Genomic DNA, 57,671 nt, shown 5'->3' with positions numbered 1-57,671 from the left:
TGGATGACGCGTATGTTGATGGAGTACTTCTACCGCTTGGTGGAAGAGATCCCGACCCTGCTTTACTAGGGCGATATCATGGAATATCCCGCCTCTGTTATCTTGTCGTGGATGGCCAATTATTTTTGGCCGTTCACTCGCATCTCCTCGATGATGATGGCGATGACGTTTTTTGGCGCACGCTTTGTGCCAGTGCGCATTCGCTTATATCTATCGCTGGCGATTACCTTTGCGGTGATGCCAGCACTCCCTGCGGTGCCAGAAGAGATTGAATTGGTGTCCTTTGCGGGATTTGTGGTGTTGGCTCAGCAAATCGTGATTGGCGTTGCCATGGGGATGGTCACGCAATTTATTACCCAAACCTTTGTGGTATTGGGACAAATCCTCGGTATGCAATCCAGTTTGGGTTTTGCCTCTATGGTGGACCCCGCCAATGGTCAAAACACTCCCTTACTCGGGCAATTCTATTTGTTCTTGGCGGTGATGCTCTTTCTTGCCACCGATGGGCATTTGCAGATGCTTAATTTAGTGGTTATGAGTTTTAAAACGCTCCCCATTGGCGAGATGATTGGTGCAGCCGATTACCGCAGTCTTGCGGATTGGTTCGGTATTATGTTCCAGGTCGCGTTAAGCATGTCATTGGCGGGCATTATCGCGCTCTTGATTGTTAACCTATCGTTCGGGGTCATGACACGCGCCGCTCCCCAACTGAACATTTTCTCTCTTGGCTTTGCATTTGCATTGTTGATGGGCTTGCTGATCAGTTGGTATTTACTGTTCGGTATTTTGACGCATTACGATAACCACTGGCAGACTGGGCTTAACCAAGTTTGCTCTTTGATTCGCATTAACTGTGAGCCTAACTGATGGCAGAGAGTGACGGCCAAGAAAGAACAGAAGACGCCACACCCCGAAGGCGGGAGCAGGCGCGGGAGAAAGGCCAAGTACCGCGCTCAAGAGAACTGGCGTCCGTCGCTGTCCTGATATTGGGGGCGGTGAGTTTGATGTGGTTTGGGCAATCGCTCGGGGAAGCGTTAATGGCGCTAATGACGCGGCTTTTTACGTTGTCGCGCGCAGAAGTCTTTGATACCTCTGAGTTAATGCTGGTGGTGGTTGGCGAACTATTACACCTTATCCTCCCGCTTGGACTGGTGCTGTTGCTGCTGTTTTTTTCCGGCCTCGCGGGGTCGGCAGGTCTTGGTGGGATCAGCTTCTCGTGGGAAGCGGCGCGCCCCAAGTTATCCAAAATGAGCCCCATCGCTGGGGTTAAACGGATGTTTGGCACCCAAGGCTTGGTTGAGTTATTAAAATCGATTCTTAAAGTCTTGCTGGTTGGGGGCGTGGCAAGTTATTTGGTGTATATCAACCTCCAAGAGTTCTTTGAACTGACAATTGAAACCTTCCCGCAAAACCTCTATCACGCGATGGATATTCTGCTTAACTTCGTGTTGTTGGTATGTTGCTCACTCTTAATTGTGGTTGCGATTGATGTGCCGTTTCAGATATGGCAGCACAATGAGCAGCTAAAAATGACCAAACAAGAAGTAAAAGACGAGTACAAAGAAACCGAAGGTCGCCCAGAAGTCAAAGGTCGAATTCGTATGCTGCAGCGTGAAATGGCGCAACGACGAATGATGGCAGAAGTGCCACAAGCCGATGTCGTGGTGACTAACCCCGAGCACTACTCGGTTGCACTTCGGTATAACAGTGACATGGATAGCGCCCCAGTGGTGGTCGCGAAAGGCTCTGACTTTACCGCACTGAAAATTCGTGAGATTGCCGCTGAGCATGATGTAGCGATTGTCCCTGCACCGCCTTTAGCGCGAGCGCTGTACTTTAGCACTGAGCTTGAACAACAAATTCCAGACGGTTTATTTACGGCGGTTGCACAGGTACTGGCGTATGTTTTCCAGCTCAAGCAGTACAAAAAAGGCCGGGGCCGTCGGCCGACGCGTCCAGAAGATGCTTATTTGCCGATTCCGCCAGATTTGCGCCACGACTAGTACTCCCTTGTCCTTTGGGTTGCGTGTTTTTGTCTGAGAAGTGACAAAATGCTGACACTTTCGGGGTTGTTTGTTGGCGCAAATATTGCTTTCTCCACTTCCTCTTATGTTTGACGAGCGCGTCGCTTTTTCCGCCGTTCACCTATCATGGATTTGAGCTTGTAACATGCTAAAAGCCAAGTGGCAGCTGCCATTCTCAGACAAAGTTCCTTACCACCGCTTGCGTGCGATGCCCGCGGTTGGGGCTCCAATTTTAGTGTTAGCCACCCTCGCGATGGTGGTATTGCCCGTTCCGCCAATGCTGTTGGACTTGATGTTCTCGTTCAACATTGCCTTGTCGCTGGTGGTCTTGCTCGTCACCATTTATACCCGTCGTCCACTAGATTTTGCCGTGTTTCCCACGGTGCTGTTGATAGCAACTTTATTACGCTTGGCGTTGAACGTTGCGTCGACTCGGGTGGTGTTGCTCTATGGCCATGAAGGGCCGGATGCCGCGGGTCAGGTGATCGGCGCGTTTGGTTCGGTGGTGATCGGGGGCAACTATGCCGTCGGTCTGGTGGTGTTTCTTATCCTGATGATCATCAACTTTATGGTGGTAACCAAAGGTGCCGGACGGATTTCGGAAGTGAGTGCACGCTTTACCTTGGATGCCTTGCCCGGTAAGCAAATGGCCATTGATGCCGACTTAAATGCTGGGCTTATCGATCAAGAACAAGCGCGGACGCGTCGTCAAGAAGTGACCAAAGAAGCAGACTTCTACGGCTCTATGGATGGTGCGTCTAAGTTCGTTAAAGGGGATGCGATCGCGGGTATCCTGATCCTGTTGATTAACATCGTCGGTGGCCTGTCCATCGGGATGGGGCAGCACGATCTCCCGTTCTCTGATGCGATTGAAGTTTATACCTTGCTGACCATTGGTGACGGCTTGGTGGCGCAAATCCCGTCACTCTTGCTGTCAATTGGTGCGGCCATTATGGTGACGCGTCAAAATACTGATGAAGACATGGGGCAGCAAGTTGTCTTCCAATTGTTTGATAACCCGCGCGCGCTGATGATTGCTACTGGTATTCTTACCGTGATGGGTATTGTGCCGGGTATGCCTCACATCCCATTCCTGCTGTTAGCGATTATTTGTGGTGGCTTGGCCTATTGGAAATACCAGCAGTATCACAAAGCACAACAAAAAGCAGATGAGCCTGAGCAGCCAGAGACGGCGCCTATCACACCGAAAGAGTTGTCGTGGGATGATGTGCAACCTGTGGATGTGATTGGTCTAGAAGTGGGTTATCGCCTAATTCCCATGGTGGATAGAGATCAAGGCGGTGAACTGCTTGACCGCGTCAAAGGCGTGCGTAAAAAACTCTCTCAAGACTTTGGATTCCTCATTCCGCCTGTTCATATTCGCGATAATCTGGAGTTACCGCCACATAACTACCGGATAACCTTGATGGGCGTCGCGGTGGGCGAAGCGGAAGTCCGTCCAGAGCATGAACTTGCTATTAATCCAGGACAAGTGTTTGGACCGATTGAAGGCGAGCCGACGCAAGATCCTGCATTTGGACTCGAAGCGGTTTGGATTGAGCCGAGCCAACGCGAGCACGCTCAGGCGTTAGGATATACGGTGGTCGACTCTGCCACCGTATTGGCGACCCATCTGAGTCAAATGCTGACCAATAACGCCGAGCGTTTATTGGGTCACGAAGAGGCGCAAAACCTTGTCGATATGCTGGGTAAACAAGTACCGCGTTTGGTGGAAGGGCTGATCCCTGACCAAATCCCACTAAGTGTATTGGTGAAGGTATTGCAAAACTTGCTCAGTGAGGCGATTCCTATTCGAGATATCCGCACTATCGTGCAGACCATGGCCGAATACGCTGGAAAGAGTCAAGATCCCGACATTCTCACCGCAGCGGTTCGGATTGCACTGCGTCGACTGATCGTGCAGGAAATCAATGGTATTGCACCAGAACTGCCAGTCATTACGTTAGTGCCTGAGCTGGAACAGATGTTGCATAAAACCATGCAGGCCTCTGGTGGTGAGTCGACAGGCATTGAGCCTGGGTTAGCAGAACGCCTGCAATCATCATTAGCCGAGGCAACGCAGCAGCAAGAGCTGCAAGGTGAGCCCGCCGTGTTGCTAACGTCGGGCGTGCTTCGAGCGACCTTAGCGAAATTTGTGAAGAACACCATTCCGACGCTACGAGTCTTGTCATATCAAGAAGTGCCGGATGAGAAACAAATTCGTATCGTCAATGCGGTTGGTAATAATTAATACCGTTTTTTGAGTAGGGCAGAGCTTTGAAAATCAAACGTTTTTTTGCTAAAGACATGCGTACTGCACTTGGCCAAGTCAAAGAAGAGCTGGGTGCGGATGCGGTGATCATGTCTAACAAAAAAGTGACTGGTGGTGTGGAAATTGTTGCTGCCGTCGATGCCGATACAGATCCTGTTCCTGCCAAGCCGCAGCCACAGGCTCATGCACAAGAGCAGGCGGCGCAGGCATACTCAAACGCACACCGCCAGCTCGCGGATGACAAGGTCCAATTGCGCCAACGTCAACAAGCGGCGCCGCGCAATCATCGACCGCCTCGTTTTTCGGCCATGCTCGATGAATATCGAGATAAATCAGGTCCAGCAGACAGTGCCCCACAAAACGAAGCCGACTCCCTGTCTGCGTTGTTGCAACGACAACAAAAACAGTCATCTCGCCCCGACCCTCAACGTCATTCGAATGCGAGAGAACCTGAGCGGCCTTCGGCGCTTGGGCGAGGTTATGAACCTCGTCGGGAGTTGAAGAGCAATGGTCGTGGCAGTTGGCAAGATGCTGGGCGCCAGCATCAACAGCCGGGTAGCAAGCCTAAACTGGATCCTTCCCGGTTCGAAGCGCGTCCATCGCAATCGTCCAATGAAGAGATTGAAGCGATGCGCCAAGAAATGGCTTCCATTCGTAGCTTGCTCGAGCATCAGCTCTCAGGCTTGATGTGGCAAGAGGTTGAACGTAGAGAACCGCTGCGTGCCATGCTGATTAAACGCTTGGAGCGCATGGGATTATCGTCTGACTTATCGGATCAGCTCGCGTGTTATATCCCAGAAGACACGCCCCCCACTGAAGCGTGGCAGGCGCTGCTTGATTTGGTCGCTGACCAAATCATCACCGTGGATGAAAACATGCTTGAAACAGGCGGTGTGATTGCGCTTTTAGGCCCCACCGGAGTGGGAAAAACCACCACGATCGCTAAGCTTGCTGCCCGTGCAGCCATGGACTTTGGCCCTGAAGAAATCGCATTAGTTACCACAGATACGTTTCGTATCGGGGCGCATGAACAACTTGCGACTTATGGGCGTATTCTTGGCTGTCCGGTCAAGGTGGCTAAAGATGCCGATGAACTGGCCGACATCCTTTATCAACTGCGTCATAGACGTTTGATATTGCTTGATACTGCCGGTATGGGGCAGCGCGATCTGCGCCTTTCAGAGCAGCTCGATACATTAATGCAAAACAGTGGATCGCATATTCGCAGCTTGCTGGTTTTGCCTGCGACGTCCCAACGTCGCGTATTACAAGAAACCATTGAACATTTTCGTCGTATTCCGTTGTCCGGCTGTGTGCTGACAAAGCTGGACGAATCTCTAAGCCTCGGTGAGCTGTTGTGTGTCACCATCGAAAATGCCCTGCCTGTTGCTTACTTAGCTGACGGGCAACGTGTGCCGGAAGATATCCGCCAAGCGACAGGACACTTCTTAGTGTCAAAAGCCAGCGAAATGCTGGAATCAGGCGCGGATCAGCACAATCACTTCTGGAGCAGTGATGTCCCAGAGTCGAATGGGGCGGACTTTTATGATTGAGACAACCATGCAAGATCAAGCAAGCGGCCTTCGCCGTCTAACCAACCCCTCACGAACTAAAGTCATTACAGTGACTGGCGGTAAAGGTGGTGTGGGGAAAACAAATGTCACCCTAGGAATGGCGGCCTCTATGGCGCGCCAAGGCAAAAAAGTCATGGTGCTTGATGCCGACCTTGGCTTGGCGAATGTCGATGTGTTGCTCGGATTGCGAGCCGGCAAGAACTTGTCTCACGTGCTTCAAGGTGTTTGTGACCTGAAAGACATCATCATTGAAGGGCCGCACGGTATGAAAATTGTACCAGCATCGTCTGGAATGCAAGGCATGACCGAACTCACGCCCGCGCAACATGCTGGTTTGATTCGTGCTTTTGGTACACTCGAAGAAGAGGTTGATGTACTCTTAGTAGATACCGCTGCGGGGATCTCTGATATGGTACTGAGCTTTTCGCGCGCAGCGCAGGATGTGGTGGTCGTGGTATGCGATGAGCCTACGTCAATTACTGATGCCTATGCTCTGATCAAGATTTTAAGCCGTGAACATGGCGTGAATCGCTTTAAAATCGTTGCAAATATGGTCAGAAGCTACCGTGAAGGGCGAGATTTGTTCACAAAATTAACGCGAGTCACTGAAAGGTTTCTAAATGCTAATCTAGAATTAGTGGCATGTGTTCCTGTGGATGAAAGAGTGAGGCAAGCAGTGAGAAAACAGAAAGTTGTTATCGACGCATTTCCTCGCTCGCCAGCGTCGCTGGCTTTAAACGCTCTGGCGAATAAGGCACTGACGTGGCCAGTACCGCGTAACCCTGGTGGTCATCTGGAGTTTTTTGTTGAGCGCTTGCTGATCAAAAATGATGACGCAGGAGAGTTGATTCGTGAATAAAGCGCTCACCTATAGTCGCACGGGTGATAATGGCCAAGGGGTACTCGAACGATACTCAAGCTTGGTCAAACGGATAGCGCACCACTTAATGGGGCGCTTGCCGCCGAGTGTACAAGTCGAAGATTTAATTCAAGCAGGCATGATAGGTTTGCTTGAAGCGCAGCAAAATTATGATCCGAGTAAGGGCGCAAGTTTTGAAACCTATGCCGGTATTCGGATTCGCGGTGCTATGCTGGATGATATGCGCCGCGGTGACTGGGTGCCACGCTCGGTCCACAAAGCAAGCAGGACAATCAGTGATGCGATTGCCTCACTGGAAAAGGAATTAGGCCGTGATCCCACGGATGTAGAAGTGGCACAACGGCTTGATATGAGCCTAGATCAGTATCATCAGGCACTGAATGACGTTAACTGTGGCCGATTAATCGGCATGGACGACTTAGGTGTCTCCGAAGATGCATTTACAACCGACAGTCATCGCAACGACAATCTTCCCTTTCAGGATGTTGCGGAAGATAATTTCAAAGCGGCATTGGCCGCGGCGATAAAAAGTCTTCCCGAAAGAGAAGCACTGGTGCTATCTCTTTATTATGATGAGGAATTAAACCTCAAAGAGATAGGGGCAGTGATAGGGGTGAGTGAATCCCGGGTCTGTCAGATTCAGAGTCAGGCCACGCAACGATTGAGAGCCAAGCTTTCCGCTTGGCATAGTGAGTAAGTAACAGTTTCGACAATAAAACGAGACCTCACCGGAGGCAACCTTGGATAAAAACATGAAAATTCTCGTTGTTGATGATTTTTCAACAATGCGCCGTATCGTAAAGAATCTTCTTCGTGACTTAGGTTTCAACAATACCGTTGAAGCGGATGACGGCTTAACAGCGCTGCCAATCCTCAAAAAGGGCGGTATTGATTTTGTCGTGACCGATTGGAATATGCCTGGAATGCAGGGGATCGATTTGCTTAAAGAGATCCGAAAGGACGACTCGCTGAAGCATCTCCCTGTATTGATGATCACTGCCGAAGCGAAGCGTGAGCAGATTGTTGAAGCTGCGCAAGCGGGCGTGAATGGTTATATCGTAAAACCTTTTACTGCTGCCACACTAAAAGAGAAGCTCGATAAGATTTTCGAGCGCATGTAATTAGCAAGCGCACAGTAAAAGGTAATCGTCATGATCAATCTGGACCAAGCGAAACAATTGGTCGCGTATCTTGAAAGTGGAGAGCAAGATAACGCTAATGCGCTTCTCGCTGATATCGCGAAAGAGGCGCGAGACCCGCTTTTTAAGGAAGTGGGCAAACTCACCCGCCAATTACACGACTCTATCTCCAACTTTCGCTTGGATCCCAGAATTGGTGATTTGGCGACTGTCGATATTCCTGACGCTCGCGATCGCCTCACCTATGTGATGGAGAAAACTGAGCTTGCGGCCAACCGCACCATGGATGCGGTTGAACGTACCATGCCTATTGCCAGTGAGCTGCAAGATAATTTGCAAGCGGTTAGGCCGAATTGGAACAGCTTGATGCGGGGGGAAATCGCCCTGGATGAGTTTAAAAGCCTTTGCCACAACATCGACGAGTTGTTGACTCAGGTGGAAGGCGGAGCGACAGAGCTTCACGGTCATTTGACCGATATTTTGATGGCTCAAGATTTCCAAGATCTCACCGGCCAAGTGATTCGACGTGTTATCGAACTTGTGCAAGAAGTCGAACAACAACTCGTCGAAATTCTGACGGCATTCGGTATGGAAAGTGACGAGACGGCGGGAGAAGCGCAGTCTCAACAAGAAGATGCCGTTGCGCCGGAAGGACCGATTATTCATCCTGAAGAGCGTGATGACGTGGTCCACAGCCAGGATGATGTCGATGACTTATTATCGAGTTTGGGTTTTTAGAGGTGCGCTATGAGCTTTGAAATGGATGAAGAAATCCTTCAGGACTTTTTGATTGAAGCGGGAGAAATCCTCGAACAGCTGTCTGAACAGCTGGTCGATTTGGAGCGTGCCCCTGATGATTCAGACTTGCTGAATGCCATCTTCCGTGGCTTCCACACCGTAAAAGGTGGGGCGGGCTTTTTGGGTCTTAATGCACTGGTTGACACGTGTCACGGTGCGGAAAATGTCTTTGATACGTTGCGTAACCATGGCCGTGAGTTGACCTCAGACGTCATGGACACCATTTTGCAAGCGTTGGATACCATCAACGATCAGTTTTCAGCGGTTCAAAGTAGTGAAGAGCCGACGGCGGCCTCGCCTGAGTTGCTAGAAGCGCTACATCGCTATGCGAAACCTGCCAGTGCAGACGAGCAAGCGGCTGAGCCTGAACCTGAGCCAGAACCCGAACCAACGCCTGAGCCAGAACCTGAGCCAGAACCTGAGCCTACCCCAGAACCGGAAGCTTCAGCATCGGGTGATGGTGCGATCAGTGGCGATTCAGTCGATGAGATTACTCAAGATGAATTTGATCGCTTACTCGACCAACTGCATGGCGAAGGGAAAGCGCCAACAGCAGGCGGTGACGATAGCCAAGATAAGCCGGATGTAGTTGCAGACACCGAAGCTGACAGCGGTGATATCACCGATGACGAATTCGAGAAACTGCTAGACGATTTACACGGCGCGGGTAAAGGCCCCGCGGCAAATAGCAACGACACACCGGAGCAGAGCGCGCCTGAAAAAGCGCCTGCCAGTGGCGGTGGTGATGAATTCATCGATGATGATGAGTTCGAAAAATTGCTTGATGATTTACACGGGAAAGGCAAAGGACCGGCCGCGGGCGATACGCCGCCAGCAGCGGCAAAAGCAGAAGCGCCTAAACCTGAGCCGAAGCCAGAACCGAAGCCAGAACCGAAGCCAGAACCCAAAAAAGCGGAACCCGCTAAACCCAGTACGCCTGCTAAGGCGGGGGCTGGCAATAAAGCGCCGGCTGCGACAGAAAAAGCACCGGAGAAAAAACCACCTGCCGCCCCACAGCAGGAGCAAACCGTTCGCGTTAATACCTCAACCCTCGATGCCATCATGAATATGGTGGGGGAATTGGTCTTGGTACGTAACCGCTTAGTGAGCTTGGGGCAAAGTAGCAACAACGAGAGCATGTCCAAAGCGGTCACTAACCTTGATGTGGTCACCGCCGATCTTCAAGGCGCGGTCATGAAAACGCGCATGCAGCCAATCAAAAAAGTATTTGGTCGTTTTCCACGCGTGGTACGTGATTTAGCGCGCAGCTTGAAGAAAGAAATCGTCCTTGAGATGAAGGGCGAAGAAACCGACTTGGATAAAAACTTGGTCGAGGCATTGGCCGATCCCATGGTCCACTTGGTGCGTAACTCGGTTGACCACGGCATTGAAATGCCAGACGTGCGTGAAAAGGCGGGCAAGCCACGAGTGGGTACCATCACCTTAAAAGCGTCGCAAGAAGGTGACCACATTCTGCTGACTATCGAAGACGATGGTGGCGGTATGGATGCTGAAAAACTGAAAGGCATCGCTGTCGAACGTGGTGTCCTAGATGCGGATGCTGCGGCACGACTGACTAACAGTGAAGCGTATAACCTGATTTTCGCCCCCGGTTTCTCGACCAAAACCGAGATCTCAGATATCTCTGGACGTGGTGTTGGTATGGACGTGGTGAAAACGGGGATCACCAAGCTCAACGGTTCGATTAACATCGACTCTGAGTTGGGACGCGGTACCATTATTGAAATCAAGGTTCCGCTTACGTTGGCAATCCTGCCCACGCTGATGGTGGGCGTCGGTGATAATCCGTTTGCGTTCCCACTGTCGAACGTCAGTGAAATTATCAGCTTAGATATGTCCAAAACCAATACGGTAGATGGGCAGCTTACCTTGATTGTTCGAGATAAAGCCATCCCTATCTTCTTCTTACAAGATTGGTTGTGTAAAGGTCAGTCTGATATCGATAAAACCAAGGGCCATGTGGTGATTGTGCAAATTGCCCATCAACGCATTGCGTTTGTGGTGGACACCTTGTTCGGTCAAGAAGAAGTGGTCATTAAGCCGCTAGATGAACTTCTACAAGGGACTCCCGGTATGGCTGGGGCAACCATCACCAGTGATGGACACATTGCTCTTATCCTCGATGTGCCCAACCTGCTAAAACATTACGCGGGTTAATTTGAGAAAAGGAAGCGCATGGCAGTGAAAGTTCTGGTGGTGGATGATTCAAGTTTCTTCCGCCGCCGCGTCAGCGAGATTATTAACGGCGACCCTAGGCTGGAAGTGATTGATACCGCGGTGAATGGCAAAGAAGCGGTAGAGAAGGTTGCTCAGCTCAAGCCTGATGTCGTGACCATGGATATTGAGATGCCTGTTCTGGATGGCATCTCAGCGGTACGCCAGATCATGGCACAGACGCCGACGCCGATCTTAATGTTTTCGTCTCTGACTCATGAAGGCGCAAAAGCGACCCTTGATGCGCTTGAAGCAGGGGCTTTGGACTTCTTACCCAAGAAATTTGAGGATATTGCGCGCAATCGTGATGAAGCGACCAGCTTGCTTCAACAGCGTGTCCTCGAAATTGCGCGCAAGCGCTCTTTCTTGCGTCGTCCTAGTAAACCAGCACCGAGTGCGACAACAGGACAAACGGCCTCACCTGCGGGCGGCGCACGTGCGCCCGTCCGTCCTGCGGCGCCAAGCCCCGCCCCTGCGGCAAAGTCAAAGGCGCCTGCGCGATTTACCTCAAGCGGTAAGCGTTATCAGCTCATGGCGATCGGCACATCGACGGGTGGGCCCGTCGCACTGCAAAAAGTGTTGACCAAGCTTCCCGCCAACTTCCCATTACCGATTGTGCTGATTCAACATATGCCCGCAACATTTACGGCAGCGTTTGCACAGCGTTTGAATGGGTTGAGTCAGATTACAGTTACCGAAGCCAAAGACGGTGATGCATTAAAACCGGGCCATGCTTACTTAGCGCCGGGTGGCATGCAGATGATGATAGATGGCCGGCCGGGCGCAGCGCGCTTGAAAATTTTAGATGGCGGTGAGCGCATGAACTATAAGCCCTGTGTCGATGTCACCTTTGGCTCGGCGGCCAAAGTTTATGGTGACAAGGTCCTTTCTATGGTGTTGACCGGCATGGGGGCGGATGGCCGAGAAGGCGCACGAATGCTGAAGAGCGCAGGCTCCACCATTTGGGCACAAGACGAAGAAAGCTGTGTCGTTTACGGTATGCCTCAAGCGGTGGCTAAAGCGGGTATTTCATCGGAGGATTTACCGCTCGATCGTATCGCAGAGCGTATTCTGGTTGAGCTGAATTTAAAATAAGGAGTGGGGCTTGATAGTCTGGAGTATCGCCAACCAAAAAGGCGGTGTCGGTAAGACAACCACCACAGTGACACTGGCCGGTTTAATTAGCGAACGAAAAAAGCGCGTTCTGCTGGTGGACACGGACCCGCACGCCTCCTTGTCGACTTATCTAAATTTTGACTCTGAGCAGTTGCCTGCGAGCTTATTTGATCTTTTTCAGCTGCAAACCGTGAATAAAGAAACGGTGAAGCCACTGATTGTGCGCACCCAGTTCGACAACATGGACTTGATTCCCGCGCATATGTCCCTTGCGACACTAGACCGAGTGATGGGCAATCGCGGTGGAATGGGGTTAGTGCTTAAAAAGGCGCTCGATTCACTGGCTGATGAGTACGATTATGTCCTCATTGATTGCCCGCCTATACTGGGGGTAATGATGGTGAATGCATTGGCAGCGAGTCACCGTGTGTTGATCCCAGTACAAACAGAATTTTTGGCAATGAAAGGGTTAGAGCGTATGATGCGCACCCTGCAGATCATGCAGAAGTCGCGAACCTCTAATTTTAACCTAACGATCATACCGACCATGTATGACAAGCGAACTCGCGCATCGTTAGAAACATTGCAAGAGCTTAAAGTGCGTTATAGCGATCAGGTTTGGGCATCGGCGGTGCCCATCGATACCAAATTCCGCGATGCGAGCCTAAAACATATGCCTGCGTCGTTTTATGCAAAAAATTGCCGTGGCGTTTTTGCCTACAAGACACTGTTAACATATTTGGAGCGACTGGAGCAGGATGAACAAGCATAATGCCCTATCCAGTGGTCAGGCGCTCGATGATTACTTTGAAGCCTTACTGGATGACTTAGACGAGACCCCAGAACCTCATCAAGATACTGTTGCTGAGGTTAGCGTGCGTCAGTCAGACAGTGAGTCAAGCCGGCAGAAAACGGCGACGCCACTTGACCCAGATTATCAGCTTGAGCCTCAGCCTAAGCTTGCCCCTGATGAGACCGACGTTGAGCCGGTGGCATTTGCTGAGCCAGAACGCGATCTCGCCGAGGTTGAGCGTTTGCTGGCGCAACTGAAAGTGGATGAGGAAGCCGAACTGGCGCAAGCCGAAGCGGAGGTTGAGCCTCAAGTAGAAACGACGACAGAAACAGATACTCCTGATGTGGATACAGTGGTTGAGCCTGACCTTGAGGTTACCACTGACACAGACATTGAGAGCGACATAGAGGTTTCAACGGAGACGTTGCTGGATGAGCCTATCGTTGAAACCGAGGTGACCGAAGAGGTTGCGGTTGAAACAGAGCAGGCGCTCGATCTTGATGCTGAGATAATGACTGAGCCCCAGACCGATCTGGAGGCGGATGTCGCCACTGATACGGAGCTTGAGACTGAGGTAGATCTTGAAACCGAGGTGGAAATCGAGCAAACAGTCGACGTCGACTCAGCAGTGGAGCCTGAGACCCAAGCCGGAGAGGATTTACCGCCAACCCAATGGGAAAATGTGGAAACCGCCTCTGAGTTTCAGGTGTTATTTTTTGAGAGTATGGGCGTGACCTATGCGGTGCCGCTCGCTGAGTTAGGCGGGATCCACCAATTGGGAGATTGCAATCACTTGATCGGACGTCCTGATTGGTATCTGGGTTTACAGACAGAAAAACACCAACAGCTTGATGTGGTCGATACCGCCCGTTGGGTAATGCCAGAAAAACTGGCAGATAATAGCCACAGAGATGACTATAATTACATAGTATTACTGGGTGATAGCAAGTGGGGACTGGCCTGTAATCGCTTGTTGGGCACTCAGGCATTAAGTGGTAAAGCAATTCGCTGGCGCAAGCAAGCCGGAAAGCGGCCTTGGTTGGCGGGTATGGTCAAAGAAAAAATGTGTGCCCTGATCCATGTTCAAGCATTTATTGCTATGTTAAATCAGGGGATTGACGCCAAAGCGATGGCGTAATGATAAATTGCACAGCGCGTAAAGAGGAAAATCAATGTCTCAGGTAGCTGAAGTTCAAAAAGAAGGCGTCAATGACGAGGTATTGCAGTGGGTCACTTTTCAGCTCGAAGAAGAGACCTACGGCATTAACGTCATGCAGGTGCGAGAAGTGTTGCGCTACACCGAAATTGCTCCTGTTCCTGGCGCACCTGACTACGTGTTAGGGATTATCAATCTGCGTGGTAACGTGGTAACCGTCATCGACACACGCTCTCGATTTGGTTTGATGCCGGGCGAAGTCACCGACAATACCCGTGTGATCGTGATTGAAGCGGAAACACAAGTGATTGGTATTATGGTCGACAGTGTCGCTGAGGTGGTGTACCTGAAAACCTCAGAAATTGACACTACACCAAGTGTCGGTACAGAAGAAAGCGCCAAATTTATCCAAGGTGTGAGCAATCGCAATGGCGACTTGCTGATCCTCGTTGATCTCAATAAATTGTTGACCGACGAAGAGTGGAATGAAATGGCAATGCTGTAATGGTTGCGCTGTTATTGACTTGGTTACCTGTCGCAGTGACGGTGGTATTTGCCATCGTCGCTTTGTGGCGTTTGCGGATTGAGCGACGCGCCAGAGAGCGACTTGAAAACAAGTTGCAGGCCATGGAAACGGTATTGAAAAGTGCGCGTCAGCGCCACGACAGTCTAGCTAAGCAGTTCAATGAGCTGCGTGCGGGCAGCATGGGCATGGGACAAAAACTGGCAGACATTGCTACGAATGTTGACGAGTTACTGGAAAAGCAGGTGGAAATTGAAATGCAAGATCCGGGCAGTCGTTTGTACAGTCGTGCCAGCAAAATGGTTGATCTCGGTGCCGATCTCGATGAGCTAATGCATGAGTGTGATTTGCCCAAAGCTGAGGCTGAATTGCTGCTCAATCTACGCAAACGCCAAGCGGCTAATCAACAACGTTAACTAGACTTTGGTGTTGATGGGCTTAGGTCCCTGCCATCCGGGTGGGGTTTTTCCTTCTAATACCCAAGCATAGGCAATCAATTCTGCAACCACGCGGTACAAACTGGGTGGAATGGCCTCGCCAACCTCTAGGCGCTCTAGCCATTTAAGCAAATTCTCATCTTTGTGGATCAAACAGCCTTGTTCGGATAGTGCCTCAATGAGGGCATCTGCCAATTCATTGACTGCCTTTGCTTTGACGCTGGGCGCTTGATAACCATCATATCCTAGCGCAATAGCTCGTTTTGTTTTTTTCATGATCACACCTTTATCGATAAGCCTGCACGACGCGTATCTTGCTCGGGTGGTTGGCTGTCATGGTGAGGGTTGATGGCGATGTCGAGCGGGATGTGTTGCGAAGCCAGGCGCTCTTCTAGCCAAGGCAATGTTGCTTGTAGTCGTTGTTTTAGCGCGTCCGTCGGCGCCGTTAGCAGTAAGCTTCCTCCTTTTCCCTCAAGGTTTACGTCTGCGCGGACATACTGCTTGCCCACAGGTAGATATAAACGTATCTGCCACTGTTGCTTCTCTGGCTTCGCCTTTTTTTCTGATTGACGCCGTTTAACATGTACCCGTACCGGAGGTTTCTCTGGTTCGGCAAATGGCAACACCCATTGCCACTCGCCACTCCGTGCAGACTCTGAGACGCGCTGTTCGGCCATCAGACGTAATACGCCGATTAAGGGACCCGCGTCTTCGTTACGATTTAGCCATTGACGCAATAGGGTTGTTAGTGGTTTGTCAGCAGGGCGATGCGTCAGCCATTGCATCAGTGTCTCAGGATCGAGAGGCTGATGGCTTTTGCTACCGGGTAGTGTCCACAGCGCCAGTAACGACTGCATCATGGCTTGAGTGGCAGGGGGCTGATTCTTTATCGCATTCAATACCGCAGGGAATAGATGAAGTTGTGCCAGTGTGTCAGATAGCGGTGTTGAGCTGCCCGGCGTTAACAGGGTAAATTGGGCATTGGCAAGCAAAGACGCGTCAAGCTTTTGGGCAAGTGCTGGTATCGACATTGGCGGTTTTAACACCAATTGTTGAGGGTTCGTTGTTCCGATCTTCATGGTTTCTCACAATTATTTACGCGAGTCACACTTTGCAACCCTGTGGTAACTAACAGTCATTTTGACCAATGTGGTACTATGCGTCCAATTTTGTAACACAAAGCAGGATGCAACATTTGTCATGTTGGAAGTGAAACAGCTTTGCTGTGTTCGTGATGACCGAGTGTTGTTTGATGCGCTGACATTCTCTCTTTCTCCCGGCGACCTTGTACAAATTGAAGGCCCAAATGGGGCGGGTAAAACCACCTTGTTGCGGATTATCGCGGGGCTGGGACTCGCAGATAGTGGAGAAGTCTGTTGGCAGCAACAGGCGATTACCCAGCAAAGAGATGAATTTTATCGTCACTTACTGTTCTTGGGGCACACCACAGGGGTTAAGCGCGAACTCACCGCGTTCGAAAACCTCTCGTACTACATGAAAATGCATGGTCGAGACGACCAAGCGGCTATTTGGCAAGCGCTTGCCAAAGTCGGCTTAGCGGGACGCGAAGATATTCCTGCCGCACAGTTGTCTGCGGGCCAAAACCGCCGTATTGCGCTTGCGCGTCTTTGGTTGAGCAGCCACCGTAAACTGTGGGTGCTCGATGAACCGCTAACCGCGATCGATAAGCAAGGAGTGCAGGTTCTCGAGTCGGTATTTGAGCGTCATGTCGAGCAAGGCGGGATGGTGCTTTTCACCACTCACCAAGATATGTTTGTCGGCCACCCGTTACTGCAACGTATCCGTCTGGGGGCCCTATGATCAATACGATGTGGCTGATTATCCGCCGAGAATTGAAAGTGGCCTTCCGACAACCATCGGATAGCTTAAATCCGCTGTGGTTCTTTATCATAGTGATCACCCTTTTCCCTCTTGGCGTGGGGCCAGGTGCAAATTTGTTACAGGAGATTGCGCCAGGGGTAATTTGGGTTGCAGCGCTGCTGTCAGCCTTGCTATCTCTAGAGCGTCTTTTTCGTGATGACTATCTGGATGGCTCGCTTGAGCAAATGATGCTGATGCCGTTGCCGTTGCCTCTGGTGGTTATGGCAAAGGTCATCGCACACTGGTTACTGACGGGGCTACCGCTGTTGGTAGTCAGTCCGCTATTGGCATTATTGCTATCTTTGGACTGGAACAGTTACCAAGCTGTCGTGATGACTCTGTTGTTAGGGACCCCAACCCTGAGTTTTGTTGGGGCGATAGGTGTAGCGTTAACGGTTGGATTACGTAAAGGCGGCGTGCTGTTGAGCCTATTGATCCTACCTTTGTACATTCCAGTACTGATTTTCGCGACATCTGCCATCGATATGGCAAGTTTTGGCGCCAACATTAGTGGGCAGTTGGCTATTCTCGGTGCTTTGCTTGCGGGATCCGTGACCCTAGCACCCTTTGCTATCGCCGCAGCATTGCGTGTGAGCGTGAATTAATAATTAATCAGGAAGTAGAGCAATTGTCATGTGGAAGTGGCTTCACCCTTACGCAAAACCGGAAAATAGTTATCGTTTATGTGGGAAACTCATCCCGTGGTTTGCGGTGCTCGCCGGGCTGAGCTTAGTCATTGGTTGTATTTGGGGCTTGGCGTTCGCGCCTGCTGATTACCAACAAGGCGATAGTTTTCGCATTATTTATATTCACGTGCCCGCGGCCATTTGGTCAATGGGCGCCTATCTGTCGATGGCCATTGCAGCCTTTATTGGGCGAGTCTGGCAACTCAAAATGGCAGACTGGGCGGTGGGCGCGATTGCCCCTGTTGGTGCCGTCTTTACCTTTATCGCCTTGATCACTGGGGCGATTTGGGGCAAGCCCATGTGGGGAGCTTGGTGGGTATGGGATGCGCGGCTCACCTCTGAATTGATCCTGCTTTTCCTCTACATCGGTGTCATGGCGCTGTATAACGCGTTCGATGATGCGCGTATGGCAGCCCAAGCGGCGGGAATATTGGCGATGGTGGGGGTGATTAACCTGCCGATCATTCATTTCTCTGTCGAGTGGTGGAACACCTTGCATCAAGGCGCCACGATTACCAAATTTGCCCGCCCGTCAATTGCGTCAGACATGCTCTGGCCATTACTGGTTTGCTTGGTTGGATTTGCTAGCTTTTTTGCCACGTTGACCTTAATGGGATTGCGGAATCAGATCGTGTTGCGCGAGTCACACCGCCCTTGGGTGCGGGCCTTGGTGGAGGACAAATAATGCATTTTGATAGCATGAGTGCTTTTTTGGCGATGGGAGGCTATGCCGATTACGTGTGGAGTGCGTTTGGCATTACCGCACTGGCATTAATTGCACTAGTTATTGGTTACCATCGTACCCATAAGAAACGGCTTGAAGCTGTAAAAAAACAAATGGCGCGAGAAAAACGCATTAAAGATGCCCAAGCACTGGAGAACACCTTATGACCCCTCGTCGTAAAAAAAGGCTTTGGATCACGCTTGCCTTATTGGTGGGTGTATCAACCACAATGGGGTTAGTGCTCTATGCACTGAACCAAAATATGGACTTGTTCTATACGCCAACCGAAATCGTTCAAGGTAAGCCGGATGGCAGCAAGCCTCAAGTGGGGCAACGACTTCGCATTGGCGGCATGGTCGTAGAAGGGTCGGTCAAACGCGATCAAGAGTCGCTGCAAATTCAATTTGATGTCGCTGATGTTGGTCCTGCTGTTACCGTCACATACGAGGGAATTCTGCCGGATTTGTTCCGCGAAGGGCAGGGGATTGTCGCGCAAGGTGTGCTGGTTGATTCGCGTACGGTAAAAGCCAGTGAAGTGCTGGCAAAGCATGATGAAGAATACATGCCACCAGAGATTGCTGAAGCGATGCAAAAAAGCCATCAACCGCTCGAATACACCGACCAACAAAAGCAAGGTAGTCAATTATGATTGTTGAGCTGGGGCATTTTGCGCTGATCCTCGCCTTGGGATTAGCGCTGTTATTGAGTTTTTATCCCCTTTATGGGGCCAGCCAAGGCCACGAAGGTATGATGAAAATGGCACGGCCTTTATCGGTCGCCATGTTCGCCATGTTGCTCTTTTCATTCATCGCATTAAGTTGGGCATTTTATACCAATGATTTCACCGTTGCCTATGTGGCAAGCAACTCCAACAGTGCATTACCCTGGTACTATCGGCTGACTGCTGTTTGGGGCGCTCATGAAGGCTCTTTGCTACTTTGGGTATTAATTCAAGCTTTGTGGACCGTCGCGGTGGCGGTGTTTAGTCGCGGGATGCCACTGTCTTCCATTGCGCGTGTACTCGCAGTGATGGGGATGATCTCGGTCGGCTTTTTGCTGTTTATTATTTTGACCTCAAACCCTTTCGATCGCACCTTGCCTTACTTTCCTGTTGATGGTCGCGATTTGAATCCGCTTCTGCAAGATCCCGGTTTAATTGTTCATCCTCCGATCCTCTACATGGGCTATGTAGGCTTTTCGGTGGCATTTGCCTTTGCGATTGGGTCTTTAATTGCTGGCCGGTTAGATACGGCTTGGGCGCGCTGGTCCCGTCCTTGGACAACGGCGGCCTGGTTGTTCTTAACCCTAGGTATTGCGTTAGGCTCTTGGTGGGCTTACTACGAACTTGGCTGGGGCGGCTGGTGGTTCTGGGATCCGGTAGAGAACGCGTCGTTTATGCCTTGGCTTGCGGGAACGGCATTAATGCATTCCCTAGCGGTGACGGAAAAGCGCGGCACCTTTAAAGCGTGGACCGTTTTACTCGCCATCGCAGCGTTCTCATTGAGCTTACTGGGCACCTTCTTGGTGCGCTCAGGCGTGCTGGTGTCTGTTCACTCGTTCGCGTCAGACCCTGCGCGAGGGCTGTTCATTCTAGGCTTTTTGGTTGTCGTTATTGGCGGGTCTCTGCTGCTTTATGCCTTACGGGCATCGGAAGTGCGGGTACGAACGAAAGTGTCACTCATCTCACGTGAAAATGCGCTACTCGTCAATAACACCCTGTTGATGACTGGGTTAGTGGTTGTCTTGATTGGTACCTTATTACCCTTGGTACACAAGCAACTCGGATTAGGATCGGTCTCGATTGGTGAGCCCTTCTTTAATTTCCTATTCGCGTGGTTGATGTTGCCTTTTGCCTTCTTCCTTGGCATCGGTCCCCTGATCCGCTGGAAGCGAGACAAGCTGAGCACCCTCGCGAAACCGATGTGGATTAGCGGTCTGGTCTCGGTTGTGTTTGGGGTGGCGACCATTGCCCTCCTCGCAGACAGCTTTAAAGCAATGGCGGCAATGGGCATCACTATGGCCGCGTGGATCACCCTTCTTCACGGCTATGAGCTTTATATTCGTGCGACCCATCGACATGCCTTTATGGTTGGGATCCGTAAGCTAGGCCGCAGTCACTGGGCGATGGTCCTCGGTCATATTGGTCTTGCCATCACTATCATTGGGGTCGCAATGGTCGAAAACTACGATATCGAACGTGATGTGAAGATGGCGCCGGGGAGCAGTGTCACGTTAGAAGGTTACACCTTTAACTTCACCGATTTGTCCCATAAAGATGGTCCTAACTACGATGGTTTCGTGGCGTCGTTCGATGTCTATCGCGGCGAGCGTTTTATTAATCACCTTGAAGCGGAGAAGCGTTTTTATCGTGTTCAGCGTTCAATGATGACCGAAGCTACCATCGATCGCGGCTTAACGCGCGATCTCTATATTGCCATGGGGGAAGAACTTCCTGATGGCTCTTGGGCGATGCGTCTTTACTACAAGCCCTTTGTGCGTTGGATTTGGTTTGGCGCCATTGTCATGGCGGTGGGTGGCGCTTTGGCGATCAGTGATAAACGCTATCGCTTCCGTCGCCAGACCAAATCGACTCACGTGAAGGAGGCGCGGGCATGAGAAAAGCATTGCTGTTTTTACCGCTGGTGCTCTTTGCCGCCTTGGCGTTCTTTTTTGTTTCGCAATTGGAGAAGAATGCCCAAGGGGACGATCCCACCAAACTGGAGTCGGTGTTGGTCGGACAGCCTGTGCCTGAGTTTCGTCTTGAAGATCTGAAAACGCCAGACAAAGCCTACGATCAGGCCATTTTTAACGGCGAGCCTTTATTGCTGAATGTGTGGGCAACCTGGTGCCCGACTTGTTACGCTGAGCACCAATTCTTGAACAAATTGGCATCGCAAGGTGTGAAGATCATCGGCCTAAATTACAAAGATGATCGTGCGAAGGCAGTAAAATGGCTAGATAACCTCGGCAATCCCTATCAGATCAGCTTGTATGATGGCGATGGGATGTTAGGGCTTGATCTGGGGGTGTACGGTGCGCCTGAAACCTTCCTCATTGATGCCAATGGCATCATCCAATATCGCCATGTGGGTGATGTGAATGCCTCTAATTGGGCGCAGACCTTAGGTCCGATGTATCAGTCACTCAAGGAGGAGGTGCAATGAAACGATTCGCCTTACTGTGCGTGCTATGGATGAGTGCGGCATTTGCATTGGCCAATGCTATCGATGTCTATGAATTTGACTCGCCAGAGCAAGAAGCGCGTTTCAGAGCCCTGACCCATGAGCTGCGTTGTCCTAAGTGTCAAAACAACAGTATCGCTGACTCCAATGCAGAGTTAGCACAAGATCTGCGTCAAAAGGTGCATCAAATGCTTCAGCAAGGGCGCAGTGATGAAGAGATCTTAAGCTTTATGGTGGCACGCTACGGTAACTTCGTAAGGTACAACCCACCGCTGACGGCATCCACCTTGATCTTATGGTTAGCACCCGCACTGGTGTTGGTGTCGGGTATCGGAGTGGTGATTGTGCGCAGCCGTCGCCATAAACAGGCCGAAAAGACCTCGCTGAGTGAGGATGAACAGCAACGCTTGCAGGATTTGTTAGCGTCGTCAGACGATTCAGAACAGGCAGATAATAATCATAACAAGGAGCCCAAATGATGGAGTTTTGGAGTGCCACCTTGGTGCTGTTTATTCTTGGTGCAGTGATGTTTCTGTGGCCGTTATGGCAAAAAAAAGACCATGATCATCAAGCAAGCCGAGATGCTCTGAACAAAGCCTTTTATTTTGATCGTGTGAACGAAATTAAGGCGGAGAGTGCGGAAGGCCTGATTGAGAACGAGCAAGATCTCACTCAGGATTTACAGCAATCGTTACTGGACGACATTCCGGAAAAGGAAAAAGCACGACAAGCGCGCCATTTGCGTTTATCACCCATGCAGTGGATTCCTGGATTGATTGTATTGGCGGTGGTGAGTTTTGGCTTATATGGCGTCAAAGGCAGTGCTAACCAAGTAGCTGATTGGCAGGCCACTGCGGAAAACTTACCAGCGTTGTCTAAGAAGCTTTTAAATAATGATCAGCCCATGTCACAGCAGGAGATGCAAGATCTGACCTTAGCGCTTCGTACCCGTTTGCAGTATGAGCCAGATGACAGCACCGGTTGGTTGCTATTAGGCCGTATTGGCCTTGCAAACCGTGATAGGGAAACGGCCAAAGGAGCGATGGAAAAAGCCTACGCGTTATCACCCTCTCGCCCCGAAATTCAGATAGGGTTGGCGCAAGCCTTATTGTTTGCCGGATCGGAGGTCGACAGTGGCCGTGCAGAAACCTTACTAAGATCGGTGGTGAGTGAAGACCCGTTTAACTTGCAAGCCATGTCGTTACTGGCCTATCAAGCGTTTGAGCAAAGCCGATTTAATGATGCGATTGCGACGTGGAAAGCAATGAAAACCTTGATTGGCCCTGATGACCCACGAAACGAAACACTGGATCAATCCATCGCGCGCGCTCAGTTGGCTCTTAACGCCGCGCAAGGAGCGGCGGTAGAGGTGAAGGTGAGCCTTGGCGAGGATGTCACCCTCCCTGACAATGGGGTACTTATCGTGTCTGCCCATGAGTCGGCGCAAGCGCCTATGCCATTGGCGGCAAAGCGCTTACCGCTTTCTAAATTTCCGGTAACCGTTCGTTTGTCTGATACCGACAGCTTAAATCCCAATCGTGCGCTATCTTCTCCAGAGACGTTAGTGATCAAGGCGCGCATTGACGCGGATGGCAATGTTGCTACAAAAAACGGTGATTGGGTAGGAAGCAGTCAGCCGGTTAAAATCGGTCAAGCAGCAAGCGTGACAATCGACAAACAGCAATAATCACGACAAAATAGACTTCTTTGCGTAAAAGGCTGGGCTTGCCCAGCCTTACTATTAGGGAAATGAATTTGATGTGGAAACGTCTTTGTTTGATAGCGGTCGTGCTCGGTTTGCTATCTGGGTGTGCCTCGCGACCTGAAGGTGCCGAGCCCCATCCTGAAGACCCGTTAGAAGGGTTTAACCGTGCGATGTGGACTGTCAACTATGACTACTTAGACCCTTACGTTGCACGGCCTGTATCTATCGCCTACGTCGATTATGTTCCTAGTCCGATGCGGACCGGTATTTCGAACTTTTTGGGCAACCTTGAAGAGCCTGCGAGCTTTTTAAACAGCTTATTGATGCTGGAAGGGGAGAAAGCTGTCACTCACTTCAACCGTTTCTGGATCAATACCTTGTTTGGGCTCGGTGGCATTATTGATATTGCCTCGGATGCGGATATTCAGAAATACGATCAGCGCGAATTTGGTGACGCGATGGGGCATTATGATGTTGGCCACGGCGCCTATTTGATGCTACCAGGGTATGGGCCAACGTCTGTGCGAGAAGGCGCTGGGGAGTTTGTCGACGGTCTGTATCCGCCACTTGCCTTGCTGACTTTGCCGCAATCGGTACTCAAGTGGATGTTTGATGGCATGGAGTCACGTGCTGCACTCGTCTCACAGGAGTCGCAGTTGGATAACTCACCAGACCCTTACGCTTTCGCGCGAGAAGCCTATTTGCAAAACCGTTTGTATCGCGCGAAAGGCGATGAGGCGCTCAAAGAACAACCCGCGCTCAACGATGAGTTCTTGGATGACTTTATCGATGACATTGACGCCGCGCCGTAAATCCGCATGAGCCGCTTGCGCAAAAAGGGATAAAAAACACCACGGCCAAAACCGTGGTGTTTGTATTTCGTTAAATCAAACTATTAGAAACGGTAGCTTGCTTGCACACCTAGCAGCCACACGTTACCTGTGGTTTCACCTTCAAAATTGCCGCCAAACACAGATCCTGATTGATCGGACACAATTCCATCACGAGGCTCCTTCACGGGAGCATCTTTGGCAAAAACATAAGTAAAGGCTGCATCTAAGGTCAGTTGTGACGTCACGTCATAGCCGGCACCCACACTCACCCAAGTCCGGTCGGTCTCAGGGATGGTCAAGGTACGGTTTTTATCGCTCACTGCTGAGGTATCGTAGGCAATGCCTGAACGTAGCGTTAGTTTTTGATCCCACTGGTAGGTAGTCCCCACGGCAAAGCGATAGTTGTCTTCCCAGTTCTCTACTTTCACCATCTTTGGCTCGCTAGACAGCGAGGGGATATTGGCCTCGAGCTTGTCAAAGCTGCTCCAGTCGGTCCAGTTAAGGCTGGTATGCACCGCCCACTTTTCCGACAATTGATGCAGGGAAGATAATTCTGCAGTCGCTGGCAGAGTCAGATCCATGCTGCCAGAAAAATGACGGTTTGGATTGGCTGAGTCATAGCTCAATCCTTCAGCATGGCCTTCAAGTGTTAGCTCGACTTCAGAACGATAGTTAAAACCGATGCGGTTATTGTCGTTGATGTCATAAGCAACACCGAGTTGCCATCCCCATGCGCGGTCATCCCCTTCCATATATTTGAGGATCGTCCCTTTCGGGTAAGGGCCGTATTGCGCGCTGCTTTTCGCTCCAATACTGCCTTCACCCAACACATAGCGAAGGCCGGCGCCGACGCGCAATTGCTCGGTGGCTTTCCACGCAAGGTTTGGATTGATTTCAAACGTAGTGACGGCCGCTTCATTACCAAACTGAGTACCGGTAAAGTCATTGCCCAAATCGGTTTCCATGCCAAAGTTGGTGGCGAGAGCTAGGCCGGCGGTAAAGCGGTCATTGATCGGATGCGAAAAGTAAAAGTTAGGAATAACCGCATCATGAGCGACGTCACTGGTAGATGTTTTACCGTAAGTCGCATTATTACCTTCAATATCGACATTCGGGTTGACGTAAATGCCGCCGGCAGAAACTTGGGTGTCTGCTAGATAGCTCAACAAGGCTGGGTTACGAAACTGGGCGCTGGCGTTATCGGCCATTGCGGCTTCACCGGCAAATGCGCGGCCTAGGCCCGTTGCGGAGGTTTCGGCTAATTGAAAACCTGCACTGTACGCGGAGGTTGAAAGAGAGCCCAATGCCGCAGCGACGGCGAGATAAACGATCTTATTATTTTTCATCGGCTTACTTGTTCGCTATAAAAAGGGACGCTCAGCCTAAACTCTCTTGAGGTTAAATCAATTTTCCTGTCGTATATGGTAAGTAAAACAGAATAAAAATCTATTTTTAATTTTTAAACTAGTTCTTATTACTAATTTTAGTGGTTGGTTAGTTAGCAATGATCAGTATTTCAGCGTACATCTGTGTACACGCGTGTTCGCTAAAAAGGGACGGGCCAACCGCTATCAACGAGTGGAGCATGAAAGAAAAGCGGCGAGTATGATCGCCGCGTATTTTGTTATATCGCTTGTGGACGCAAATGGCTTTGCAGTTGCTGGGCAAGCGGTGACAATGTCTCGTTCGCTTCACCGACGACAATGACGCTCGCATCATGAGCCGGCAGGCTTACCGACATCATATTACCATCACGTTGCTGGGCAGGAGATTGACTGGACATGGGAACCACAAAAACCGTATAGGCCTGCCCATCAGCTTCCATCACCATATGCAGCGCATGTTGGTCACCAAAACTGCAATGGTTGATATAGGTGACTTGGCCGGGGAGCTGGGTGAATGCTTTGCCGAAAGGACGTAACTTAGCGTTAACCTGTTGAATGCTGGCATTTTCATTAACACCCTCGATAAAGGCATGTTCATGATAGTAGTGTGCCAAGGCAACACGGTTGATATCCATGCTACCGAGTCCCCAGTTAAATTGGCCCAAAGCGATCCCAAATACAAACGCTATCGATGCGGCGATCGCCAGGTGCCAGCGAGGTCGATTCGTCTGAGCAGCGACATGGGATGTTTGTGCAAATACGATTTTATCCGCCAAATCCTCAGGTACATCGACCCGCAAGGCTTGGTCGATTTTACTGTCGAGATCGGCAATATCGTCGGCATACTGTTGATGGCTTGCTGACGCTGACTTATGTGCTTGGACATCTGGATCTGTGGTATGCGGATCAGCCAGAAGACGGCGACGGAATTCAAGATCGTCCATAGTGTTTGCCTCCCGGGTTGGCGTTGGTATCGAGTGCTTCTTTGAGTTGCGCTCTTGCTCGGAATAAACGTGTCATCACCGTGTTTTTATTTAAATCAAGGATCTGAGCTATTTCATCGCCACTAAACCCCGCGATCACTTGCAGCACTAGCGGCTCTCGGTACTCAGGGGCGAGGGCGGCGATTTGACGGTGTAACCAGCGCTGCTCCATCGAGGCTTCCTCACTCGGACGAGTGTTGTCGACCAGCTCTCCATCTTCGACTTCCACGGTATCAAACTGTTTGCGTTCGAAACGTCGCGCATTTTCTCGGCGTAAAATAGTAATAAGCCAGGCTTTTGCAGCTTTATCATCGTGCAAACTGTCCAGGGCTCGCCATGCGCGCAAACAGGTTTCTTGCACTAAGTCTTCCGCGATATGCGGATCTTTCGCTAGCCAGAAAGCATAGCGATAGAGGTCACGGTGCCAAGCGCGCACCAGTGCCTCATAACGGGCTTGTCGGTTCATACCAGACTCGACCTTATAAGGTGACGATTAATTTCATACTGACCGTGCAAAGTGTCATTAAATTTCATCTTTTCACGAAAAGCGGCGTAACTTTGATCTGTTTCAATATAGCGTACTCACAAGTCGGTAAAGTGAACCCTGTCGTTATCGGCCATGTGTCGACACTCGTGAGGTTGAGTGAACGGCGTTTCCTTTTTGAATGATATGACTTTCTGTTCGGATCTGGGTGCGGGGAAAAGCACTGCACACTTCCCAGATTATCGTTTTGCTTTCCAATCTTTTTTGGGGCTCACGCTAGCGTGTAGCCCCTTTTTTTATTGCGTATTTTCTTTTCAATCCTCTGAAAATAAATCACTGTGATCAGCCTAGGCGCTGAATTGTGCGCCTGTTGGCAATCTTACCAATCAATTAAAACGGATGTTTTAAGCTGGTAACATTTTAGTTACACTCGTGGTCAGACCTGTAGAACATCCTAAGGAGCAGTGATGACGTCTCAGCAACACCTTAAAACCAGCAAGGGCGATCGTATCGCCATTGTGTCTGGGCTGCGCACGCCATTTGCCCGCCAGTCAACCGCCTATACAGATGTCCCCGCGGTTGACCTCGGAAAAATGGTGGTTCAAGAAATGCTCAATCGCAGTGCGATTTCGCCGAAAGACATCGATCAAGTCGTGTTTGGTCAAGTGGTACAAATGCCGGAAGCCCCAAACATTGCCCGTGAAATTGTATTGGGGACAGGTATGGACATCCATACTGACGCCTACAGTGTCACACGTGCTTGTGCGACCAGTTTTCAAGCGGTGGTAAATGTTGCTGAGAGCATGATCGCGGGCAATATCGAAGTGGGTATTGCTGGGGGCGCGGACTCGTCGTCCGTACTGCCCATTGGTGTGAGCAAGAAGTTAGCACGCACTCTTTTGGACTTGAGTAAAGCCAAAACAATGAGCAAGCGTTTGAAGCTGCTCAGTAAGCTTTCGGTGAAAGATCTGGCACCTGTTCCACCTGCGGTAGCGGAATATTCAACCGGCCTGAGTATGGGGCAAACCGCAGAGCAAATGGCGAAGTCACATCAAATTAGCCGCAAAGAACAAGATGCCTTAGCGCTACGCTCGCACCAACTGGCGAGCAAAGCGTGGGACGAAGGCTTGCTCAGTGATGAGGTGATGACAGCGTACCCTGAACCTTACAAAGCGTGGATTGCACAAGACAACAACTTACGTCCGCAATCCACTCTCGAGGATTACGCGAAACTGCGCCCAGCTTTTGACCGCAAGCATGGCTCGGTCACCGCGGCAAACAGTACGCCGCTCACTGATGGTGCCGCTGCGGTATTGATGATGCCAGAAAGCCGCGCCAAAGCGCTAGGCCTTGAGGTATTAGGGTATATCCGCTCATATGCTTTCTCCGCCATTGGGGTGCAAAAAGACATGCTGATGGGGCCGTCTTACGCGACGCCGCTAGCGCTCGACCGTGCCGGTATTTCACTGTCCGACCTAACCTTGATCGATATGCACGAGGCCTTTGCGGCACAAACCCTTTCGAATGTAAAAATGTTTGCATCCGAGACGTTTGCACGTGAGCACCTTAATCGTGACCGCGCGATTGGCGAAATTGATATGGATAAATTTAACGTCTTGGGGGGCTCGATTGCATACGGTCACCCATTTGCGGCAACCGGTGCCCGTATGATCACCCAAACACTGCGTGAACTGAAACGTCGTGGCGGCGGACTGGCCCTTAACACCGCATGTGCCGCAGGTGGCCTTGGCGCAGCAATGATTTTGGAGGCGGAATAATGACAGTCGAAAACCATCAAGCCTTTACGCTACATATCGCTGACAACCAAGTCGCTTGGCTAAAAGTGGATGTTCCCGGAGAAAGCATGAATACCCTACAGGCAAGCTTTGTCGAAGGGGTCTCCGAGGTACTGGAACAACTGGAAAACAATAGCAATATTAAGGGGCTTGTGATCCATTCTGGCAAGCCAGACAACTTTATTGCCGGTGCGGATGTGCGCATGCTCGATGCGTGTGAAACAGCTGAACAAGCCGCAGAGATTGCCGCACAAGGACAAATGTTATTTGCACGTATTGAAAAGCTACCCTTCCATGTTGTAGCTGCAATCCACGGCCCATGTTTAGGGGGCGGATTGGAGCTCGCGTTGGCATGTCATAGCCGTGTCGCGACCGATTGGGACAAAACCCGACTCGGGCTGCCAGAAGTGCAACTGGGGTTATTACCCGGCTCGGGCGGTACGCAGCGACTGCCACGTCTTATTGGCGTGCCAAATGCGCTGGATATGATCCTAACCGGCAAACAACTGCGAGCGAAAAAAGCGAAAAAGCTCGGCGTGATTGATGACTGTGTTCCGCATACCGTATTGCTGGATGTGGCAGAAGCCTTGGCGCAAAAATCAAAGCCCAAGCGCCCGCGTAGCTGGCAAAGCTGGATGCTCAGTGGTAATGCGGTTGGCCGTAACTTTGTCTTTGACCAAGCAGGAAAGAAAACCCGTGCTAAAACACGGGGTAACTATCCTGCTGCGGATGCGATTCTTGCGGTGGTGAAAAAGGGGTTAGATAAAGGCATTCAAGCGGGTCTTGAAGAGGAAGCGCGCCGTTTTGGTGAACTGGTGATGACCAGCGAATCCAAAGCGTTGCGTAGCATTTTCTTTGCGACCACGGCGATGAAAAAAGAAAACGGTGCAGATGCTGAGCCGGGCGAGATTAAACGGATTGGCGTCTTAGGTGGCGGCTTGATGGGGGCCGGGATTGCCCATGTGTCGGTGGCAAAAGCCGGCTATCCTGTCCGAGTGAAGGACGTCAGTGAAGACGGCATCTTAAATGCGCTGCGCTACAGCTACAATTTGCTCAACAAAAAGCGCAAGCGTAAGCAGATCAGTAAAGCGGAACTGCAAGCGACCATGATGCAACTGTCTGGCGATACGCAAGCGACCACCTTGTCGAATGCAGATGTGGTGATTGAAGCGGTGTTTGAAGATTTATCACTCAAGCATCGTATGGTCGAGGAAATGGAGTCAATTACAGGAAACGAGGCAATTTTTGCCACCAATACCTCGTCATTGCCTATTCACCAAATAGCTCAAGGCAGCCAGCGCCCGGAGAACATTGTGGGCTTGCATTACTTTAGCCCGGTGGAAAAAATGCCGCTGGTGGAAGTCATCCCGCATACAGGTACCAGTGAGAAGACCATTTCGACGGTGGTAAAACTGGCTCGTCAACAAGGTAAAACGCCTATCGTGGTTGGTGACAGTGCGGGCTTTTATGTCAATCGTATCCTAGCGCCCTATATGAACGAAGCGGCGCGAGTGTTATTGGCTGGCGAAAGCATTGAGCATATCGACAATGCTTTACTCGACTTCGGTTTCCCAGTTGGTCCTATCACTTTGTTGGATGAAGTCGGAATCGATATTGGGGCTAAGATTGCGCCCATTTTGACTCAAGAGCTGGGTGAGCGTTTTGAAGCGCCAGATGTGTTTGACGTGTTGCTGAACGACGACCGAAAAGGGCGTAAAACAGGCAAAGGATTTTACTTATACGATACGGGCAAAAAAGGCAGCAAGGGCAAACAGGCCGATAAAAAAGTGTACAGCCTGCTCAATATCAAGCTGAATCCAACGCTCTCTGGCCATGACATCGCACAGCGATGTGCGCTGATGATGCTCAATGAAGCGGCGCGTTGTTTGGATGAAGGGGTGATTCGCTCTGCCCGTGATGGTGATATCGGTGCGATTTTCGGCATTGGGTTCCCTCCTTTCCTAGGCGGTCCTTTCCGCTATATGGACCAAGTGGGAGTAGAGCGCATTGTGAGCTTGCTGCAATCTCATCAAGACCGTTATGGCGACCGTTTTGCACCGTGCGAGCGTTTGGTGATGATGGCAAAAGAAGGGCAACAGTTTTATCCCTGAGCTCGGCGTGCCACCTAAACCAAAAGGGCAGCGTCACGCTGCCCTTTTTTATCGTGGTCGTTTGTCAGGCCACTGTAGTTTTGCAGTGACGCGCTTATTCTTCGCTGCGGCCACAAATGGCCCGAAATGCGTCAATATCGCGAATAGGGTGCGCACCGTCTAATTCGGCATGTTCACGGTGCTCGCTGCCGCAGCTATGCATAACAAGCCTATCCGCGGTTCGCGGTTTGAGACGGTTAACCACAAACCGCACCATGTCGGCACGGGTTAGCGACTCCATGGCCTCAGCCACCTGTTCACGGCGTTCGTAGTGATAGTCTTTGTTGCCGATACTGATCCAATAGCGCTGCGCGCGAGCACGTAGGTTATTATCTGGCTCGCGAATTTGCGCTAACAAGCTTTGCTTACTGCTTTGCCAGCGCGCTTCGCTCATTTCCAGCAAGATCATAAATAGCGCATTGAGGAAATCATCCACGGCGGCCATCAGTTGGTTAGGGCCTGCCATTGGCGATTGGACGTAAAAGATCAGCCCTGGGTGGCGATTTAACGGTAAATTGCCAGCGCCTACCATATATCCCAATTGTTGGCGCGTGCGCAACTCGTTAAAAAAGGTGGCCGACATTAAATGGTTGGCTAGCGTGTAGGTGGCGACTGCTTTGGCGGAGGTGTCTGGACTTTGGTAGTACACCAACAACGCCGACTCCGCATGATCGAGTGCTAGCTCATAGCTCACGGTGCCACAGTCATCTAATAAGGTCAGCGGCCGGACCGATTCTTGATAGGTTTGATCGTCTACCCGCAGCGCATCTTTAACGGTTTCGGCCAAGGCCTTCGCTTGGTGACGGTGCCAGTTGCCATAGACAAACATATCCACATGCAGCGTGGCGAACATGGCCTCAACGAACTCGGGTAAATCGGCGAGCGTGACGGTGTCGAGCGCGTCGAGCAAGGCTTGATAGGGTGGGTTATTGGGCTGCAATATCCCCGTCATGCTGTTATAGAGCTGACTTAATGGCTTATTTTTGGCCCCGTTTTCCCAATTACGCTTAAGTTGGCTTTTGATCACTTCAAAGCGTTCGGGCTTAAAGTTTCGCCGTGAAAAGGTGTCGAGGATCAAGGCCAACAGCAGCGGTTGTTTATCATTAAAGCCACTGAGGTTTAATGTCACGCCACCTTGGTGGGCATATAAGTTGTAATTAATGCCTGCAATTTCTGCTTGGTAGGCATGTTCGTTCAGCGCTTCAAGTAGCATTTCGACGCTCAAGCGCGTCATGACAATGTTTTTGACGCTAGCGACGGCATGCGGACTGTCAATGGCAATGTAGACATGCCCTTTGGGCACCCGAAAGTGAGGCTCTTGACCATGCCAGAGCCGGAATCCTGGCAGCTCTTCTATCAATATCGGCGTATCGCTTGCATCATCTTCAAGTGGTAAGGGGCGCAGTGCATCGGCAATGTAGGGATTTGGATCGGGTAAGGTCAGCGCAGGAGAAATATAGGTGGTGCGCCATTTCTCACACTGCTTTTCGCTAAAGTGCTTCACCGCATAGGGCGTGTCATACCATTTGGCTTGTTTGTCGTATTTAAAGCCTTTGGCAACCAAGGTTACTCTGAGGTTATCGACCGTCATTTGCTGCAGCATGGCTTGGATTTGGGCGTGGTCAAAACCGGCCATCATGTAATCCCCGTACACCACCTCAATCGGGTCATAATGCTGCATATTCATCACCAGCTGACTCACCGTATCAATCGGACGCAGCGGCTCTTGATAGTAAAACGCGAGCTCTTGGACTTGGCGTTTTTCTTGGTAACGCCACGCTTCCACACCGTATTGGCGGATAAGCTGAATGGCTTGAAACACATAGGTGATAATGTCGTCGAGCTTGCTCAAGCCCAGCTCGGTGAGTGCAAGGCTTAAGGTAAACTCACGGAAATCTTTGCCACTGATGCCGCCGCCTGCGGAGAGGGTATTGATGTAGCCTTTGCTTTTGAGCAGAGACATTAAGCTACCGGGACCTTCGTAGCCGAGAAGGTGCGCGATGTAAGACAGAGGTTTTGTTCGGTATTGATATTCGCTTTCGGGCAGTGAGAACGCGAGGGTTAACTTGCGTACCTCTTTAAGTGGTTCCACGGTGACCCACTGGCGCCGCTGTGCGGCACTAATCAGCGGTTCATGGATGCGCAGAGGCGAATAGTCGTGATTGATAATGGCACTAAAATGCTGCTGTGCCATCGCTTCTAGCTCATCAAGTGACTGTGGGCCCGTGACGGCTAACGTCATCAGGTTAGCGCTGTAATTGGCGTGATAAAACGCAATCAGATCGTCCCGCACCGACTGACCCGCTCTATCTGCCAAGGTCTCCAAGCTTCCGACTGAAAATTTTGCGAAAGGGTGAGCGGGATTAATGGTTTCTTTATGGACTTGATAGATGCGTCGCACATCGTCGTTGAGCTTCATGCGATATTCAGCATCCACGGACTGACGCTCTTTATCGACAGCATCGGCATCAAAGCGAGGCGAAATAAAAAACGCGCTGAAGCGATCGAGAGCCGCGCGGAATTGGCTGGGGCGAATATCGAAAAAGAAGGTGGTGTTTTCAGTCCCTGTCCACGCGTTATTATGGCCACCATGCTGGCTAATAAAGCGCTGAAAGTCACCTGCTAGCGGATACGCATCCGTGCCCAAAAACAGCATATGCTCGAGAAAGTGTGCCAAGCCTTCTCGGTCGGCAGGGTCATGAAAATGGCCCACATTAACAGATAAGGCTGCCGCGCTGCGGTGTGCCGCAGGATCGGAGACTGCCAAAACGCGGAGCGCGTTGGGCAGTGTGAAATAACGGTAGCGCTTATTGTCATTTGGGCTAACATGCACAGGCAACTCGATATCGTTTAAACAAGTTATGCCTCAATTATGACTACCAGTGACCTGAGTCGCAAACCACTTCTTTGGTCTTTTGCGATATACATTGGTAGCATGCGGCTAAATCACAGATAACTGTTGTGAGTATTTCTGGCTATGAAACTGATCATAATGCGTCATGGGGAAGCACAAGCGTTTGCTGCAAGCGATAGTGAACGCGGTTTAACCGCGAATGGCGAGCGACAAAGTGAGCAAATGGCAGCTTGGCTCAGTCAACATTTGGCTGGCGAGACGATCGATAAAGTATTGGTAAGTCCTTACTTACGTGCTCAGCAAACCTGGCAAGTCTGTGCGCCGCACCTTCCTGCCCGTGAGGTTGTCACTGAGCCAGACATCACGCCTTATGGTCAGAGCGACCAAGTCTATACCTATCTGCAAGCCATGTTTGACGTAGAGGCACCGAATGTTGTCCTCGTGGTATCTCATTTGCCGCTGGTGGGCTATTTGACCAACGAGTGGCTGCAAAATGGTCAGCCGCCAATGTTCTCGACGTCAGCCATGGCGGTACTTGATATCGATGGTCAAAACGATACGGCCGAGCTTATTGCAATGATGTCGCCGCGCGAGCTACAAGGCTAAACCGGCTCGGGAGCTAGCGGTCGGAAACGTCGATTAACACCAAGAGTGCACCATTACCGCCGAACTCCAGTGGGGCCTGATGAAATGCCAACACATCTGGATGCTGTGCGAGCCACAGTGGGATTTTTTCTTTGAGGATCCCTTTGCCGATGCCGTGCATGACACTGGCACACTGGACGCCGTCTTTGACACAGGCTGCGAGCATCGCGCCGAGTTCACGTTTTGCTTCCATCTGTGTCATGCCATGTAAATCTAAATAGATATCGGGCACATAGACGCCACGACGCAAGCGTTTCACCTCATATTTTGAGACGCCTTGGCGGGCGTATTGCATAGGGCCAGATTCACTGAGTAAAGGCTCAAACTCATCAGAAAAATAAAAGGCATGATCGCGGCTTTGTTGCTCGAATCGCTGCTGTTTGCGCGGTTTGCTCGTCTGGCGTTGTGGCGGGTTTATGGTATCCTGCTCCAACTTTTTTGCGCCTTTGACGGCATCACGGAATAATGCAAAATCCTCTTCCGTTATTGATGGTTTTTTGCTCATAAAAACTGTCCCCGAGGTGATAATCTGAATTGTACATTCAGCCAGCTCAAAATGCTGCTTATTGTACTGACCTCGCGTCAAAGGGCGACCCTAAATTGCATGAAGCCGATGGAGGCCAATGTGGATACGATTTTTACTGAAGAAGTGGTCAGCGAATTACATACGCTGCAAGACATGCTGCGCTGGACAGTCAGTCGTTTCAATGCGGCAGGGCTGTTTTACGGTCATGGCACAGACAATGCTTGGGACGAGGCGGTGCAGCTTGTGCTTCCTACCTTATATCTTCCTGTCGATGTCCCGTCTGAGACGCGTTTTTCGCGCCTGACCACCAGTGAAAAACATCGTATTGTTGAGCGTGTCATTGCACGGATTAACGATAAAACCCCTGTTGCGTACTTGACTAACAAAGCCTATTTCTGTGGCCTCGAGTTTTTTGTTGACGAGCGCGTCTTGGTGCCACGTTCACCGATTGGTGAACTGATCCAACAAGAGTTTGCCGGTATTTTACCGCATGCCCCAAGCCGGATTATGGACCTATGCACCGGCAGTGGCTGTATTGCCATTGCATGCGCCTATGCTTTCCCTGATGCGGAAGTCGATGCGGTGGATATTTCTACCGATGCGTTGGAAGTGACCGAAATCAACATTCAAGATCACGGCTTGGAAGAGCAAGTGATCCCGCTGCGATCTGACTTACTAAAAGACGTCCCGCAAGATAAGTACGATTTGATTGTTAGCAATCCTCCGTACGTGGATGCAGAAGACATGGCCGACCTGCCTGACGAGTTCCGCCATGAGCCTGAATTAGGGCTGGCTGCCGGGACGGATGGATTGAAACTGGTTCGTCGTATCCTCGCCAATGCTCCGGATTACCTCACCGACGATGGTGTACTGATTTGTGAAGTGGGTAACTCGATGGTGCACATGCAAGAGCAATATGGCCACCTACCATTGCATTGGATCGAATTCGAAAACGGCGGTCACGGCGTGTTCATGATCTCGCGTCAAGATTTAGTTGCCTGTGCTGAGGAATTTGCGCTTTATCGCGACTAGTCACACGTGCTTAGCATACTTTTCTAGCCAGCCTTTGTGCTGGCTTTTTTTATTTTTGCACTGACGATCTGAGGTGGATTTTTTTTGCGTCTTTGACTGCTTTGTGGTTAATTGCTAACAAAGTACGCAAAAACACAACAATGCCCATCAGGCAAACAGAGGAAGGCATGGCAGGCAACACGATTGGACAAATTTTTCGCGTGACGACGTTTGGAGAAAGCCACGGTATCGCACTGGGCGCGATTATTGACGGCTGCCCCCCGGGGTTGACGTTGACGGAAGCGGACATGCAGCATGATCTTGACCGTCGTCGCCCCGGCACATCGAAGTACACCACACAGCGTCGCGAGCCTGACGCCGTTAAGATTCTCTCCGGTGTGTTTGAGGGCAAAACCACGGGGACATCGATCGGCTTGATGATCGAAAATACCGACCAACGCTCAAAAGATTACTCCAAAATCAAAGATGTGTTTCGTCCCGGCCATGCCGATTTTACCTACCATCATAAATATGGCATCCGCGACTACCGCGGCGGTGGTCGTTCGTCAGCACGTGAAACCGCGATGCGTGTTGCCGCTGGGGCGGTGGCTAAAAAATACCTTGCCCAAGTCCACGGTATTCAGGTCCGTGCCTACTTGGCGCAGATGGGAGACGTGACCATAGACACAGTTGATTGGGCGCAAGTTGAGCAAAATCCTTTCTTCTGTCCTGACCCAAATAAACTCGATGAGTTAGACGCACTTATCCGTCAGCTTAAAAAAGACGGCGACTCGATTGGTGCGAAACTGACCGTAGTGGCGGAAAACCTGCCGGTAGGCTTAGGGGAGCCGGTGTTTGACCGTTTAGATGCTGATATCGCCCACGCACTGATGGGGATCAATGCGGTGAAAGGGGTCGAGATTGGCGATGGTTTTGATGTGGTAACCCAGCGCGGCAGTGAGCATCGTGATGAAATACATCCTGACGGCTTTGCCTCAAACCATGCCGGTGGCATTCTGGGAGGGATTTCTTCAGGTCAGCCGCTGGTTGCCCATTTAGCCCTAAAGCCGACTTCTAGCATTACCGTGCCAGGAAAAAGCATTGATATTCATGGGGAGTCCGCGGATGTGGTGACCCGAGGCCGTCATGATCCCTGTGTGGGGATCCGCGCGGTACCAATTGCTGAAGCCATGGTGGCGATTGTGCTTATGGACCATTTGCTGCGTCATCGTGGCCAAATGGGGGCGAACCCCAGCATATAGTTTTTGATTCAGTCGCTTACCCAAAAAACCGCACCCAGTTGTGCGGTTTTTTATGATCAGTGCAGTGATGAAGGAGCTTCAAAGCGAAAAACGGGTAACGACCAACCAAAACGAAGGGCAGCCATTCGAAAACTAAAGCCAATCACTAAACTAGCAACCGTCGCAATCAGTTCACCGACATCGAGGCGAATCAAGCTAAAGTAAAGCGCACCGGTGACAAAGGCGACCAAGGCATATAACTCTTTGTGCAAGACCATCGGCGATTGACGACAGATTAAGTCACGCAATAGTCCACCAAAAATACCGGTGATCAGGGATGAAACCATGCAAATCAGAGGATGTAGCCCCATATCCATCGCTACGCGGCAGCCAATAATGCTGAAGGCGGCAAGGCCCAGTGCATCTAGGGTGACAAACAGTTTATAATTGCGTGCAACCCAGCTGGCAATCCACGGCGTAATCAAGCCTGCGACGCAAGTAATCACGAGAAAATGCGGGTTAGCAACCCAAGTGAGAGGGTAGTGGCCAAAAAGAATATCGCGGACGGTTCCGCCACCGATAGCGGTGGCACTGGCGACAAACATTACCCCAAACCAGTCCATGTGTTTTCTACCTGCGCTGAGTGCACCTGTCATGGCTTCCGCGGTAATGCCAATGACATAAAGCGTCAATAACAACATACAACCCGACACCTTATACTGGGATTAGAAATTGACGCGCATTGTAGTGGCCTTAACGGCCTCATACAATCAAATTTGTGATGAGGAACAAATAAAAAAGAGTGTTTAGATTGAAAGGGTTAGCTGTTGTAGATGCTGCTTTTTATCGCTAAAAATGTCTTTTTTGTTACTGATTGATATTTAATCCTATTAAAGTGCTGTATGACCCACGATTATCACGACTTAATCCGGCTTTTTAACCAAACATTTCTTGGCACGTTCAATACTGAACTCTTACTGGGCGGCGATGAACCCATTTATCGGCCCGCGGATGCAACGTACCCACATCATCGGGTGATTTTTGCGCGCGGTTTTTTTGCTTCTGCGTTACATGAAATTGCACATTGGACCATTGCCGGTGAGAAACGCCGTCAATTGGAAGACTATGGCTATTGGTATCACCCCGATGGTCGTGATGCTGACAAGCAAGCCGCCTTTGAGGCCGTGGAAGTAAAGCCACAAGCGATTGAGTGGATACTTTCTACAAGCTGTAGATTTCGTTTTCAAGTCAGTTGCGACAATTTAAGTGGTGTCGAGCCGGATCGCCATGCGTTTACTGCCAAAGTGCGTCAGCAAGTGATGGACTACCTGAGCGAAGACAGCACAAGCCCCGTATTACCCGTGCGTGCTAAGCAGTTTTCTGATACCTTGCGAGGCTTTTACGGCATTGCCCCGTTAACGCCCAACGATTTTGCATTGCCCGAGTCAGGCTAAGAGAGACATGATGATCCAAGACTACGAAGAACGTATTTTGACCTTGATTGATGAGATGGTAGAAACCGCCTCTGATGATGAGTTATTTGCCAGTGGTTATTTGCGTGGCCATGTGTCTCTTGCCGCTGCAGACTGCGAATTGGAAGGCTTTGATGACGTTGCCTCCCTCAAAGCGCGTGTGGATGCCAGCCTCAATGACAATGCCAGTGAATTGTCTCCCGGCGATCAACGTTTGGTGGGCGCATTGTGGGACTTGCTGCAGCAACAGGTTGAAAAAGACCAATAGTCTTCGCCGCTGCGCGCATGGAATAGTCGGCACCGACAGTAAACAGCCATCGTCTTGACGATGGCTGTTTTGTCTCGTGCCTGTGGTTACAAGGCTTTACCTTTTAACAGCTTACGTACCCACATTCGCCCTGGATGCAGGCTGTCGAGCACCGTTTGTGGTAATGGCAAAGGCTCATCACACAATTGTGCGGCGAGTATTTCCGCGGCAAGCGGCGCGGACGTAAGACCACGTGACCCCAAGCCGAGTAGGCAAAATAGCCCCGGATAGACAGGCACGGAGCCTGCTTTTTCTTTATCTTTTTGCAGATTCTGGTACGCAGCAACCAGTGCGTCATAGTCGCAAACATTGCCCACAAACGGGAGGTGATCGCGACTGGCGCAGCGCACGCCCACACGTCCTTCTTTCGCAACCGGCACGGCACGCGCCCAGTCGGTATCAATACAACTGGTGAGACGCTGTTGGTTTTCGGTTTGGTCATCAGCTTGGAAAGTGAGATCGGCATTATTCCGGCTGTAACTGGCCCCCAAGCAATGCTCTCCTGCTTGATTGGCCGGCGTTAAATAGCCTTCGAAACACAGCACTGTATTGAGTTGACGCAGCTCAGCATTGGTGGGGACATGGCTCACTTGACCTCGCACTGGATAAACAGGAATCGGCTGTGTTTGGCCAAATTGAGCGGATTGGTGACCGTTTGCGATCACCACATTATGATGCCAAACCTCACCAATTGCTGTGTTAAGTGTCCAGCCATTGTCGGCTTGCGTCAGAGCATCCACGTGGCAATCAAAATGTGCGCGCAGTTGTCCGCTCGCGATAGCCGCATCAATCACAGCGGCCGTAAATTGTTGTGGGCTCATCCACCCACCTAATGGATAGAATACGCCTGCATGGCCGGTTTCTAGGCCGACCGTCTCAGCCACATCTGCCTTATCGATTGGCTTGACGAGTGTGTCTGGAAAGTCACCCTTGGTCATTTTAGCCAGCTTGGTCGCACTTTTCTCATCGTAACCCAGTTGCGTCACGCCACACCATTGGTGTTCAAACGCGATCCCTTGCTCGTGTTGTTGCTTAACAAACTGGCGAGCAAACAAAAACGCAGGAGCAAAAAATTGGCTTAAATTGTCGTTATTGCCATTTAAAAGTGGATAAATGGCACCTTGGCGGTTACCTGATGCTCCCGCCGCAGGATGTGAGTCTTGGCTGTAGAGGGTGACGCGTTTTCCGCGTTGAAGTAATGCCGTGATCAATGCGGCACTGGCAATCCCTCCGCCAATCACTGCAATATCATCTGCCGATATAGCCGGAGTCCGTGCGTACCATGGTTGAAAGCTGGTCGCCGTTTTCCGCGTGGGTAATCGGCCTGCCAGCATTTCGCGTTTATGGCCAAACCCTTTCACCTTTTTCATGTCAAAACCGGCAGCTAATAGACCACGACGGACAAAACCAGCGGCGGTAAAGGTGGCGCAAGTACACTGCTCACGGGCAAGCCTAGCCATGCCATCAAATAAATCTTGATTCCACATCTCCGGGTTTTTGCTCGGGGCAAAACCGTCGAGATACCAAGCATCGACAATCCCTGCAGCGCCAGTCGGCACCTGTGGTAACCAATCTTTAATATCACCAAACCACAAATCGAGTGTAATCTGACCTTGTGCCAGCACGATCCGTTGACAGCCCGCCAAAGGGACAGGGTAGTGAGAGCGAAGCTGCTCTGCATACGGGGCAAGCTCAGGCCAAGCTTGATGCGCACGGTCAAGATCTTCTACGGTCAGAGGGTATTTTTCGAAACTGATAAAGTGCAGTTGCGTGACCACCGCATCGGGTTGGGCTTGGCGGAACTGCGCAAAGGCGTGCCAGGTCGCGAGAAAGTTTAATCCGGTGCCGAAACCGGTTTCCGCGATCACAAAGCGGGGCGATGAGTGGGTCTCCCAGCGGGTGGGGAGTTGGTTTTGAGCCAAAAACACATAGCGGGTTTCGGCGAGGCCGTCAGCGTTAGAAAAATACACATCGTCAAACTGGTCGGCGACCGGTGTGCCAGTGTCGTTCCAACTGATTTGCGCATGTTTAATTGAGGGAGAGCTCACAAATGCCTCATACAAAAATGTCGTAAAAGCGAAATTGTACTGACTGAAAGGAAAGCTGACCACTTATCAGCTTTAAAAACGCTATCATCCACTGCGAAATTAACGTCTAGGAAAGAATCATGAAACGAGCTGTCATTACAGGCATGGGGATTGTTTCCAGTATTGGTAACAACGTCAAAGAAGTGCTGGAGTCGCTCAAAGCGGGAAAATCTGGCATTAACTTCTCTCAGCAGTTTGCCGATATGAAACTGCGCAGCAACGTTTGGGGTGATCTCAAACTGAACCCCGCCGACCATATCGACCGCAAAAAAATGCGCTTTATGGGTGACGCGGCTGGCTTTGCTTATCTTGCCATGGAGCAAGCGATTGAACACGCAGGTCTTGCACCTGAACACGTCTCTAATGAACGGACCGGCCTTGTCGCAGGCTCAGGCGGTGCGTCTTCTGTTAACCAAGTAGCCGCGGTCGATATTCTTCGAGAAAAAGGGGTTAAACGTGTTGGCCCTTACATGGTGCCACGCACTATGTCCTCGACGGTCTCTGCGTGCTTGGCCACCCCATTTCAAATTAAAGGGGTGAACTACACCATGAGCTCTGCTTGTGCAACATCAGCACACTGTATCGGTCATGCACTTGAGCTCATCCAATTGGGTAAGCAAGACATCGTATTTGCGGGTGGCGGCGAAGAGCTTGATTGGTCATTAACCATGATGTTTGATGCCATGGGTGCGTTATCAACGAAATACAATGACGACCCACAAAAGGCTTCACGGACCTATGATGCAGACCGCGATGGGTTTGTTATCTCTGGTGGTGGCGGCATGTTGGTGGTCGAAGAGCTTGAGCATGCATTGGCGCGTGGCGCGACCATCTACGGTGAAATCGTCGGTTATGGTGCGACTTCTGACGGCTACGACATGGTTGCCCCGTCAGGCGAAGGCGCTATCCGCTGTATGAAGATGGCGATGCAAGATGTGGATGGCGACGTGGATTATATCAATACCCACGGCACATCCACGCCTGTCGGTGATGTCAAAGAGCTTGGCGCGATCCAAGAAATTTTCGCAGGTAAGAGCCCAGCGATTTCAGCGACCAAAGCCATGACGGGCCACGCATTAGGCGCGGCAGGTGTGCATGAAGCCATTTATTCGACGCTGATGCTGGAGCATGGCTTTGTGGCGCCAAGTATTAACATCGAACAACTCGATCCTGCTGCAGAAGGGTTGGATATTGTCACTACACCGCGTGAGCAAGCACTGACGCGAGTGATGTCGAACAGCTTTGGCTTCGGTGGCACCAATGCGACCTTGGTGATCGAAAAATATCGCGGTTAATCCGCCCCTCGTTTTCCAGGTTTGCAGAGCAATTCTGCCATCAGACGCGGGCTATTATCGTTGAGAGCCGGTAATGGTCTTTTCAGGTCCTGGATTTACCCGGCTTCGGCCGGGTTTTTTTATGCCGACTGCTGCCATCGATAATTCCATCGTCCCCCGTTGAGCAAGGGTGTTTTCTTGTGACGAGCCAGATACAATATTACCTTCGCATTTTGCATCCGATACGCGGTGCACCGACTCACACAGGACGTTGAACGTGAAAATTGTTGTAGACGAAAACATGCCTTATGCCCAAGCCTTGTTTAGCCAATTGGGTGAGGTCGTGGCATTACCCGGGCGCGCAATCAGCGCGGCGGATTTGATTGATGCTGATGCATTAATGGTAAGAAGTGTGACACAAGTGAATCAGGCCCTAGTCAAAGGTGCGTCTCGGTTACGTTTTGTCGGCTCTGCAACCGCGGGTGAAGATCACCTTGATTTTAACGCCCTGCATGCCCAAGGTATTCACGCGACGGCAGCACCCGGCTGCAACAAAGTTGGGGTTGCTGAGTATGTGATCAGCGCGCTGCTTGTCTTGGCCCAACAACAAGGATTCTCGATTACAGACCGGACGGTCGGTATTGTGGGAGTCGGGCACGTGGGCAGCTATCTAGCCGAGCGCCTTGATGCGCTAGGGATAAAAACGGTGTTGTGCGATCCGCCTCGCCAAGATGCCGGTGATCCACGCCCAATGGTTGATATTGATACACTTATTGCATCGTGTGATGTAGTGACTTTTCACACACCATTAACGCGCGATGGCCAATACCCCACCTACCATTTGATGAACGCGACACGTTTAGCGGCATTGGGCGCGGGCAGTATATTGATTAATGCGGCGCGCGGCCCTGTGGTTGACAATCAGGCCTTGAGTGCACGACTTGATCAAGGCGACATGGATGCGGTGCTTGATGTGTATGAGCATGAACCCGAGGTTGATCTAGACCTCATGGACAAGCTGACCTTTGCCACGCCGCATATTGCAGGCTATGGCCTAGAAGGAAAAGCGCGCGGTACTACCATGGTGTTTAACGCACTGTGTGAACACCTTGGCTTGCCTCATCGTGCCCACGCCAGTGACTTGCTACCGACGGCCCCCATCCCTCATGTGGCGCTTGCTCAGCCATGGCAACAAAGCGATCTAATGGCATTGACACAATTGGTCTACGATATTCGTCGGGACGACAGTGATTTTCGTCGCGCGATGCATGGCGCTGGGGACAATAAACCCGCGCAACGTACAGCCTTTGACCAATTACGAAAAAATTACTGGGATCGACGTGAGTACAGTGCGATCACAGTAGCCGGACAGACGGATTTCGGGTTACAGTCGCTGGCTAAGCTCGGCTTTAGTATTGAGGAGCAAGCATGACACAAGCATTTGACGTTGCGGTTTTAGGCGCAACAGGCGCGGTAGGACGCGCGATTATTGATAGCCTAGAAGAGCGCGACTTTCCGATTGGGACACTGCACCTGCTCGCCAGTGAGCGCAGTGAAGGAGAAACCATCAAATTCAAAGGCGAAAGCCTACGTGTTCAAAACGTAGAGAAGTTTGATTGGACCCAAGTGCAAATCGGCCTATTTTCAGCAGGCGCACAAGCGTCTGCACAGTGGGCGCCTATAGCGGCAGACGCAGGTGTTGTCGTGATTGATAACACCTCCCAGTTCCGTTATGACTTTGATGTCCCTCTTGTGGTTCCCGAAGTGAACCCAGCCGCGATTGGCGATTTTCGTAACCGCAATATCATCGCTAACCCCAATTGTTCCACCATCCAAATGCTGGTGGCGTTGAAACCGATTTATGATGCAGTGGGAATTGAGCGTATTAACGTGTCGACCTATCAATCTGTCTCGGGCTCCGGTAAGTTGGGTATCGATGAACTTGCCGGACAAACGGTTAAACTGCTCAATAGTCAAGACGCTGAACCGGCGCTATATAGCAAACAGATCGCGTTTAATTGTTTGCCACAGATCGATCAGTTTATGGACAATGGCTACACCAAAGAAGAAATGAAAATGGTGTGGGAAACGCAAAAGATCTTTGCCGATGAAATGATTGGCGTGAACCCCACCTGTGTGCGTGTTCCTGTTTTCTATGGCCATGCCGAAGCGGTGCATATTGAATGCCGTCAACCAATTGACGCTACAGAAGCGGTGGCCATCTTGAGCCAACATGAACATATCGAAGTGTTCGAAGGTGAGGACTACCCAACGCAAGTGAAAGAGGGCACTGGCACTGATAAGGTTTTAGTGGGTCGGATCCGTAATGATATTAGTCACCCGAATGGCTTAAACCTTTGGGTCGTAGCGGATAACGTCCGAAAAGGAGCTGCAACGAACTCAGTGCAGATTGCGGAACTCTTGGTGCGCGATTACTTGTAAATTTGCCACAGCGTTTATCGCAACGATGGCAAGACGTCATGATACCCTGTCACCATTGACAGGGTATTTTTTTAGGCACTATTTTTGCTTTTAACTCGGTGTGTCGCGGCAAATTGCCGGTAATCGTAAAGGTAAAACTGAGGCCGAGCGCCCACAGTTTGATCGCACAACACACTTTTATATCATCAAACTACAGTTTTTAGCATGGCTTCCGATATAGTTAGGTATTTAGTGAGGCCATTTCTGCCATAAGGGGTGCGGGTGTGTCCGACGCACAGCAAAGTGAACAGTCTTCTCATCGTAAAACGTGTATGACCACTGGAAAGTTCAGTCAGCGTCTTGCTGTCTTACTAGCCATGGTCGCGTTTATTGTCTTCAGTTTTTCTACTGTTTCTGTGGAAGCGGCGATTCGTATTCTTGGACCGCAGGATGAAATGACTACTGAGGCGCAATCAGCGCCGCAGCCAGTGAATACGCCGACACCGCAGCGTTATGGGCCAACCGGGGCGAATGAAACCTTATGGTCTATTGCCACGCAAATGCGGCCGAATAACCAAGTCAGTGTTTATCAAACCTTGGGAGCGATTTTTCGCTTAAATCCGAATGCGTTTGCGGATAACAATATCCATAGTTTGCAGCCTGGCAGTAACTTAGTAATGCCAACCTTGGCGCAAATTCAGCGTGAAAGCACTAACGATGTTGTTGCGCGCCTCGAAATCGACCAAGCGAGAAAGCAAGCCCAGGCAACCCCGCAAGCGCCACTTAGCACCCAAGTGAGCGCACCTCGTGAACCTCAGCAACCGGCTGCCTCTCGTCCTGATGCAACGCCTCCCTCACCAGATACTGAAGAGCCTGATGCATCTTCGATGGCGGACTCCTCAAGCGATGACACGTCACCACAGCCACAAGTGGTCGAGAATTTGCAGTCGCAATTGCAAGCATCGGATCAAGAAATGACGCGCTTGGTGGAAAGCAATCATGTGCTCAAAGTCCGTCTATCGGAAGTTCAACACGAGCTTTCTGCGCTGAAAGAGCAAGTGGGCAATGATGCTGAATTGAACCAAGAAATCCGCGCGTTCTTAGAGCAACAACGCCAAGCAAAAGTCGCAAAAGAAACCCAGCCGCCATCAGCGGTGGAATCATTGATGGATAGCCCGTTATTGCTGGCTATGCTAGCGATTCTGCCTGGCGCTGCGATTGCGGGGGCGATTTTCTTCTTCCTCTCGCGTCGTAAAAAGCAAGAGGATGACGTCGAAGAGCCAGCGGCGCTCGATCATGATGAAATTGACGATGATATGCCGGTTATCATGGTGCCTGATCCTGAAGAGGAAGAAGCCAATGAGGAGCCGCAGGATGATGAGTTAGAAATTGCCGACGACTTTGGTGGCGATGAAGACCAAATGTTCGGTGATGACACGGATCTCGACGATCTTGACTTGGATGATGACCTCGATGATATGTCGGGTAACGAGTCGAGCGTGGCACCCAATGGGGATGATGCTATTGGCCTGGAAGACATGGAGCGAGCGCTGGATGAGCTAGCGGAGGCTCCCCCAGAAGAGACGCCTGAACCATCGGTCGAAGAAGAGTCGACCCCAGAAGAGTCAGATGCTGCCCCTGAAGAAGAAATGAGTGCGGATGAAGCACTGGCTGCAGAATGGGCAAAATCACTCGAAGAAGATAATGGCGGCGATGTTGATGATATCGACGCTCTGTTAGCCGGCGAACAAGGTGAGGGGGCTGACCAGCCGGAAGAAGCGACATCAGACACAGATAAGGCTGCTAACGAGTCAGAAGACGCACCAAATGATGCCTTGTTTGACAAGGTTCTCGAAGGCGAGCCTGAGCTTGACCTTAGCCAAGACATTGAACTATCGGATGACGATAGCGACGATGACGACCTATCCCTCGATAACACCACCGAGTTGCTCGATGAGCTGGTTGGTGATGAAGAAGAGGCCGATGACGAGGCTTGGATCAAGGATGACGATGATGATATCGACGAGTTTGATGAAAGCAGTGACGCACTGTTAGACGAAGTGCTCGATAAAGATGATCCTCATCTTGAGCCAGAGCCAGAGCCAGAGCCAGAGCCAGAGCCAGAGCCAGAGCCAGAGCCAGAGCCAGAGCCAGAGCCAGAGCCAGACAGTGACGATAGTGGCGAAGTAGACGAAACCGCCGAAGCGGATGCGTCAGTAGAGAATACCAGCGAAGGCGATGTGCCTGCGGATGCAGATGAAGTCGCAGAAGATAGCAGCGACGACGATACGTCAGCAGAAGATGGCGACGATGATCTAGATGCCGAGCCAGCAGATGATGAAATTTCGGATGCAGATGAAGCCGTAGAAGATGCCAGCGAAGATGAGGCTCCAACAGAAGATGGCGACGATGCTCTAGACGCTGAGCCAGCAGATGATGAAGCTGCGGATGCAGATGAAGCCACAGAAAACGCCAGCGAAGAGGATGCGCCAGCAGAAGACGGTGACGATGGTCTAGATGCCGAGCCAGCAGATGATGAAACTGCGGATGCAGATGAAGCCGTAGAAGATGCCAGCGAAGATGAGGCTCCAACAGAAGATGGCGACGATGATCTAGACGCTGAGCCAGCAGATGATGAAGCTGCGGATGCAGATGAAGCCTCAGAAGGTATCAGCGAAGAGGATGCGCCAGCGGAAGATACTGAAGATGATCTAGACGCTGAGCTAGCAGATGGTGACACTGCGGATGCAGATGAAGCCGCAGAAGATGCCAGCGAAGATGAGGCGCCAGCAGAAGATGGCGACGATGCTCTAGATACAGAGCTAGCAGACGATGAAACTGCGGATGCGGATGAAGTCGCGGAGGATGCCAGCGAAGAGGGCTCGCTAACAGAAGACGGCGACGATGATCTAGATGCCGAGCTAGCAGATGATGACACTGTGGATGCAGATGAATCCACAGAAGATACCAGCGAAGAAGAGGCGTCAGCAGAAGATGGCGACGATGCTCTAGACGCTGAGCCAGCAGATGATGAAATTTCGGATGCAGATGAAGCCGCAGAAGATGCCAGCGAAGACGATGCGCCAGCAGAAGATGGTGATGATGATCTCGATGTCGAGCCAGCCGATGATGAAACTGCGGATGCAGATGAAGCCGCAGAAGATGCCAGCGAAGATGATGCGCCAACAGAAGACAGCGACGACGATCTAGATGCTGAGCCAGCGGGTGATGAAACTGCGGATGTGGATAAAGCCGCAGAAGATGTCAGCGAAGACGATGCGCCGGCAGAAGATGGCGACAATGATCTAGACGCTGAGACAGCAGATGATGAAGGCGAAAATCTTGACGATCTCAGGGAAGAGGACCTTCTCGACCTAACCAGTTTGCCTGAGTATGACGAAGAAGCTGCATTAGCAGATGCGGAACCGCTTGATCCTGAAGCCAGAGCCAGAGCCAGAGCCAGAGCCAGAGCCAGAGCCAGAGCCAGAGCCAGAGCCAGAGCCAGAGCCAGAGCCAGAGCCAGAAAGCAGCAACCGAGACTATGAGTTTGACTCGCTCTCTTTAGATGAACTGGGCGAGTTTGACGAAGACGATGCATTAAGTGCCGCTCTGGATGAGCAACGTGAGCTCGAGTCTTACTTCGATGAGCAAGGCCGTGATGTGGGTCAAGGCGACAGCCGAGATATTAGTGAGCTGGATGATGACGACCATCAAGTGGGTGGTCTCAATATGGACGCTCTGTTGTCTGAACCGGATGGCGATGAGCCTCTTGATCTGGCCGGGCTCTCTGATGAAGAAGCGGCCGTGTGGCAAGCAGATAATGAGCCAGAGCCCGAAGCTGAAAGCGAGGACTGGAGTCAACAGCCTGCCATGGATCCAGAGTCGCTTGAGAAATTCGAATTAGAGCAAGCGCTTGATGACGATTTGCTGAATGAAGGTGAAGCAGAGAGCGAACTCATTGATGAAGGGGAAGAGGAGCGTGATTACATCAGCATCGAGGAGTTGATGCGCGATGATGGTAGCGCACCGGATATTGACCCGGATAAAGCGGAAATGAACTTAGACGTGGGGCTGGATGAATTTCCTGATGTGCTGGAAGATATCAGTGCCATCGATGTCGATGGTGATACGGCCAGTACGGAAGCGGCCACCAATCTCGATCTGGCTAAAGCCTATCTAGAGATGAACGATGTCGATGGTGCGATTTCATTGCTAGAAAAAGTCATGCAATCAGGGAATAAAGCGCTTCAACAAGAGGCACGACAGCTGCTTGAACAGCTACGATAAAAAACAGGCAGCTTCGGCTGCCGTTTTTTATCTTTGCGTTGGCGACATCGATGATTAAAGGCCCGGTATCGGACCTGCACATCGCATGCATTACGTATATAATGCGGCGCCTTAATAGTGAGTAAACGAAAAGGCACAAGCATGAGAGTCGCGTTAGGCATTGAATATGATGGAGCGCAGTTTTACGGTTGGCAGCGCCAACGAGAAGTTACCAGCGTACAAGCGCACCTAGAGCGTGCTTTATCCGTCGTGGCTAACCAAACTGTCGATGTTCAATGTGCTGGACGAACCGATGCTGGTGTCCATGGCACTGGTCAAGTGGTGCACTTTGATGTGGATAGCCAGCGGCCGTTAAAAGCATGGACACTGGGTGTTAATGCCAATTTACCGGATGCGATTGCTGTTCGTTGGGCAAAAGAGGTGCCTGACAGCTTTCACGCTCGGTTTAGCGCGACCGCACGTCGTTACCGCTATATCATCTACAATCACCCTCTACGTCCGGGCATTTTAGCCAAGGGGGTTAGCCATTATTATGGTGAGTTGGATGAAACCTTAATGCATCAGGCCGGTCAGTACTTACTGGGGGAAAACGACTTTTCCTCGTTCCGCGCTGCGCAGTGTCAGTCAAAATCACCGTGGCGAAATGTGATGCATTTATCGGTGAGTCGTCGCGAGCGTTACATTATCATCGATATTAAAGCGAATGCATTTGTTCATCATATGGTGCGGAATATCGCAGGTAGCTTGATGGCTGTGGGCCGAAAAGAACATCCTCCCGAATGGATTGAATGGCTGTTGGCCCAAAAAGATCGCACCTTAGCGGCCGCCACCGCCAAAGCGGAAGGCTTGTATTTGGTTGAGGTTGATTATCCGCAAGAGTTTGCGCTGCCCGATGCGCCGATTGGCCCCCTGTTTTTACCCGATGAGGTCATTAAACGGGCTTAAATAGTAGCGCGTCAAAGGGTAGAGCGAAGAATAGGTAGTACCAGTTTTTTATCCCAAGTCTGACTGACTTGTGATTTAATTCGGTCTAATTTGTTACGAATCCAAGATGGACGTCCTATGCGGACGCCCATGATTAAGTAAAGGTTGTCCATGAGCTGGCTTGAAAAAATCCTAACGAAAAGCAACATTGGTTCATCGCGCAAAGCATCCATTCCTGAAGGGGTGTGGACCAAGTGTACGTCCTGTGACCAAGTGCTTTATCACGCAGATGTAGAGCGTAACCTAGAGGTGTGCCCTAAGTGTGATCATCACATGCGCATTCCTGCTCGTCGCCGCCTTGATGTGTTTCTCGACAAAGACGGTCGCGAAGAGATTGCCGCTGAGCTTGAGCCGAAAGATGTGCTGAAGTTTCGTGACTCGAAAAAATATAAAGACCGCCTTTCTGCGGCACAAAAATCGAGTGGTGAGAAGGACGCACTGATCGTCATGAAAGGAACCGTGTTAGAGGTTCCCGTGGTTGCCTGTGCCTTTGAATTTAAGTTCATGGGTGGCTCAATGGGTGCCGTTGTAGGTGCGCGTTTTGTGAAAGCAGTAGAAACTGCGATCGAGAATAATTGTGGTCTGGTGTGTTTTTCTGCCAGCGGTGGCGCGCGTATGCAAGAAGCTTTGATGTCGCTGATGCAGATGGCAAAAACTAGCGCTGCGCTGGAGCGTCTTTCTCGCCATAAGCTGCCGTTTATCTCGGTGATGACCGATCCAACCTATGGTGGCGTCACCGCCAGTTTCGCAATGCTTGGCGACGTCAATGTCGCGGAACCTAAAGCCATCATTGGTTTTGCGGGCCGTCGCGTGATTGAGCAAACGGTACGTGAAAAGTTACCTGAAGGCTTTCAGACCAGTGAATTCTTGCTCGAGCATGGTGCCATCGACATGATTGTTGATCGTCGCGAAATGCGTCAGCGCTTGGCAGGGCTGCTTGCGAAGCTGAGCAATGTAAAATCACCATTGGTGGTTGACGTTGAACAAGACAAGCCACAAGAAGACGAGCAATCTGCTTCTCAAGAGTAAGATTTGACCGTGTTCCTCAGCGTTATCCTTGGTATTATCTACCCATCATGTAGCAACTGACCAAGTTAATGTCTGAACAATGCATTCCTACAGCCACGTCCCCGCTATCGACGTGGCTGTCTTATCTTGAATCCATCCATACCAGCGCGATTGACTTAGGTTTAGAACGCGTTGCCCACGTTGCCGAGCATGCGCAACTGACCAAACCTGCTCCAAAGATCATAACGGTGGCGGGTACCAACGGGAAGGGAACGACCTGTGCACTGCTCGAGGCGATCTTGCAGAATGCGGGCTATCGCACTGGCGTATATAGCTCTCCTCACCTTGTTCATTACAACGAACGCGTGCGTGTTAATGGCAAACCATTAGACGATGCGGCGCATTGCCAAGCATTCGCCGCCATTGAGCAAGCGCGCGGAGAAACCAGCCTGAGCTTTTTTGAGTTTGGTACCTTGGCGGCGTTACAGCTTTTTAAGCAGCATGAGCTTGATGTGGTGATCCTAGAGGTCGGCCTTGGGGGACGCTTAGACGCAACGAATGTGGTCGAGCATGACGTATCAGTGATCACCAGTCTAGCGCTGGATCATTGTGATTGGCTCGGCGATGACATCGACCAAATCGGGTATGAAAAGGCGGGGATTTTCCGTGCGGGTAAACCGGCGATTTGTGGTCAACCTGCGCCTCCTCCGAGTGTTGCTGCGCATGCGGACGCGATTGGTGCAGACTTGTATCAAATTGGTTATCAGTATCACTATGTACAGCAAGGTGATACTTGGTGTTGGCATGCCGGTGCCTTTGATATGGATGCGCTGCCAGTTCCTCATATTCCTATGCAAAATGCCGCAACGGCATTAATGGCGCTTGGGGTCGCAGAGCTGGATATCGCTGACACGCACATCACCGAGGCATTGCGAACCCTCACTGTGCCTGGCCGGATGCAAGTTATTTCAAGCCAGCCTTACACCGTGTTTGACGTCGCTCATAACCCGCACGCTGCGCAATATTTGGCGGATAGGTTAGCGACCATTAAGCAGGATAGAGGCGGAAACATCCATGCTGTGGTTGCTATGCTGGCAGATAAAGATATTGCCGGCACGTTAGCGTGCTTTGAGGGAATTGTTGACCATTGGTATCCTGCTTCCTTGAGTGTCGCGCGGGGGGCTCCGGCGAGTGCTTTGCCCGTAAACGCAGAGGAGCGATTTGACACCCCTTATCACGCTTATCAAGCGGCCTACCAAGCGGCGGAACCCGAGCGTGATTGTGTGGTCGTATTCGGGTCGTTCCATACCGTGGGGCAAGTGAGTGAACAGATTAATTAAAACGGAGTCGATGTGGCCAGTAAGTTGCAAAAACGATTAGTCGGTACGCTGGTATTGGTGTCAATGGGGGTGATTTTTTTGCCAGATGTTCTGGATGGCAAAAAAGAGCACTATCAAGAGAGCTATGAAAGTATTCCTCTGCGCGATGATTTTGATGCGTCTGTGACAGAAACCCCGATTGCTGAACCACAAGTGGCCGATGTTGCTGTGCCTGACACCTCGGTAAAAACGACCGACGAAGAAGGGAGCGTATCCCATCAGCGTGAAACGCCCCCTGACTCAACGGCATCTGAGTCGATCGCCACGGCAGATGGTGCGTGGATGATTCGTCTTGGTACCTTCCGCAATCAGGACAATGCGCGCCGGTTGGTTAGCCAATTGCGTGAGAAAGGTTATCAAGCCCATATTTTGCCACGGGATCTGAAACCTGATGACCTTGCCAAAGTGGTTGTAGGTCCAAATGTGTCTAAAAACACACTGGAATCTCAATTGGCAGACTTAGAATCTCTCACCGGGTTGAAAGGGCAATTGCGCAAATTTGACCCACTCACCCAATAAGAAAACGTTTGCGTGAGCATTTTTTCTGTTAGAATGCGCGCGTCTCGAGCAAGTGAATAACATGATTTGGATTGATTACCTGATTCTTGGCGTCATTGGTTTTTCGGCGCTGGTTAGCGTTATCCGAGGCTTTGTCAAAGAGGCATTGTCTTTGGTTATTTGGTTTGGTGCTTTTTTTGTCGCCAGCCAATTTTATCCGCAACTTGCGGTGTATCTCACCAACATACAGGATGCGGTGATCCGTAACGGAACCGCTATTGCCTTACTGTTTATTGCTACCCTCATTGTGGGTGCAGTGGTCAATTATGTGATTGCCCAGTTAGTGCAAAAAACAGGACTATCAGGGACAGATAGAGTGTTGGGGATTGTGTTCGGAAGTGTTCGTGGGGTGTTGATTGTCGCCGCAGTCTTGTTTTTCTTGGATGCGTTTACGTCAGTATCAAAAACCCAAGCATGGGGACAATCTGAACTGATTCCTAATTTTGCTGTGGTTATTGAATGGTTCTTTAACTACCTCGAGAACAGTTCCAGTTTCTTACCTAAGATCGCGGGGTCTTAGGCTGGTTTACGCGTAACAAGGAATAGCTGACATGTGTGGTATTGTTGGAATCGTAGGGGCCAATCCGGTCAACCAGTCCATCTATGATGCGTTAACGGTGCTACAGCACCGCGGCCAAGATGCAGCCGGGATTGTCACCATCGACGACAATCGTTTCCGCCTTCGCAAAGCAAACGGCTTGGTGAAGGATGTTTTTCAACTCAAACATATGCAACGTTTACAAGGTCATGTCGGTATTGGCCATGTGCGTTATCCAACCGCCGGCAGTTCTAGTGCCTCAGAAGCGCAGCCATTTTATGTCAACTCTCCCTATGGAATAACCTTGGCGCATAATGGGAATTTGACCAATGCAGAAGCGCTCCGTCATTCCTTGTTTGAAAAAGACCGCCGCCACCTAAATACCACCTCAGATTCTGAAATCCTCCTCAACGTGCTTGCGCACCAGCTTTCTAACGCCGTGTCACATCCGCTTACCGCCGATGATATGTTTGCTGCCGTCCGCTCGGTGCATGAGCAGGTATCGGGTGCCTACGCGGTGGTATCCATGATTATTGGTCATGGCATGATTGCCTTCCGTGACCCGCATGGTATTCGTCCCCTGTGTTTGGGCAAGCGTGAAGAGCAAGGCCAAGTTGAATACATGGTTGCTTCAGAGTCGGTTGCACTTGATGCGGTTGGTTTTGACTTTGTTCGTGATGTGGCCCCGGGTGAAGCCGTCTACATTACTTTCGATGGTCAACTTCACACGTGCCAATGTGCAGCCTCACCAAGTTTGCACCCGTGTATTTTTGAGTTCGTTTATTTCTCTCGCCCTGATTCGTTTATCGATAAAATCTCGGTGTATGGTGCGCGCGTTCGTATGGGACAAAAATTGGGTGCGAAAATACAGCGTGAATGGGAAGACATGGACATTGATGTGGTCATCCCGATTCCTGAAACGTCCTGTGATATTGCGCTCGAAATTGCACAGGTGCTCGGCAAGCCCTATCGACAAGGGTTTGTAAAAAACCGCTATGTAGGCCGCACGTTTATCATGCCCGGTCAACAAATGCGCCGTAAATCAGTACGCCGCAAGCTCAATGCAATTCGCTCGGAGTTTAAAGACAAACGTGTTTTATTGGTTGATGACTCGATTGTGCGTGGTACGACGTCGGAGCAGATCATTGAAATGGCGCGTGAAGCCGGTGCGAAAGAAGTGTATATCGCTTCCGCAGCACCAGAAGTGCGCTTCCCCAACGTGTATGGTATTGATATGCCCAGTGCTAATGAGCTGATTGCTCATGGACGAGAAGTGGATGAAATTACCAAACTGATTGGTGCCGACGGTTTGATATATCAAGACTTAAGCGATCTTGTTGCCGCGGTCGGTGAGGCGAACCCAGCCATAGAACGTTTTGAAACCTCTGTGTTTAGTGGTGAGTACGTGACCAATGATGTTGACCAAGCGTATTTGGAGTACGTACAAAGCTTACGTAGCGATGATGCAAAAACGGTTCGTGAACAACAACAAGAGCTTGCCAATTTGGAGATCCACAACGAAAGCTAAAAGCCCGTGGATAGCGTGATAATGACGAAAAAAGCCGCATTCGATGCGGCTTTTTTATCTTTGACGGCACGCGCCAACGCATTTAGACGCTGGCCGCCCTATTCATCACCATGCTAGTGCGTAAACACAGGCCCAATTCCAACGTTCCACAGAATCACCGACGATGCCAAAATGGCGACCAGTAACACCAAACCGCAAGTGACCACCGAGCTTGCGTAGATAAAACCGCGCTCTTCAGGAATCTCCATAAGAATGGGTACACCGGTGTAGAGTAAATATACCGAGTAGGCGATCCCTATGAGCCCGATAATCATCACAAACCATACAACTGGATATAAGGTTGCTAGTCCAACCATGAAAATTGGCGTAGCGGTGTAAGCTGCCAGCTCCAAGCATTGGGTATAGGTGGGGGCGGAACCAAAGGTTCGACTCATCCACAACGTGAGGTAGGCAAGCGCGCATACACCACCGATTAGTGCTAGGTACATTGCACTGGCGATAAACAATGCGCTTTGTGCAGTGAGAAAGATCGGTTCTCCTACCCCGATTTTCCAACCGATGTTTACACTGGAGTAATAAGCGCAAACTGGCGGGATCAGCGCCAATAACAGTGCATGGCCGATACTGTGTGACGCGCCTTCATGTCGCTCGCCAATGGTCTTCCATTCCTTTTTCGGGTGAGTATATAACCCGATAAGATGACTCAAAATCATAGCTACCCCCACTTATCCTTCCTGAATCGGTGCAATCGCCACCACAAAAAGGTTGCCCTGTTTGAGACTGTCTATGCACTGTGATTAACCGACGCAAAACAAACTTACATATAGTTAACATTTAGTCGGAAAGGCTTGAATATGCAAGCATTCACACTGTAGAACGAACAAGGAGTGCTACACGTATAAGCGAGGCATAGATAATGGTAGAGAGGGGGCATAAACGTAGATAACTAATGCACGTTGTGTGATGGTTCTCATGTTTTAGACAGGATTTTTGTCGTGTTAATACCGAGTAGCGTACTGTGATAGAGTAATTGATTTGCAAGCCTTTTTTATGCTGTCGACCGTTGGCTTGAGTGAGGTGTCTAGCAAAGCAGTAACAAAAACTCCATTTTAAACAGCTGTTTATATCCCTTTATCGATTTAATTATCATTATTATCGTCCTGAGAGTTTGAGTTCAACTATTCTTATCGGGTAATGTCGAGTGGGAGACAGCCGCTGCTTTGCAGTCCTGGAGGAGAGAGCATCGTGTTGCATAGTAAAGAAATCTTGATCGTTGAAGACGATCCCGTATTCAGCCGTATGATCGCATCGTTTCTCGAGCGTGAAGGCGCGACGGTGCGTGAGGTTGAAAACGGATTAGAGGGATTGCAAGCGCTTCGTCAATCCATTCCCGACTTACTGATTAGCGATTTATCCATGCCAGTGATGACTGGCCTAGAATTTGTTGAAGAGGTGAGTGTGGAGTATCCCATGTTGCCGATGATTGTTATCTCCGGCACGGGAGGAATGACGGATGTTGCCCAAGCATTGCGGTTTGGCGTGAAAGATTTTCTGATTAAACCGATAGAAGATATTAGTGTGGTCAAAAAGGCCATTGAGACGGTGATTGATGATGCCAACGATGATGTCCGCGCGAATGACGATTTCAGTCAGCAGTGGTTTAAAGTGTGTGAAGATGCTGACCGCGGTGCCTCAGAGAACGAGCTTAAATGGCATTTAGATGCACTGAAGCATAACCCCGGCAGTGCACGTGAGCTTTTAATGGGATTGATGCCTGAGCCAGACTCTCAGCAAGGCGCGTGGCGCTTGTCCTATCATTCGCTCCAATCGGCCGACGCGAATCCGATTGTGCTCGATTACACGTGGCTGATGGGTGGAAAAATGGCCTTTTACGTTGTTGATTCTGCCTCGGCGGGAGAAGATGGAACGGCAACGACATTAATGATCCGGGCATTTTTCAATGAGTTTGTGCGTACCCAAGATGTCAATGAGCGTGGTTTTCTCACCTTGGTGAAGCGCATCGAAGATGCGATTCGGGCTTCATCTTATGCCTCTCCAATCCGAGCCATGTTTGGCGTACTAAATACTGTCGACAATCAGCTGGAGATCTTCCCGGCGGGACTCACCGCAACGGTTGATAGCTGTGGAACAACAAGCTTGTTGCATAGCGCGCACTGGTTAGGGAAAGATGCCATTCATAGCCAGTTCCAATATGTCGATATGGGGGCGGGCGATGCGCGCGTATCACTAAGTGAAGTCGGACTGAACAGCTTCAGTGTGGATATCCAAAGAATTGCATAAAAAATAGTGCGGAAGCCGCGTTATAATGCGGCCTCCAGCCTTGCTGCATTGTGTTAACATCCGTATACTCATGTCGCTGTGTTGCTATGATTAAATGGCGTAGTGCGAAAGCCGATCTCAAGGACAGAACGACATGAAGCATTGGTATCTGCTCTACTGTAAACGCGCTGAACAACAACGCGCAGAGCAAAACTTAAAACGCCAAGGCGTAGACTGTTATTACCCCATCGTCACGGTTGAAAAACTTCGCCGTGGTAAATGCCAGCAAGTTGAAGAGCCCCTTTTCCCTAATTATGTCTTTGCTCACTTCGATCCTGAAGAAGTGCAATATACCTCTGTACGCTCAACGCGGGGCGTGGTCGATTTTGTTCGCCAAGGCGCCCATCCTATTCAAGTTGACCAATCGCTGATCCAGCAGCTTATGATCATGGAAGATAGCGACGAGCAGCGTGAAAAGCTTAATGATGGCTTTAAACCCGGCCAAGCGGTCACTA

The 57,671-nt window shown here is 50.7% G+C and carries 54 protein-coding genes and 1 pseudogene (2 of these 55 running past the window's edge); 45 read left to right on the top strand and 10 right to left on the bottom strand.

Going from position 1 to position 57,671, the window contains the following annotated elements; all coding sequences use genetic code 11:
* The 15 genes from fliQ to BZG84_RS00710 form a co-directional block, all read left to right on the top strand.
* Positions 1-69: the 3' portion of a flagellar biosynthesis protein FliQ gene (gene fliQ / locus BZG84_RS00780; RefSeq protein WP_069587148.1), read on the top strand. Its footprint begins 201 nt before the window's first position; 69 of the gene's 270 nt are visible here — the last part of the coding sequence; its start codon lies beyond the left edge, outside the window; it ends in the stop codon at positions 67-69.
* Positions 70-78: 9 nt separating this feature from the next.
* The gene (gene fliR / locus BZG84_RS00775; RefSeq protein WP_077455504.1) at positions 79-867 is read left to right on the top strand and encodes a flagellar biosynthetic protein FliR; all 789 of its coding nucleotides are present in this window, start codon (positions 79-81) and stop codon (positions 865-867) included.
* Positions 867-2,003, top strand: coding sequence for a flagellar biosynthesis protein FlhB (flhB, locus tag BZG84_RS00770; protein WP_077479272.1), 1,137 nt, complete (start codon positions 867-869; stop codon positions 2,001-2,003). Before fliR ends, flhB begins: the two co-directional genes overlap by 1 nt.
* A 166-nt stretch (positions 2,004-2,169) precedes the next feature.
* Positions 2,170-4,275, top strand: a complete 2,106-nt coding sequence (gene flhA / locus BZG84_RS00765; RefSeq protein ID WP_077479271.1) for a flagellar biosynthesis protein FlhA — start codon at positions 2,170-2,172, stop codon at positions 4,273-4,275.
* A gap of 26 nt (positions 4,276-4,301) precedes the next feature.
* A complete protein-coding gene (gene flhF / locus BZG84_RS00760) occupies positions 4,302-5,849 on the top strand; it encodes a flagellar biosynthesis protein FlhF (protein WP_077479270.1) in 1,548 nt (515 codons plus the stop codon).
* Entirely contained in the window at positions 5,842-6,729 is an 888-nt protein-coding gene (locus tag BZG84_RS00755) for a MinD/ParA family protein (RefSeq protein ID WP_069587159.1), read from the top strand. The genes flhF and BZG84_RS00755 overlap by 8 nt, the downstream gene beginning before the upstream one ends.
* Positions 6,722-7,447 (top strand): RNA polymerase sigma factor FliA, encoded by a 726-nt coding sequence (locus BZG84_RS00750; RefSeq protein ID WP_077479269.1) that lies wholly within the window; start codon positions 6,722-6,724, stop codon positions 7,445-7,447. The genes BZG84_RS00755 and BZG84_RS00750 overlap by 8 nt, the downstream gene beginning before the upstream one ends.
* Before the next feature lie 55 nt (positions 7,448-7,502).
* A complete protein-coding gene (gene cheY, locus BZG84_RS00745; protein WP_069587163.1) occupies positions 7,503-7,871 on the top strand; it encodes a chemotaxis response regulator CheY in 369 nt (122 codons plus the stop codon).
* A gap of 30 nt (positions 7,872-7,901) precedes the next feature.
* Positions 7,902-8,627 (top strand): protein phosphatase CheZ, encoded by a 726-nt coding sequence (locus BZG84_RS00740; protein ID WP_077479268.1) that lies wholly within the window; start codon positions 7,902-7,904, stop codon positions 8,625-8,627.
* A gap of 9 nt (positions 8,628-8,636) precedes the next feature.
* Positions 8,637-10,865, top strand: a complete 2,229-nt coding sequence (locus BZG84_RS00735; RefSeq protein ID WP_077677925.1) for a chemotaxis protein CheA — start codon at positions 8,637-8,639, stop codon at positions 10,863-10,865.
* An 18-nt stretch (positions 10,866-10,883) separates the two neighbouring features.
* Complete coding sequence (locus tag BZG84_RS00730) at positions 10,884-12,017, top strand: protein-glutamate methylesterase/protein-glutamine glutaminase (protein ID WP_077479266.1); 1,134 nt, start codon at positions 10,884-10,886, stop codon at positions 12,015-12,017.
* Positions 12,018-12,027: 10 nt separating this feature from the next.
* On the top strand, positions 12,028-12,810 hold the full coding sequence (locus tag BZG84_RS00725) for a ParA family protein (RefSeq protein ID WP_069587171.1): 783 nt from the start codon (positions 12,028-12,030) through the stop codon (positions 12,808-12,810).
* A complete protein-coding gene (locus BZG84_RS00720) occupies positions 12,797-13,969 on the top strand; it encodes a chemotaxis protein CheW (protein ID WP_077479264.1) in 1,173 nt (390 codons plus the stop codon). Before BZG84_RS00725 ends, BZG84_RS00720 begins: the two co-directional genes overlap by 14 nt.
* Before the next feature lie 34 nt (positions 13,970-14,003).
* Complete coding sequence (locus BZG84_RS00715; protein WP_069587175.1) at positions 14,004-14,492, top strand: chemotaxis protein CheW; 489 nt, start codon at positions 14,004-14,006, stop codon at positions 14,490-14,492.
* Positions 14,492-14,926 carry a DUF2802 domain-containing protein gene (locus BZG84_RS00710; protein ID WP_077479263.1) on the top strand — a complete coding sequence of 145 codons (435 nt, stop codon included), beginning with the start codon at positions 14,492-14,494 and terminating at the stop codon, positions 14,924-14,926. The genes BZG84_RS00715 and BZG84_RS00710 overlap by 1 nt, the downstream gene beginning before the upstream one ends.
* Here the strand turns inward: BZG84_RS00710 and BZG84_RS00705 are convergent, their stop codons facing one another.
* Both BZG84_RS00705 and BZG84_RS00700 read right to left on the bottom strand, forming a co-directional pair.
* The gene (locus tag BZG84_RS00705) at positions 14,927-15,223 is read right to left on the bottom strand and encodes an EscU/YscU/HrcU family type III secretion system export apparatus switch protein (RefSeq protein WP_077479262.1); all 297 of its coding nucleotides are present in this window, start codon (positions 15,221-15,223) and stop codon (positions 14,927-14,929) included.
* Between the two features lie 2 nt (positions 15,224-15,225).
* Positions 15,226-16,026 (bottom strand): flagellar hook-length control protein FliK, encoded by an 801-nt coding sequence (locus BZG84_RS00700; RefSeq protein ID WP_077479261.1) that lies wholly within the window; start codon positions 16,024-16,026, stop codon positions 15,226-15,228.
* Between the two features lie 121 nt (positions 16,027-16,147).
* On the opposite strand from BZG84_RS00700, the gene ccmA reads away from it, so the two are divergent.
* The 10 genes from ccmA (at position 16,148) to BZG84_RS00650 (ending at position 23,937) form a co-directional block, all read left to right on the top strand.
* Complete coding sequence (ccmA, locus tag BZG84_RS00695; RefSeq protein WP_077455493.1) at positions 16,148-16,768, top strand: cytochrome c biogenesis heme-transporting ATPase CcmA; 621 nt, start codon at positions 16,148-16,150, stop codon at positions 16,766-16,768.
* Positions 16,765-17,433 carry a heme exporter protein CcmB gene (gene ccmB, locus BZG84_RS00690; protein ID WP_077479260.1) on the top strand — a complete coding sequence of 223 codons (669 nt, stop codon included), beginning with the start codon at positions 16,765-16,767 and terminating at the stop codon, positions 17,431-17,433. The genes ccmA and ccmB overlap by 4 nt, the downstream gene beginning before the upstream one ends.
* 28 nt (positions 17,434-17,461) lie before the next feature.
* Complete coding sequence (locus BZG84_RS00685; protein WP_077479259.1) at positions 17,462-18,199, top strand: heme ABC transporter permease; 738 nt, start codon at positions 17,462-17,464, stop codon at positions 18,197-18,199.
* Complete coding sequence (ccmD, locus tag BZG84_RS00680; RefSeq protein WP_077677924.1) at positions 18,199-18,405, top strand: heme exporter protein CcmD; 207 nt, start codon at positions 18,199-18,201, stop codon at positions 18,403-18,405. The genes BZG84_RS00685 and ccmD overlap by 1 nt, the downstream gene beginning before the upstream one ends.
* A complete protein-coding gene (gene ccmE / locus BZG84_RS00675; protein ID WP_069587187.1) occupies positions 18,402-18,887 on the top strand; it encodes a cytochrome c maturation protein CcmE in 486 nt (161 codons plus the stop codon). Before ccmD ends, ccmE begins: the two co-directional genes overlap by 4 nt.
* Complete coding sequence (locus BZG84_RS00670; protein ID WP_069587188.1) at positions 18,884-20,854, top strand: heme lyase CcmF/NrfE family subunit; 1,971 nt, start codon at positions 18,884-18,886, stop codon at positions 20,852-20,854. Before ccmE ends, BZG84_RS00670 begins: the two co-directional genes overlap by 4 nt.
* On the top strand, positions 20,851-21,402 hold the full coding sequence (locus tag BZG84_RS00665; protein ID WP_077479257.1) for a DsbE family thiol:disulfide interchange protein: 552 nt from the start codon (positions 20,851-20,853) through the stop codon (positions 21,400-21,402). Before BZG84_RS00670 ends, BZG84_RS00665 begins: the two co-directional genes overlap by 4 nt.
* Positions 21,399-21,899, top strand: coding sequence for a cytochrome c-type biogenesis protein (locus BZG84_RS00660; protein ID WP_077479256.1), 501 nt, complete (start codon positions 21,399-21,401; stop codon positions 21,897-21,899). Before BZG84_RS00665 ends, BZG84_RS00660 begins: the two co-directional genes overlap by 4 nt.
* A complete protein-coding gene (gene ccmI / locus BZG84_RS00655) occupies positions 21,896-23,107 on the top strand; it encodes a c-type cytochrome biogenesis protein CcmI (RefSeq protein WP_077479255.1) in 1,212 nt (403 codons plus the stop codon). The genes BZG84_RS00660 and ccmI overlap by 4 nt, the downstream gene beginning before the upstream one ends.
* Before the next feature lie 71 nt (positions 23,108-23,178).
* Entirely contained in the window at positions 23,179-23,937 is a 759-nt protein-coding gene (locus tag BZG84_RS00650) for an MlaA family lipoprotein (RefSeq protein WP_077479254.1), read from the top strand.
* An 83-nt stretch (positions 23,938-24,020) separates the two neighbouring features.
* Here the strand turns inward: BZG84_RS00650 and BZG84_RS00645 are convergent, their stop codons facing one another.
* The 3 genes and pseudogenes from BZG84_RS00645 to BZG84_RS00635 form a co-directional block, all read right to left on the bottom strand.
* The gene (locus tag BZG84_RS00645; protein WP_077479253.1) at positions 24,021-25,304 is read right to left on the bottom strand and encodes an outer membrane protein transport protein; all 1,284 of its coding nucleotides are present in this window, start codon (positions 25,302-25,304) and stop codon (positions 24,021-24,023) included.
* Positions 25,305-25,582: 278 nt separating this feature from the next.
* On the bottom strand, positions 25,583-26,287 hold the full coding sequence (locus BZG84_RS00640; RefSeq protein ID WP_077479252.1) for a DUF3379 family protein: 705 nt from the start codon (positions 26,285-26,287) through the stop codon (positions 25,583-25,585).
* Positions 26,274-26,807 (bottom strand): annotated as a pseudogene (locus tag BZG84_RS00635) (sigma-70 family RNA polymerase sigma factor); the annotation flags it as partial. The gene BZG84_RS00640 and the pseudogene BZG84_RS00635, both read right to left, overlap by 14 nt.
* A 470-nt stretch (positions 26,808-27,277) precedes the next feature.
* Here BZG84_RS00635 and fadI point away from each other — a divergent pair.
* On the top strand, positions 27,278-28,588 hold the full coding sequence (gene fadI, locus BZG84_RS00630; RefSeq protein WP_077479250.1) for an acetyl-CoA C-acyltransferase FadI: 1,311 nt from the start codon (positions 27,278-27,280) through the stop codon (positions 28,586-28,588).
* Complete coding sequence (gene fadJ / locus BZG84_RS00625) at positions 28,588-30,717, top strand: fatty acid oxidation complex subunit alpha FadJ (RefSeq protein ID WP_108742942.1); 2,130 nt, start codon at positions 28,588-28,590, stop codon at positions 30,715-30,717. Before fadI ends, fadJ begins: the two co-directional genes overlap by 1 nt.
* Positions 30,718-30,811: 94 nt before the next feature.
* Here fadJ and BZG84_RS00620 read toward each other — a convergent pair whose 3' ends face one another.
* Positions 30,812-33,589 carry an insulinase family protein gene (locus tag BZG84_RS00620; RefSeq protein WP_077677923.1) on the bottom strand — a complete coding sequence of 926 codons (2,778 nt, stop codon included), beginning with the start codon at positions 33,587-33,589 and terminating at the stop codon, positions 30,812-30,814.
* Between the two features lie 144 nt (positions 33,590-33,733).
* Between BZG84_RS00620 and sixA the strand changes: the two genes are divergently transcribed.
* The gene (gene sixA, locus BZG84_RS00615; protein ID WP_069587208.1) at positions 33,734-34,216 is read left to right on the top strand and encodes a phosphohistidine phosphatase SixA; all 483 of its coding nucleotides are present in this window, start codon (positions 33,734-33,736) and stop codon (positions 34,214-34,216) included.
* A gap of 13 nt (positions 34,217-34,229) precedes the next feature.
* On the opposite strand, the gene smrB is transcribed toward sixA, so the two are convergent.
* On the bottom strand, positions 34,230-34,760 hold the full coding sequence (gene smrB / locus BZG84_RS00610; RefSeq protein ID WP_069587210.1) for an endonuclease SmrB: 531 nt from the start codon (positions 34,758-34,760) through the stop codon (positions 34,230-34,232).
* A 120-nt stretch (positions 34,761-34,880) separates the two neighbouring features.
* Here smrB and prmB point away from each other — a divergent pair, with 120 nt between their 5' ends.
* Positions 34,881-35,813 (top strand): 50S ribosomal protein L3 N(5)-glutamine methyltransferase, encoded by a 933-nt coding sequence (gene prmB, locus BZG84_RS00605; protein ID WP_077479285.1) that lies wholly within the window; start codon positions 34,881-34,883, stop codon positions 35,811-35,813.
* A gap of 167 nt (positions 35,814-35,980) precedes the next feature.
* Positions 35,981-37,054: a chorismate synthase gene (gene aroC / locus BZG84_RS00600; RefSeq protein ID WP_077479247.1), complete on the top strand. Its 1,074-nt coding sequence runs from the start codon at positions 35,981-35,983 to the stop codon at positions 37,052-37,054.
* 56 nt (positions 37,055-37,110) lie between these two features.
* On the opposite strand, the gene BZG84_RS00595 is transcribed toward aroC, so the two are convergent.
* Entirely contained in the window at positions 37,111-37,734 is a 624-nt protein-coding gene (locus BZG84_RS00595) for a trimeric intracellular cation channel family protein (protein WP_077479246.1), read from the bottom strand.
* 201 nt (positions 37,735-37,935) lie between these two features.
* Here BZG84_RS00595 and BZG84_RS00590 point away from each other — a divergent pair, with 201 nt between their 5' ends.
* On the top strand, positions 37,936-38,487 hold the full coding sequence (locus BZG84_RS00590; protein ID WP_077479245.1) for an elongation factor P hydroxylase: 552 nt from the start codon (positions 37,936-37,938) through the stop codon (positions 38,485-38,487).
* Between the two features lie 10 nt (positions 38,488-38,497).
* Positions 38,498-38,773, top strand: a complete 276-nt coding sequence (locus tag BZG84_RS00585; protein ID WP_077479284.1) for a YfcL family protein — start codon at positions 38,498-38,500, stop codon at positions 38,771-38,773.
* A gap of 86 nt (positions 38,774-38,859) precedes the next feature.
* Here the strand turns inward: BZG84_RS00585 and mnmC are convergent, their stop codons facing one another.
* Positions 38,860-40,860 carry a bifunctional tRNA (5-methylaminomethyl-2-thiouridine)(34)-methyltransferase MnmD/FAD-dependent 5-carboxymethylaminomethyl-2-thiouridine(34) oxidoreductase MnmC gene (gene mnmC, locus BZG84_RS00580; RefSeq protein ID WP_077479244.1) on the bottom strand — a complete coding sequence of 667 codons (2,001 nt, stop codon included), beginning with the start codon at positions 40,858-40,860 and terminating at the stop codon, positions 38,860-38,862.
* Positions 40,861-40,979: 119 nt separating this feature from the next.
* Between mnmC and fabB the strand changes: the two genes are divergently transcribed.
* The 11 genes from fabB (at position 40,980) to purF (ending at position 54,876) form a co-directional block, all read left to right on the top strand.
* On the top strand, positions 40,980-42,194 hold the full coding sequence (fabB, locus tag BZG84_RS00575) for a beta-ketoacyl-ACP synthase I (RefSeq protein ID WP_077677922.1): 1,215 nt from the start codon (positions 40,980-40,982) through the stop codon (positions 42,192-42,194).
* 256 nt (positions 42,195-42,450) lie between these two features.
* A complete protein-coding gene (gene pdxB / locus BZG84_RS00570; RefSeq protein ID WP_077479242.1) occupies positions 42,451-43,605 on the top strand; it encodes a 4-phosphoerythronate dehydrogenase PdxB in 1,155 nt (384 codons plus the stop codon).
* Positions 43,602-44,615 (top strand): aspartate-semialdehyde dehydrogenase, encoded by a 1,014-nt coding sequence (locus BZG84_RS00565; protein ID WP_077479241.1) that lies wholly within the window; start codon positions 43,602-43,604, stop codon positions 44,613-44,615. The genes pdxB and BZG84_RS00565 overlap by 4 nt, the downstream gene beginning before the upstream one ends.
* A gap of 263 nt (positions 44,616-44,878) precedes the next feature.
* Positions 44,879-48,139: a FimV/HubP family polar landmark protein gene (locus BZG84_RS16360; protein WP_198536698.1), complete on the top strand. Its 3,261-nt coding sequence runs from the start codon at positions 44,879-44,881 to the stop codon at positions 48,137-48,139.
* Positions 48,024-48,881 carry a FimV/HubP family polar landmark protein gene (locus BZG84_RS00555; protein ID WP_198536697.1) on the top strand — a complete coding sequence of 286 codons (858 nt, stop codon included), beginning with the start codon at positions 48,024-48,026 and terminating at the stop codon, positions 48,879-48,881. Before BZG84_RS16360 ends, BZG84_RS00555 begins: the two co-directional genes overlap by 116 nt.
* A gap of 141 nt (positions 48,882-49,022) precedes the next feature.
* Complete coding sequence (truA, locus tag BZG84_RS00550) at positions 49,023-49,826, top strand: tRNA pseudouridine(38-40) synthase TruA (protein ID WP_077481794.1); 804 nt, start codon at positions 49,023-49,025, stop codon at positions 49,824-49,826.
* A gap of 150 nt (positions 49,827-49,976) precedes the next feature.
* Complete coding sequence (gene accD, locus BZG84_RS00545; protein WP_077481796.1) at positions 49,977-50,894, top strand: acetyl-CoA carboxylase, carboxyltransferase subunit beta; 918 nt, start codon at positions 49,977-49,979, stop codon at positions 50,892-50,894.
* A gap of 68 nt (positions 50,895-50,962) precedes the next feature.
* Complete coding sequence (gene folC, locus BZG84_RS00540) at positions 50,963-52,213, top strand: bifunctional tetrahydrofolate synthase/dihydrofolate synthase (protein ID WP_077481798.1); 1,251 nt, start codon at positions 50,963-50,965, stop codon at positions 52,211-52,213.
* Between the two features lie 12 nt (positions 52,214-52,225).
* Positions 52,226-52,771: an SPOR domain-containing protein gene (locus BZG84_RS00535; RefSeq protein ID WP_077481800.1), complete on the top strand. Its 546-nt coding sequence runs from the start codon at positions 52,226-52,228 to the stop codon at positions 52,769-52,771.
* A gap of 61 nt (positions 52,772-52,832) precedes the next feature.
* The gene (locus tag BZG84_RS00530) at positions 52,833-53,330 is read left to right on the top strand and encodes a CvpA family protein (protein ID WP_077455687.1); all 498 of its coding nucleotides are present in this window, start codon (positions 52,833-52,835) and stop codon (positions 53,328-53,330) included.
* A 31-nt stretch (positions 53,331-53,361) separates the two neighbouring features.
* A complete protein-coding gene (gene purF / locus BZG84_RS00525) occupies positions 53,362-54,876 on the top strand; it encodes an amidophosphoribosyltransferase (protein ID WP_077677921.1) in 1,515 nt (504 codons plus the stop codon).
* A 113-nt stretch (positions 54,877-54,989) separates the two neighbouring features.
* Here purF and BZG84_RS00520 read toward each other — a convergent pair whose 3' ends face one another.
* Positions 54,990-55,589 (bottom strand): Yip1 family protein, encoded by a 600-nt coding sequence (locus BZG84_RS00520; protein ID WP_077481804.1) that lies wholly within the window; start codon positions 55,587-55,589, stop codon positions 54,990-54,992.
* A gap of 532 nt (positions 55,590-56,121) precedes the next feature.
* Here BZG84_RS00520 and BZG84_RS00515 point away from each other — a divergent pair.
* Both BZG84_RS00515 and rfaH read left to right on the top strand, forming a co-directional pair.
* Positions 56,122-57,177, top strand: coding sequence for a response regulator (locus BZG84_RS00515; RefSeq protein WP_077480671.1), 1,056 nt, complete (start codon positions 56,122-56,124; stop codon positions 57,175-57,177).
* Between the two features lie 133 nt (positions 57,178-57,310).
* A protein-coding gene (gene rfaH, locus BZG84_RS00510; protein WP_077662255.1) for a transcription/translation regulatory transformer protein RfaH crosses the window boundary here: on the top strand, positions 57,311-57,671 show its 5' portion. Its footprint extends 137 nt past the window's final position; 361 of the gene's 498 nt are visible here — the first part of the coding sequence; its start codon is at positions 57,311-57,313; its stop codon lies beyond the right edge, outside the window.

This window comes from Salinivibrio sp. PR932 (genome assembly GCF_001996125.1).
GTDB classification, from domain to species: Bacteria; Pseudomonadota; Gammaproteobacteria; order Enterobacterales; family Vibrionaceae; genus Salinivibrio; species Salinivibrio proteolyticus.
This window is presented reverse-complemented; position numbering and strand designations above follow the sequence as displayed.

What these genes read in the sequence shown, in the direction of transcription:
- sixA (WP_069587208.1), top strand. Translation starts at nt 33,734, where the DNA reads ATGAAACTGATCATAATGCGTCATGGGGAAGCACAAGCGTTTGCTGCA.
- ccmI (WP_077479255.1), top strand. Translation starts at nt 21,896, where the DNA reads ATGATGGAGTTTTGGAGTGCCACCTTGGTGCTGTTTATTCTTGGTGCA.
- BZG84_RS00670 (WP_069587188.1), top strand. Translation starts at nt 18,884, where the DNA reads ATGATTGTTGAGCTGGGGCATTTTGCGCTGATCCTCGCCTTGGGATTA.
- folC (WP_077481798.1), top strand. Translation starts at nt 50,963, where the DNA reads ATGTCTGAACAATGCATTCCTACAGCCACGTCCCCGCTATCGACGTGG.
- purF (WP_077677921.1), top strand. Translation starts at nt 53,362, where the DNA reads ATGTGTGGTATTGTTGGAATCGTAGGGGCCAATCCGGTCAACCAGTCC.
- BZG84_RS00650 (WP_077479254.1), top strand. Translation starts at nt 23,179, where the DNA reads ATGTGGAAACGTCTTTGTTTGATAGCGGTCGTGCTCGGTTTGCTATCT.
- BZG84_RS00710 (WP_077479263.1), top strand. Translation starts at nt 14,492, where the DNA reads ATGGTTGCGCTGTTATTGACTTGGTTACCTGTCGCAGTGACGGTGGTA.
- BZG84_RS00665 (WP_077479257.1), top strand. Translation starts at nt 20,851, where the DNA reads ATGAGAAAAGCATTGCTGTTTTTACCGCTGGTGCTCTTTGCCGCCTTG.
- flhB (WP_077479272.1), top strand. Translation starts at nt 867, where the DNA reads ATGGCAGAGAGTGACGGCCAAGAAAGAACAGAAGACGCCACACCCCGA.
- BZG84_RS00595 (WP_077479246.1), bottom strand. Translation starts at nt 37,734, where the DNA reads ATGTTGTTATTGACGCTTTATGTCATTGGCATTACCGCGGAAGCCATG.
- BZG84_RS00755 (WP_069587159.1), top strand. Translation starts at nt 5,842, where the DNA reads ATGATTGAGACAACCATGCAAGATCAAGCAAGCGGCCTTCGCCGTCTA.
- BZG84_RS00720 (WP_077479264.1), top strand. Translation starts at nt 12,797, where the DNA reads ATGAACAAGCATAATGCCCTATCCAGTGGTCAGGCGCTCGATGATTAC.
- BZG84_RS00735 (WP_077677925.1), top strand. Translation starts at nt 8,637, where the DNA reads ATGAGCTTTGAAATGGATGAAGAAATCCTTCAGGACTTTTTGATTGAA.
- BZG84_RS00685 (WP_077479259.1), top strand. Translation starts at nt 17,462, where the DNA reads ATGTGGAAGTGGCTTCACCCTTACGCAAAACCGGAAAATAGTTATCGT.
- BZG84_RS00660 (WP_077479256.1), top strand. Translation starts at nt 21,399, where the DNA reads ATGAAACGATTCGCCTTACTGTGCGTGCTATGGATGAGTGCGGCATTT.
- BZG84_RS00640 (WP_077479252.1), bottom strand. Translation starts at nt 26,287, where the DNA reads ATGGACGATCTTGAATTCCGTCGCCGTCTTCTGGCTGATCCGCATACC.
- fadJ (WP_108742942.1), top strand. Translation starts at nt 28,588, where the DNA reads ATGACAGTCGAAAACCATCAAGCCTTTACGCTACATATCGCTGACAAC.
- ccmB (WP_077479260.1), top strand. Translation starts at nt 16,765, where the DNA reads ATGATCAATACGATGTGGCTGATTATCCGCCGAGAATTGAAAGTGGCC.
- fabB (WP_077677922.1), top strand. Translation starts at nt 40,980, where the DNA reads ATGAAACGAGCTGTCATTACAGGCATGGGGATTGTTTCCAGTATTGGT.
- cheY (WP_069587163.1), top strand. Translation starts at nt 7,503, where the DNA reads ATGAAAATTCTCGTTGTTGATGATTTTTCAACAATGCGCCGTATCGTA.
- BZG84_RS00705 (WP_077479262.1), bottom strand. Translation starts at nt 15,223, where the DNA reads ATGAAAAAAACAAAACGAGCTATTGCGCTAGGATATGATGGTTATCAA.
- ccmD (WP_077677924.1), top strand. Translation starts at nt 18,199, where the DNA reads ATGCATTTTGATAGCATGAGTGCTTTTTTGGCGATGGGAGGCTATGCC.
- smrB (WP_069587210.1), bottom strand. Translation starts at nt 34,760, where the DNA reads ATGAGCAAAAAACCATCAATAACGGAAGAGGATTTTGCATTATTCCGT.
- BZG84_RS00730 (WP_077479266.1), top strand. Translation starts at nt 10,884, where the DNA reads ATGGCAGTGAAAGTTCTGGTGGTGGATGATTCAAGTTTCTTCCGCCGC.
- BZG84_RS00645 (WP_077479253.1), bottom strand. Translation starts at nt 25,304, where the DNA reads ATGAAAAATAATAAGATCGTTTATCTCGCCGTCGCTGCGGCATTGGGC.
- accD (WP_077481796.1), top strand. Translation starts at nt 49,977, where the DNA reads ATGAGCTGGCTTGAAAAAATCCTAACGAAAAGCAACATTGGTTCATCG.
- BZG84_RS00590 (WP_077479245.1), top strand. Translation starts at nt 37,936, where the DNA reads ATGACCCACGATTATCACGACTTAATCCGGCTTTTTAACCAAACATTT.
- fliR (WP_077455504.1), top strand. Translation starts at nt 79, where the DNA reads ATGGAATATCCCGCCTCTGTTATCTTGTCGTGGATGGCCAATTATTTT.
- BZG84_RS00520 (WP_077481804.1), bottom strand. Translation starts at nt 55,589, where the DNA reads ATGATTTTGAGTCATCTTATCGGGTTATATACTCACCCGAAAAAGGAA.
- BZG84_RS00585 (WP_077479284.1), top strand. Translation starts at nt 38,498, where the DNA reads ATGATCCAAGACTACGAAGAACGTATTTTGACCTTGATTGATGAGATG.
- ccmA (WP_077455493.1), top strand. Translation starts at nt 16,148, where the DNA reads ATGTTGGAAGTGAAACAGCTTTGCTGTGTTCGTGATGACCGAGTGTTG.
- BZG84_RS00565 (WP_077479241.1), top strand. Translation starts at nt 43,602, where the DNA reads ATGACACAAGCATTTGACGTTGCGGTTTTAGGCGCAACAGGCGCGGTA.
- BZG84_RS00715 (WP_069587175.1), top strand. Translation starts at nt 14,004, where the DNA reads ATGTCTCAGGTAGCTGAAGTTCAAAAAGAAGGCGTCAATGACGAGGTA.
- BZG84_RS00530 (WP_077455687.1), top strand. Translation starts at nt 52,833, where the DNA reads ATGATTTGGATTGATTACCTGATTCTTGGCGTCATTGGTTTTTCGGCG.
- aroC (WP_077479247.1), top strand. Translation starts at nt 35,981, where the DNA reads ATGGCAGGCAACACGATTGGACAAATTTTTCGCGTGACGACGTTTGGA.
- flhA (WP_077479271.1), top strand. Translation starts at nt 2,170, where the DNA reads ATGCTAAAAGCCAAGTGGCAGCTGCCATTCTCAGACAAAGTTCCTTAC.
- BZG84_RS00700 (WP_077479261.1), bottom strand. Translation starts at nt 16,026, where the DNA reads ATGAAGATCGGAACAACGAACCCTCAACAATTGGTGTTAAAACCGCCA.
- fadI (WP_077479250.1), top strand. Translation starts at nt 27,278, where the DNA reads ATGACGTCTCAGCAACACCTTAAAACCAGCAAGGGCGATCGTATCGCC.
- truA (WP_077481794.1), top strand. Translation starts at nt 49,023, where the DNA reads ATGAGAGTCGCGTTAGGCATTGAATATGATGGAGCGCAGTTTTACGGT.
- BZG84_RS00740 (WP_077479268.1), top strand. Translation starts at nt 7,902, where the DNA reads ATGATCAATCTGGACCAAGCGAAACAATTGGTCGCGTATCTTGAAAGT.
- ccmE (WP_069587187.1), top strand. Translation starts at nt 18,402, where the DNA reads ATGACCCCTCGTCGTAAAAAAAGGCTTTGGATCACGCTTGCCTTATTG.